Below are 57,171 nucleotides of genomic sequence, written 5' to 3'. Positions count from 1 at the left end.
TGCCCGCGACACCCTGAAGGTCGGCGACAAGAGCTACGAGATCTACCGCCTCGATGCGGTTAAGGGCACCGAGAAGCTGCCCTACAGCCTGAAAGTTCTGGCCGAGAACCTGCTGCGCACCGAGGACGGCAAGAACATCACGAAAGACCACATCGAGGCGCTCGCCAAGTGGGATCCCGAAGCAGAGCCCAGCGTGGAGATCCAGTTCACCCCGGCCCGGGTGGTGATGCAGGACTTCACCGGTGTGCCGTGCATCGTCGATCTCGCCACCATGCGGGAAGCGATCGGCGACCTGGGCGGAGACCCCGACAAGGTCAATCCGCTCGCCCCCGCCGACCTGGTGATCGACCACTCCGTGATCGCCGACCTGTTCGGCCGCGAAGACGCGTTCGAACGCAACGTCGAGATCGAGTACGAGCGCAACGGCGAGCGCTATCAGTTCCTGCGCTGGGGACAGGGCGCCTTCGACGACTTCAAGGTGGTCCCGCCGGGGACCGGGATCGTGCACCAGGTCAACATCGAGTACCTGGCGCGGGTGGTGTGGTCCCGCGAGGACGCGCACGGGACAGTGACTGCCTACCCCGACACCTGCGTCGGCACCGACAGCCACACCACGATGGTCAACGGCCTGGGCGTGCTGGGGTGGGGCGTCGGCGGCATCGAGGCCGAGGCCGCGATGCTTGGCCAACCGGTGTCGATGCTCATCCCCCGGGTGGTCGGGTTCAAGCTGACCGGTGAGCGCCAACCCGGGGTGACCGCCACCGACGTGGTGCTCACCGTTACCGAGATGCTCCGCAAGCACGGCGTGGTCGGCAAGTTCGTCGAGTTCTACGGCGACGGCGTGGCCGAGGTGCCGCTGGCCAACCGCGCCACCCTGGGGAACATGAGCCCCGAATTCGGTTCGACCGCAGCCATTTTCCCGATCGACGCGGTCACCATCGACTATCTGCGGATGACCGGGCGCAGCGACGAGCAGCTCGCTCTGGTCGAGGCCTATGCCAAGGAACAGGGCATGTGGCACGACCCGAAGCGGGAGCCCAAGTTCTCCGAGTACATCGAGCTCGACCTCTCCGACGTGGTGCCCTCGATCGCGGGGCCGAAGCGCCCGCAGGACCGCATCGCGCTGAACGAGGCGAAGGACGCCTTCCGCAAGGCCATTCACAACTATGTCGAGGATGGCAACTCTCCCGCGCACACCAAACTCGACGAGGCCGTCGAGGAAACGTTCCCGGCCAGTGACCCGGCGTCCAGCCTGGCGTTCGCCGACGACGACGCCGTGGTGCCGTCGGCGGCCGTGGGATCCAACGGCCGACCCACGAACCCCGTGGAGGTCAAGTCCGACGAGCGCGGCGAGTTCATCCTCGACCACGGTGCCGTGGTCATCGCGGCTATCACCTCGTGCACCAACACGTCCAACCCCGAGGTCATGCTCGGCGCGGCGCTGCTCGCCAAGAACGCCGTGGAGAAGGGACTGACCACAAAACCGTGGGTGAAGACGACGATGGCGCCCGGTTCGCAGGTCGTCACCGACTACTACGAGAAGGCCGATCTGTGGCCGTATCTGGAGAAGCTCGGCTTCTATCTGGTGGGCTACGGCTGCACTACCTGCATCGGCAACAGCGGGCCACTGCCCGAGGAAATCTCGCAGGTGGTCAACGACGCCGATCTGTCGGTGGCCGCGGTGTTGTCGGGTAACCGCAACTTCGAAGGCCGCATCAATCCCGACGTGAAGATGAACTACCTGGCGTCGCCGCCGCTGGTCATCGCCTACGCGCTGGCGGGAACGATGGACTTCGACTTCGACAACGAACCGCTGGGCAAGGACTCGGATGACAACGAGGTGTTCCTCAAAGACATCTGGCCCTCGCAGAAGGACATCGACGACACCATCGCCTCGGCCATCAACACCGAGATGTTCACCAAGAACTACGCCGACGTGTTCAAGGGTGACGAGCGCTGGCGTAACCTGCCGACCCCGAGCGGCAACACCTTCGAGTGGGCCGACGACTCGACCTATGTGCGCAAGCCGCCGTACTTCGACGGGATGCCGGCCGAGCCGGAGCCGGTGACCGACATCAAGGGCGCCAAAGTGCTGGCGTTGCTGGGTGATTCGGTCACCACCGACCACATCTCCCCCGCGGGAAGTATCAAGCCCGGCACCCCCGCCGCGCAGTACCTCGAGGAGAACGGCGTCGAGAAGAAGGATTACAACTCTTACGGCTCCCGGCGCGGCAACCACGAGGTGATGATCCGCGGCACGTTCGCCAACATCCGGCTGCGCAACGAGCTGCTAGACGACGTGTCCGGCGGCTATACCCGCGACTTCACCAACGGCGGCGAGCAGGCGTTCATTTACGACGCCGCGCAAAACTATGCGGCGCAGGATATTCCGCTGGTCGTCCTGGGTGGCAAGGAGTACGGCTCGGGCTCGTCGCGGGACTGGGCTGCCAAGGGCACCCGGCTGCTGGGCGTGCGCGCGGTGATCTGTGAGTCGTTCGAGCGGATCCACCGGTCGAACCTGATCGGCATGGGCGTGATTCCGCTGCAGTTCCCCGAGGGCGAGTCGGCGTCGTCGTTGAAGCTCGACGGTACCGAGACCTTCGACATCACCGGCATCGAGGACCTCAACGAGGGTAAGACGCCCAAGACGGTGAAAGTCACTGCCACGAAGGAAGATGGTGACACCGTCGAGTTCGACGCGGTGGTGCGCATCGACACCCCCGGCGAGGCGGACTACTACCGCAACGGCGGCATCCTGCAGTACGTGCTGCGCAACATGCTGAAGTCATAGCGGGGACTCACGCGTGCCCCGGGTCACCGACGACCACCTGGCGGCGCGTCGTCGGCAGATCCTCGACGGCGCCCGCCGGTGCTTCGCGGAGTACGGCTACGACAAGGCGACCGTGCGGCGGCTCGAGCAGACGATCGGGCTGTCGCGCGGCGCCATCTTCCACCACTTCCGGGACAAGGACACGCTGTTCTTCGAACTGGCCCGCGAGGATGCCGAGCGGATGGCCGACGTCGCCGCGAGGGAGGGGCTCGTCCAAGTGATGCGGGACATGCTCGCTGCGCCCGATCAGTTCGACTGGCTGGCCACGCGGCTGGAGATCGCGCGAAAGCTCCGCAACGACCCCGAGTTCCACCGTGGGTGGTCCGAGCGGTCCGCCGAACTCTCGGCGGCCACCCATCAGCGGTTACGTATGCAGAAACAGGCGGGCCGTCTGCGCGACGACGTCCCCAGCGCCGTGCTGCAGACCTATCTCGACCTCGTCCTCGACGGTTTGGTTGCGCGGTTGGCTTCGGGAGACGATCCCGAAAAGCTCAGTGCCGTACTGGACCTCGTCGAGGCATCGGTGCGGCAGCGACCGGACTAGCTGGCGCGCCTGCTGCGGTGGTTGGGACCGCCGCGGCTGCGCATCGTGGTGCCCGACTCGCGCAGCATGCTGTGGATCGAACCGTACGATCGGCCGGTGGACGCCACCAGCGTGCGGATACTCGCGCCACCCTCGTAAGCACTCCGCAACTCGTTGAGCAACTGGTCTCTCGACTTGTCCAGCTTCTTCATCAGCACCTCCCCGCTTGATGCCCCGACGCATACCCAGCGTATGAACCGGTTACACACGGCGGATGAAAATGACGAAACGGTCTCCAGAGCCGGATCAGGCCAACTCGATGAGGTCGCGGTATTCCTCGGACCAGTAATCCTCGGTGCCGTCGGGAAGCAGTACCACGCGCTGCGGGTCCAACGCTTCGGCGGCGCCGGGATCGTGGGTCACCAGCACGACTGCGCCGACGTAGCTGCGCAGTGCGTCGAGCACCTGCTCGCGTGACGCGGGATCGAGGTTGTTCGTCGGCTCGTCGAGCAACAGCACGTTCGCGGTCGACGCGACGAGCCCGGCGAGCGCCAGTCGTGTCTTCTCGCCGCCGGACAGCGTGCCCGCCGGCTGCTCCAGCTGCGGTCCGCTGAACATGAAGGCGCCCAACAGACCCCGAAGGTCCTGCTCGCCGGTGTCGGGCGCCGCGTGCCGGATGTTCTCCCACACCGTCGCGGTGTCGTCGAGGGTGTCGTGTTCCTGGGCGAAATAGCCGAGCTTGAGGCCGTGGCCGGGTTCCAACGCACCGGCATCCGGCGTTTCGGCGCCGGCCAGCAGGCGCAGCAGCGTGGTCTTGCCCGCGCCGTTGAGGCCGAGCACCACCACCCGTGAGCCGCGGTCGATCGCCAGGTCGACACCGGTGAAGACCTCGAGCGACCCGTAGTTCTTCGTCAGGCCCTTGGCGACGAGCGGGGTTCGTCCGCACGGCGCGGGCGTCGGGAACTTGATGCGGGCCACCTTGTCGGCGACGCGTTCCTCGTCGAGGGCGGCCATCATTCGATCGGCACGTCGCAACATGTTCTGCGCGGCAACGGCTTTGGTGGCCTTGGCGCCCATCTTGGCGGCCTGGGAGCGCAACGCGGACGCCTTGCGTTCGGCGTTGGCGCGTTCGCGGCGGCGCCGCTGTTCGTCGGTGGCGCGCGCGTCGAGGTACTTCTGCCAACCCATGTTGTAGACGTCGACCTCGCCGCGCACCGCGTCGAGGAACCACACCCGGTTCACCACATCGGCGAGCAGATCGACGTTGTGGCTGATGACGATCAGACCGCCGGTGTGCTGCTGTAAGAAGTCACGCAGCCAGCCGATGGAATCGGCATCGAGGTGGTTGGTGGGTTCGTCGAGCAGCAGCGTTGTCGAAGATCCAGCACCGCTCTCGGATGCGGAGAACAGGATCCGGGCGAGTTCTACGCGGCGGCGCTGACCGCCGGACAGCGTGCGCAGCGGTTGGGTCAGGACGCGTTCGGGCAGTCCGAGGCTCGCGCAGATCCGGCTCGCCTCGCTCTCGGCGGCATAGCCGCCCAGCGCCGCGAACCGTTCCTCGAGCTGACCGTACCGGCGGACGGCCTTGTCCCGGGCGGCGTCGTCGGCGACCTCGGCCATCAGCACCTGCTGCTTCTCCAGGTCGGCCAGCAAGGTGTCGAGCCCGCGTGCCGACAGGACCCGGTCACGAGCGAGCACGTCGAGGTCGCCTTCTCTGGGATCCTGTGGCAGATAACCGATTTCGCCGTTGCGCGCGATATCTCCCGCGTATGGCTCGCTTTCGCCTGCGAGGATGCGCAGCGTGGTGGTCTTGCCTGCGCCGTTGCGGCCGACCAAGCCGATCCGATCGCCGGGCTGCACCCGAAGCGCGGTTCCGTCGGTGGACAGCAACGTGCGTGCCCCGGCGCGGACCTCGAGGTCCGTTGCGGTGATCACGCTGTGCTGTCCTTACTTTGTCGTCACTTGTCGTCGGTGAAGACCGGGGCCCGTTTCTCGGCGCGCGCTGCCACCGCTTCTTCGAAGTTGGCGGTGAGCAACCGGACGAAGAGTTGTCCGAGGCCCTCGGCTTGCATATGCCCTTCCAGGCTACCGGCGTCCAGTCCACTCCAAAGTGTGCGTTTGGTCAACTCGATTCCCGGCCGGGAGAACGTCGCGATGCGCTCACCGAGTTGATAGCAAACCTCGAGCAGGTCGTCGTCGGGCACCGCGCGGGACACCAGCCCGATGCGTTCGGCCTCGGCGGCGTCGACGTCGCGGCCGGTCAGCATCAGCTCGAAGGCCCGCGAGGTGCCGATGGCGCGCGGTAGCAGATAGGACAATCCCAGTTCACTGGCGGTCAGACCGTTGTTGATACCCGCCGCGCGAAAGTAGGCGCCGTCGGCGGCGACGCGGATGTCGCAGGCCAGCGCCAGGCACAGGCCGCCGCCGATGGCGGCGCCGTTGACCGCGGCGATCACCGGCTGGTGCATCTTGCGCAGGGCCAGGATGACGTCGTCGAGCACCTCCATGGACCGCAGCGCGAACGTCGGCCGGGTCAGCCCGTCGATGTGCGGTACGGAGCCGGCTGACTTGTGGTCGGCGCCGGAGGAAAAGCCGCGTCCGGCGCCGGTCAGCACCACCGCCCGCACGGAGTTGTCGCAGGTCAGCTCCTCGATCACCTTCTTGAGCGGCACCATGACGTCGAAGGCCATGGAGTTCATCCGTTCCGGCCGGTTCAGGGTCACCAGCGCGACGCCGGGCCGCGGCCGGTCGACCAGGACGAAGTTGCTCTGTTCGGTGTCTGCGCGCTCGTTCACGCAGTGCACGCTATCGCGTGCGCGGCTTCACTCCGGCTGGCCGTTGTCCTGCGCTGCGATCGCGGCGTCGATGTCGAACTCCTTGACCCGCTGAACGAGCTCCTCGAGGGCCGCGGGCGGCAAGGCGCCGGCCTGGTTGAACACCAGTTTGCCCTTCTTGAACGCCATCAACGTCGGAATGGACCGGATGTCGGCGGCCGCCGCCAGCGCCTGTTCGGCCTCGGTGTCGACCTTGGCGTACACCACGTCCGGATGCTCCTCGGAGGACGCCGCGAACGTGGGGGCGAATGCCTTGCACGGGCCACACCACGACGCCCAGAAGTCCACCAGCACGATCTCGTTGTCGTTGATGGTGTCGTTGAATTGTTCGGCGGTGATGTCTTGGGTAGCCACGTAGTGTCCTAACGCTGGTGTTCAGCCGGGTGTTCCCCAGCCTACGGACGACGAAACGGTGCAGCGCCCGATCGCCGTCGTCAGACCGTGAAGCCGAGCGCCCGAAGCTGTTCGCGGCCGTCCTCGGTGATCTTGTCCGGTCCCCACGGCGGGTTCCACACCCAGTTGATCCTCAGCTCGTCGACCAGGCCTGCACCCACCAGCGCGGTGCGCGACTGATCCTCGATGACATCGGTCAGCGGGCACGCGGCCGACGTCAGGGTCATGTCGATCAACGCGACGTTGCCCTGCTCCCCCTGCTCGACGTTGATTCCGTAGACCAGGCCTAAGTCGACGACGTTGATCCCGAGTTCCGGGTCGACCACGTCGCGCATCGCCTCCTCGAGATCGAACAACAGTTCCTCGTTAGGCACTGCGGTGTCGCTCATTTGGCGTCTCCTCTGTCCCGAATTCAGCGCCGGCTTGAGCCAGCGCGTCCTTGAAAGCCATCCAACCCAGCAGCGCGCACTTGACCCGCGCCGGATACTTCGCGACACCGGCGAACGCGATGCCGTCTCCGATCACATCTTCGTCGCCGTCGACCGTCCCGCGCGATGAAATCATCTCGCTGAACGCCGCGACCGTTTTCAACGCGTCTCCGACGCTTTGCCCGATCACCTGATCGGTCAGCACGGACGTCGAGGCCTGGCTGATCGAACAGCCCTGGCCGTCATAGGAGATGTCGTTCACCTGCTCGCCGTCGCCGGACAACGTCACCCGCAGCGTCACCTCGTCCCCGCAGGTGGGATTGACGTGGTGCACCTGCGCGTCGAACGGCTCGCGCAGCCCGCGGTTGTGCGGGTGCTTGTAGTGATCGAGGATCACTTCCTGATAGATCTGCTCCAGCCGCACGTCAGTCCCTGCCGAAGAATTCCACGGCCCGACGGACACCCGCCACCAGCCGATCGACCTCTTCGACGGTGTTGTACACCGCAAACGATGCCCGCGCGGTGGCCGCGATGCCGAACCGGCGGTGCAGCGGCCACGCGCAGTGGTGGCCGACGCGCACCGCCACGCCCTCGTCGTCGAGCACCTGCCCCACATCGTGGGCGTGCACGCCGTCGACGACGAAGCTGACCGGCGACCCGCGGTTCTCCAACGACATCGGCCCGATGATCTGCACGCCGTCGATCGCGGTCAGCCCTTCGAGCGCCGCGGCAACCAGCTCGGCCTCGTGCGCTTCGACGGCGTCCATCCCGACCTCGCGCAGATACCGCGCGGCAGCGGCCAGCCCGACCACTTGCGACGTCATCGGCGTACCCGCCTCGAAGCGCTGTGGCGCCGGCGCGTACGTCGTCTCCTCCATCGTGACGGTCTCGATCATCGACCCGCCGGTGAGGAACGGGGGCAACGCGTTCAGCAGCTCGCCGCGACCGTACAACACACCGATTCCGGTCGGCCCCAACATCTTGTGCCCGGAGAATGCCGCGAAGTCGACGTCGAGTGCATGGAAGTCGACCGGCTGGTGCGGCACCGACTGGCAGGCGTCGAGCACGGTCAGCGCACCGACCGCCTTGGCGCGCGAAACCAGTTCGGCAACCGGGGCCAGCGCGCCGGTCACGTTCGAATGATGGCTGAACGCAACGACTTTGACGCGCTCGTCGAGTTGGAGTGAGTCGAGATCGATGCGGCCGTCAGGAGTGACCCCGTACCATCTCAGCGTCGCGCCGGTGCGACGCGCCAACTCCTGCCATGGCACCAGATTGGCGTGATGCTCGAGTTCGGTCGTGACGATCACATCACCCGGGCCGACGGCGCCTGCGAAGCGAGGGTCACCCAGCGCATAGGACACCAGGTTGAGCGCCTCGGTCGCGTTCTTGGTGAACACCAACTCATCGGGGTCGGCGCCGACGAACGCCGCGATGTCCGCGCGGCCCTCCTCGTAGGCGTCGGTGGCCTCCTCCATCAACTGGTGAGCGCCGCGGTGCACGGCGCCGTACGAGGTGACCAGGAATTCGCGCTCGGCGTCGAGGACCTGCAGCGGCCGTTGCGACGTCGCACCGGAATCCAGGTACGCCAACACGTTTCCGCCGCGCATCTGCTTCTTCAGAATCGGGAAGTCCGCGCGGATGGCGGCCAGATCCAATGGGCGAACGGAGGCGGTCACGGGTTACGCCTCCGCGGCCGCCGTCTGGGTGAACCGGACGTAGCCGTTCTCCTCGAGTTCGTCGGCGAGTTCCGGGCCACCGGAGGTGACGATGCGGCCGTCGACGAACACGTGCACGAACTGCGGCCGGATGTACCGCAGGATCCGGGTGTAGTGCGTGATCAGCAGCACGCCGCCGTGCTCGGTCTCGGCGTAACGGTTGACGCCCTCGCTGACCACCCGCAGCGCATCGACGTCCAGACCCGAGTCGGTCTCGTCGAGGATCGCGATCTTCGGCTTCAGCAGAGCCAGTTGCAGGATCTCGTGGCGCTTCTTCTCACCGCCCGAGAACCCTTCGTTGACACTGCGTTCGGAGAACGCCGCGTCGATCCCGAGGTCGCTCATCGCGCCCTTGACCTCTTTGACCCAGTGGCGCAGCTTCGGCGCCTCGCCCCGCACGGCGGTCGCGGCGGTGCGCAGGAAGTTCGACATCGAGACCCCCGGCACCTCGACGGGGTACTGCATCGCGAGGAACAGGCCGGCGCGGGCGCGCTCGTCGATGCTCATCTCCAGCACATCCTGGCCGTCCAGCGTGATCGAACCGGATGTCACCGTGTACCTGGGGTGGCCGGCGATGGCGTACGACAGGGTCGATTTGCCGGAACCGTTGGGGCCCATCACCGCATGGGTCTCCCCCGACTTCACGGTCAGGTCGACACCCTTGAGGATCGGTATCTCGGTCTGCTCGGGCGTGAGGACAGAGACGTGCAGGTCTTTGACTTCCAGTGTGGTCATGATTGGGCTGTTCTCGATTCCGTGATCGCTAGTTCTCGTTCAATTGCTTCGGTGAGGCGCTCGCGCACCGCGGGCACGGCGATTTTGGCGATGATCTCGTTGAAGAAGCCGCGCACCACCAAGCGACGTGCCTGATCCTCGGGGATGCCCCGGGCCCGCAGATAGAACAACTGTTCATCGTCGAAACGCCCGGTGGCACTGGCGTGTCCGGCACCGACGATCTCGCCCGTCTCGATCTCGAGGTTGGGCACCGAATCGGCGCGCGCGCCGTCGGTGAGCAGCAGATTGCGGTTCACCTCGAAGGTGTCGGTGCCCGTGGCTTCCGCGCGGATCAACACGTCGCCGACCCACACGGTGTGCGCATCGGGCCGGTTGGATGCCGGATCGCCTTGCAGCGCACCCTTGTACAGCACATCGGACTTGCAGTTCGGATGGGCGTGGTCGACCAGCAGCCGCGACTCGAAGTGCTGACCGTCGTCGGCGAAGTAGGTGCCGAGCAACTTGGCGTCGCCGCCGGTTCCGGTGAAGCGGACCGTCGCCGTGGTCCGGACGACGTCGCCGCCGAGCGTGACGTTGACGTGCCCGAGCACGGCATCCTTACCCAGGCGCGCGTGATGCGCGCTGACGTGCACCATGTCGTCGGCCCAGTCGGCGATCCAGATCACCCCGAGGCCGGCCGAGTCGCCGACGATGATCTCGACGTTGTCGGCGTAGGTTCCGCTACCCCGCAGGTCCACGACGACGATCGCCCGCGACAGTTCCTCGACGCGGATCTGCAGATGCCCGTAAGCCACCGCGCCCTCGCCCGGGCCGCTGATGTCGACCTCGATCGGCTCGGCGACCTCGGTGTCGCGGGCCACGGTGACGATCGTCGCGGTGTCGAACGACGAAAATGCTTGGGCGGCAATCCGGTCGGCAGGCACGCCGCCCTCGCCGAGCCGCTCGTCGCCGCGGTGCACCGTCTCCACGGTGACGCCGGGCAGTTCGGACACCCGAATCTGGGCGCTACCCGTCGCGGTCGCGGAGCCGTCGTGCAGACCGCGGAGACGTTTGAGCGGTGTGAACCGCCAGATCTCGTCGCGGCCACCGGGCACCTCGAAGGCGTTCACGTCGAACGAGGTGAAGATCTCGCCCTTGTTGAGTGCGGATCCGGCCGGCGTCCCCTCGACGGCGGTGGTCAGCTCGGAAACCACTCAGCCCACCGCGCCTTCCATTTGCAGCTCGATCAGCCGGTTGAGCTCCAGCGCGTACTCCATCGGGAGTTCCTTGGCGATCGGCTCGACGAAGCCGCGCACCACCATCGCCATTGCCTCGTCCTCGGTGAGGCCGCGGCTCATCAGGTAGAACAGCTGGTTCTCGCTGACCTTCGACACGGTGGCCTCGTGACCCATGGTCACGTCGTCCTCGCGAATGTCGACGTAGGGATAGGTGTCGCTGCGGCTGACGGTATCGACAAGCAGCGCATCGCATTTCACACTGGAGCGCGATCCGTGTGCGCCCTTGTTGACCTGGACCAGGCCGCGGTAGGACGCGCGGCCGCCGCCGCGGGCCACCGACTTCGACACGATGTTGCTCGACGTGTTCGGCGCCAGGTGCAGCATCTTGGCGCCGGTGTCCTGGTGCTGCCCCTCGCCGGCGAACGCCACCGACAGCACCTCGCCACGGGCGTGCTCACCGGTCATCCACACGGCCGGGTACTTCATGGTGACCTTCGAGCCGATGTTGCCGTCGACCCATTCCATCGTCGCTCCGGCCTCGGCGCGGGCCCGCTTGGTGACCAGGTTGTAGACGTTGTTCGACCAGTTCTGAATCGTCGTGTAGCGGCAGCGGCCGCCCGGCTTGACGATGATCTCCACGACCGCGGAGTGCAGCGAGTCGCTCTTGTAGATCGGCGCGGTGCAGCCCTCGACGTAGTGCACGTAGGCGCCCTCGTCGACGATGATCAGCGTGCGCTCGAACTGGCCCATGTTCTCGGTGTTGATCCGGAAGTAGGCCTGCAGCGGGATGTCGACGTGCACGCCGGGCGGGACATAGATGAACGATCCGCCCGACCACACCGCGGTGTTGAGCGCGGAGAACTTGTTGTCGCCGGCCGGGATCACGGTGCCGAAGTACTGCTTGAAGATGTCCGGATGCTCGCGCAGCGCGGTGTCGGTGTCGAGGAAGACGACGCCCTGGGCCTCGAGGTCCTCGCGGATCTGGTGGTAGACCACCTCTGACTCGTACTGGGCCGCCACGCCGGAGACCAGACGCTGCTTCTCCGCCTCCGGGATGCCGAGCTTGTCGTAGGTGTTGCGGATGTCCTCGGGCAGGTCGTCCCAGGTGGCGGCCTGCTTCTCGGTGGACCGCACGAAGTACTTGATGTTGTCGAAGTCGATGCCCTCGAGGTTGGAACCCCACGTCGGCATCGGCTTCTTGGTGAAGGTGCGCAGCGCCTTCAACCGGGTCTCGAGCATCCACTCGGGCTCGTTCTTCTTCGCCGAGATGTCACGAACCACCGCCTCGGACAATCCGCGCTGCGCGCTGGCGCCCGCGACGTCGGAGTCCACCCAGCCGTAGCCGTACCGGCTCAGCGAGGCGATGGCCTCGTCCTGGCTGAGCGGTTCGCCTATCTTGTGGACCTCGGGTGTCGTCGTCATCTCGACGCTCCTTGCTTGCTAGTTGGGGCTGTGGCTGTGATCTTGTCGACCTTGTCGACCAGCGGTACGTGCGTGGTGCAGGCGCAGTCGCCGTTGACGATCGTGGCGAGCCTCTGCACGTGGGTCCCCAGAACCTCGGCGAAGGCCTCCCGCTCCGTCTCGCACAGTTCCGGGAACTCCTCCGCGACGTGAGACACCGGACAGTGATGCTGACACAACTGGATTCCGTGGATCGGTCCAGGCGCCGGCGTCACCGATGTCACAGTCGTCGCGTAGCCGGCCTCGGTCAGCGCGGCCGCCACCCGGTCGGCCTTTGATTCAACGTCATCAGGGCCCTCGGTTACTCCCGCGAGAATCCCGTCGATACGACGACGCGCGAACGCCCGCACGGCGTCGTCGCCGCCGATCTCGCGCAACTGCCGGATCGCCGCGGCGGCGAGGTCGTCGTAGGCGTGGCTCAGCTTGGCGCGACCCGCCGGGGTGAGCCGGTACCGCTTGGCGGGCCTACCGCGTCCGGTGTGCTGCCAGGCGGCCGCGGCGCTGGCCTGCGCGTCGCCCGCGTCCATCAGCGCGTCGAGGTGGCGACGCACCCCGGCCGCGGAGATTCCGAGCCGCTCACCGATCTCGCCCGCCGTGATCGGTCCGGATTCCAGCAGCAGCTGCACGATCGCACCACGCGTGTGGCGATCGGCTCCTGCGGCGGTGCTGGGTGTCGCCGCCGTAGCGGCGCCAGCGTCCGGACTGAATTTCACAACACTATTGTGACGGAATTCCGAAAGCCGTGTAAAGCAAGGGCACCCTTAGCCCGACCTCGGCCCGTCCGGGGCCGCCCACATCGGCGGTTACGCTGCTGAGGTGGCAGCCCGCCTCCCGTCGTTCAGCTCGTCGATCGCCCGTTGGCACGCCGACGAACCCCCGGTGGGCTCACCCCTCAACGACGCCGAGGTCATCGCGCTGCGCCGGACCCGGCTGTTCGGTGCGGCCGGCACGGTGCTGATGGCGATCGGCGCGCTCGGCGTCGGGGCCAGACCGGTGGTGCAGGATCCGACGTTCGGCGTGCGACTGCTCAACCTGCCGTCCCGCATCCAGACGGTGTCGCTGACCATGACCACCACCGGTGCGGTGATGATGGCGTTGGCCTGGCTCATGCTCGGCCGGTTCGCGCTGGGAGACCGGCGCATGTCGCGCAGTCAACTGGACCGTCTGCTGTGGCTGTGGGTGCTTCCGCTGCTGATCGCCCCGCCGATGTACAGCCGCGACGTCTACTCCTACCTGGCACAGAGTGAGATCGGTATCAGCGGCCTGGACCCCTACCGGGTGGGTCCGGCGACCGGTCTCGGCCTGGACCACGTGTTCACGCTGTCCGTTCCGAACATGTGGCGCGAGACGCCGGCCCCGTACGGTCCGCTGTTCCTGTGGATCGGCCAGGGCATCTCGGCGTTGACCGGCGAGAACATCGTGGCCGCGGTGCTGTGTCACCGGCTGGTCGTGCTGTTCGGCGTCGGCCTGATCGTCTGGGCGACGCCTCGCCTGGCCCGTCGCTGCGGTGTTGCGGAGGTGAGCGCGCTGTGGCTCGGCGCCGCGAATCCGCTGTTGATCATGCATCTGGTGGCGGGCATCCACAACGAGGCGTTGATGCTGGGGCTGATGCTCGCCGGCACCGAGTTCGCCCTGCGCGGGGTCAGCAGCATCGGCGCCGCCATGCCCCTGGTTCCCAGGCCGCTGACGTGGCCGCAAGGCCGCGCGCAGTGGGCGCAGTGGTGGCCGCTGGCGATGCTGTTGCTGGGTGTCGTGCTGATCACGCTGTCGTCGCAGGTGAAGCTGCCGTCGTTGCTGGCGCTGGGCTTCGTGGCGATGGCGCTGGCCTGCCGGTGGGGCGGCACGGTCAAGGCGTTTTTCCTGGCCGGGGGGTCACTGACGGCCGTGTCGGTCGCGGTGATGGCGATCATCGGGTGGGCCAGCGGCCTGGGATTCGGCTGGCTCTTCACGTTGGGCACCGCGAACGTCGTGCGCAGTTGGATGTCGCTGCCCACCTTGCTCGCCCTGGGCACCGGACAGGTCGGCATCCTGCTGGGTCTCGGCGACCACACCACCGCGGTGCTGGGCCTGACCCGTGCGATCGGCGTGTTCATCATCGCGATCCTGGTGACCTGGCTGCTGCTGGCGGTGCTGCGGGGCCGCCTGCACCCGGTGGGCGGGCTCGGCGTCGCGCTCGGCGTGACCGTGCTGCTGTTTCCGGTGGTCCAGCCCTGGTATGTGTTGTGGGCCGTGCTGCCCCTCGCGGCGTGGGCCACGCGGCCGGCGTTCCGCAGCACGACGATCGTGGTGACGCTGGCGGTCGGCATTTTCGGCCCCACCGCAAACGGCGACCGGTTCACGCTGTTTCAGATCCTGCTCGCCGTGGCGGCCAGCACCGTGATCGTGGCGGCGTTGATCCTGCTCACTTACAACCGGCTGCCCTGGCGGAGCGTGACGACGCGGCCGTCCGAGCAGCCGTCGCCACCGGAACCACAGCCGGTGAGACCCGACGCCTACGCTGAGTCCCCGTGACCCACCCAGGACCGGGGACCTCCCCCGCCCCCGTGCGCCTGAGCGGGGTCAGCAAGCGCTACGGGTCGACGATCGCGGTCTCAGACCTCGACCTGGAGGTCCAGACCGCCGAGGTGTTCGCCCTGCTCGGGCCGAACGGGGCGGGCAAGACCACCACCGTGGAGATGTGCGAAGGCTTCATCAAGCCCGACGCCGGCACCATCGAGATCCTCGGCCTGGACCCGGTCGGCGACAACGCCCGGGTGCGCGAGCGCATCGGCGTGATGTTGCAGGGCGGCGGCGCATATCCGGCCGCCCGCGCCGGTGAGATGCTCGACCTCGTCGCGTCCTACGCGGCCAACCCGCTCGACCCCGCGTGGCTGATGGACATCCTCGGGCTGACCGAGGCGGCGCGAACCACCTACCGGCGGCTCTCCGGCGGTCAGCAGCAGCGGCTGGCGCTCGCTTGCGCCGTGGTCGGCCGTCCCGAGCTGGTCTTCCTCGACGAACCGACCGCCGGCATGGACGCCCATGCCCGAATCGTGGTGTGGGAGTTGATCGACGGGCTGCGCCGCGACGGCGTCACGGTGGTGCTGACGACCCATCAACTGACCGAGGCCGAGGAGCTCGCCGACCGCATCATGATCATCGACCACGGTGTCGCGGTGGCCACCGGGACACCGGAGGAGTTGATGCGCAGCGGCGCCGAGAACCAGTTGCGGTTCCGCGCACCGCGCATGCTCGATCTGTCGCTGCTGGTCTCGGCACTGCCGGAGAGCTACCGCGCGAGCGAGACGGCGCCGGGCGAGTACCTGGTGGAGGGCGCGATCAACCCGCAGGTGCTGGCCACGGTGACGGCGTGGTGCGCGCGGCTCGACGTGCTGGCCACCGATATGCGCGTCGAACAGCGGAGCCTCGAGGACGTCTTCCTCGACTTGACCGGACGGGAGCTGCGCCCGTGAATCGTTTTGCGCCGGGCACCTTCTCGCCCGACCCCGGGCCGGCCACCGTGGCGAAGATGCTCGCCGCGCAGTTCGGCCTCGAACTGCGGTTGTTGCTGCGCAACGGCGAACAGCTGTTGTTGACGATGTTCATTCCGATCACGCTGTTGATCGGGTTGACGGTGTTGCCGCTCGGTTCGTTCGGACCGAACCGGGCTGCGACCTTCGTGCCGGCGATCATGGCGCTGGCGGTGATCTCCACCGCGTTCACCGGCCAGGCGATCGCCGTGGCGTTCGACCGCCGCTACGGAGCGCTGAAGCGGTTGGGCGCCACGGCGCTTCCGGTCTGGGGCATCATCGCGGGCAAGTCGCTGGCCGTCGTCGCGGTGGTGTTTCTGCAGTCGATTGTGTTGGGCACGATCGGTTTTGCGCTGGGCTGGCGACCGCACATGGCCGGGTTGGCACTCGGCGCCGCGATCATCGCGCTGGGCACCGCGGGGTTCGCCGCACTGGGCCTGCTGCTGGGGGGCACGCTTCGCGCCGAGATCGTGCTGGCGCTGGCGAACCTACTGTGGTTCGTCTTCGCCGGACTCGGCGCGCTGACCTTGGAGGGCGGCATGGTGCCCTCCGCGGCGCAGTGGGTAGCCCGGTTGACTCCGTCGGGAGCGCTCACCGAGGCGCTGTCGCGGGCGATGACGCTGTCGGTCGACTGGTTCGGCCTGCTGGTGCTCGCGGTGTGGGGTGTCGTCGCCGCACTGTGTGCGCTGCGCTGGTTCCGCTTCACCTGAGGCCGCCGCGCGCAGCACCCGCTACTACGGCCTGTAGTTGCGCTGCTCTACCATCGAACCCGTGCGACGCGCCTTCCTGCGGCTGGTCGATCTGCTGCCGCTGCCCAGCCTGCGGGCCCAGCGCGTCATCGCGTTCCTCGTCATCCTGACCCAGGGCGGCATCGCCGTGACCGGCGCGATCGTCCGCGTCACCGCGTCCGGCCTGGGGTGTCCGACCTGGCCGCAGTGCTTCCCGGGCAGCTTCACCCCGATGCCGCACCCCGAGGTGGCCGTCATCCACCAAGCCGTCGAGTTCGGCAACCGCATGGTCACGTTCCTGGTGGTGCTCACCGCCGCGGCCGCGGTCCTGGCGGTGACACGCGCACGCCGACGCCGCGAGGTGCTGATCTATGCCTGGCTGATGCCGGCTTCGACGGTCGTGCAGGCGGTGATCGGAGGGATCACCGTGCTCACGGGCCTGCTGTGGTGGACGGTGGCCATCCACCTGCTGGCGTCGATGACGATGGTCTGGTTGGCGGTGCTGCTGTTCGTCAAGATCGGCGAGCCCGACGATGGCGTGCTCACCCGGCGCGCACCAAAGCCGTTGCGCCAGTTGGCTTTCCTCGGTGGCGTCGCGCTGGCAGCTGTCCTGGTGACCGGTACGTTGGTGACCGGGGCCGGACCGCACGCGGGAGACAAGAGCCTCGACCGCACGATCCCACGCCTCGAGGTCCCCATCCCCACGCTGGTGCACGTGCATTCGTCGCTGCTGGTGGCCTACTTGTCGCTGGTGATCGGCCTGGGCTTCGGCCTGCTGGCGGTCCGCGCAGCCCGGCCGGTGATGGTGCGCCTGGGTGTGCTGCTCGCCTTGGTGGTGGCGCAGGGACTGGTCGGGGTCGTGCAGTTCTACACCGGCGTGCCCGCGGCGCTGGTGGCCGTCCATGTGGCCGGCGCCGCGGCCTGCACGGCAGCCACCGCGGCGCTATGGGCGTCGATGCGAGAGCGGGCCGAGCCCGAACCTCTCGAGCGCTGACTCGACGCCCAGGACGAACGCCCGCTGTTGCCGCTCGCGGGTCGGTGGGTCGAGTTGCATCCAGCCCAGCGACGGTTCGACCAGTTCGACCTCCAGCACCCGCGGCTCGAAGCGTCCGCCGACGACGTCCACCCGCGCGTAGAGCAACTCCTCGGGCGCCAGGTCCAGGTGGGCGGCCGCCGCCGCCAGCGCCGCATGACCGACGTCCCACACCTCGAAGTCGGGCTCGGCCGGGGTGAGCGTCTCGCGCGCGTAGGTGCCCGACTCGTCGAACGGCGGCACCTGGCCGGCGCGCCGCAGTATCGGGCCCTTGGTGAACGCATGCGATTGCGAACCGCCGAGAAACACCAGCGCGGTCTCCCCGTCCTCGATGCGTGCGTCGTAGGGCTGGATCAGCACGGTCCGGCCGGTGGCCAGCAGACGGGCGGCGTGCCGTCGAGCGTCATCGCGATCCGAAAAACGCACCGTATCCACCGATCCCACACCGACAGCGGGTTTGACCACGACCTCGGCGCTGTTCGGCAGCCGCACCGTGGCGCCCGGACCGAAGAACCGGCTCGGCACGATCGGCACCCCCGCGTCGGCAAGGTCGAGGAGATAGCGCTTGTCGGTGTTCCACGGCACCACTCTCGCGGGGTTGAGCAGGTTGCGGACCCGCCCCGCCCAGCCGAGGAACTCGTCGAGCCGATCGATGTAATCCCACGTCGCCCGCAGGATCACCAGGTCCGCCTCCAGCGTCGCCGGGTCGTCCCAGGACAGCCAGCGGGCGTGCAAGCCATGCTTACCCAGCGCGGCGAGCAGGCCGGCGTCGTCCCCGTCTCCCTCCGGCAGTGCAGGGCAGCCGGCCAGCACGATGCGCGGGTGGAAAAGGTCGGGCCGCGCGAGCTTCACAACTGCAAGGATATTGGGAGGATGTGAGCATGCACGCCATCGAAGTCGCCGAGACCGGCGGACCCGAAGTCCTCACCTACGTCGAGAAGCCGCAGCCGACGCCGGGCCCCGGCGAGGTGCTGATCAAGGCCGAGGCGATCGGAGTCAACTTCCTCGACACCTACTTCCGGTCCGGACAGTATCCGCGGGAGACGCCGTTCATCGTCGGCAACGAGGTGTGCGGCACCGTCGAAGCGGTCGGCGACGGCGTCGCCGCGCTGAAGGTCGGCGACCGCGTCGTCACCGCGCAGGCCAACGGCGCCTATGCCGAATACAGTGTCGCCCCAGCAGATTTCGTCGCTTACGTACCCGACGGCGTGAGTCCCGAGGCGGCCGCCGCCGCACTGCTCAAGGGAATGACCGCGCACTACCTGATCAAGTCGCTGTACCCGGTGCAGCAGGGCGACTCGGTGCTCGTGCACGCGGGAGCGGGCGGCGTGGGCCTCATCCTCACCCAGTGGGCGACCAGCATGGCGGTGCGGGTCATCACCACGGTCTCGACGCCGGAGAAGGCCGAGTTGTCGCGCCAGGCCGGCGCGGTGGAAGTGCTCGACTATCCGGACGACCCGGCGGAGTTCGGCGCCACGATCAAGGAGATGACCGACGGCGGCGTCGCCGCGGTGTACGACGGCGTCGGGGCGGCCACGTTCGAAGCCAGCCTCGCCAGCCTGGCGGTGCGGGGCACGCTGGCGCTGTTCGGTGCCTCCAGCGGGCCGGTCCCGCCATTCGATCCGCAACTCCTCAACGCGGCGGGTTCGCTGTTCTTGACCCGGCCCACGCTCGTGCACTACACCCGCACCGCAGACGAGTTCGCTTGGCGGGCAGGCGAACTCCTCGACGCGATCGCATCGGGCACCTTGACCATCACGGTCAGCGAGCGCTACCGGCTCCCCGACGCCGAGCAGGCGCACCGCGACCTGCAGGGCCGCCGGACCGTCGGATCGGTGGTGTTGGTGCCCTAGCGGTCAGAACAGAGTCGGCAGCGCCAGCGCGGAGTCGATCGCCAGTGCGCAGAAGACGACGGCGAGGTAGTTGTTGGACTGAAGGAACAGCCGCAACGGTTTGACGGGTTCGCCGCGACGCACGCCGTTGTAGAGCTGGTGCGCCATCACCAGGAACCATGTCCCGGCCAGCAGCGCGACGGCCGCGTACAACCAGCCGGTCGCGGGCGTCAGCGCCAGCGTGGCGGCCACCGTCAGCCAGGTGTAGATCACGATCTGCTTGGTGACCTGGCGCTCAGTCGCCACCGCGGGCAGCATCGGAACACCGGCCGCGCGGTAGTCCTCCTTGTAGCGCATGGCCAGCGCCCAGGTGTGCGGGGGCGTCCAGAAGAAGATGATCGCGAACATCACCAAGGCCGGCCAGGCGATCGTCCCGGTGACCGCCGACCACCCGATCATCACCGGCATGCAGCCCGCGGCGCCGCCCCACACCACGTTCTGCGAGGTGCGGCGCTTGAGCAGCAGCGTGTAGACGAGAACGTAGAACGCGATCGTCGCGCCCGCTAGGTGGGCCGACAGCATGTTCGTCGTCCACCACAGCCAGAAGAAGGATGCGACGGACAGCGCGAGCCCGAACACCAGCGCGTGGCTGCGCGGAACCGTGGCGCGGGCCAGCGGTCTGCGCTCGGTGCGCTTCATGACCTTGTCGATGTCGGCGTCGGCCACGCAGTTCAGCGCGTTGGCGCCTGCCGCCGCCAGCAGCCCACCGACCAGCGTGTTCAGGATCAGCAGCGGGTCGACGTCGCCGCGGTGGGCCAGCAGCATCGCGGGGATCGTGGTGACCAGGAGCAGTTCGATGACCCGCGGCTTCGTCAGCGAGACGTAGCCCAGGATTTTCTGGCGGATTCGCGTCCGGAGCCGCTCCGGCGGCGACATTCGATCCGGCGCCCCGTCGACGAGGTGGCCTTCGCGAACGCTCACGCAGCTACTCCTGTCGAAATGCGGGGGCTTCTACTACAGACGATGGTAGACCGCGCCGCAACGGCGGCCTAATCGTCCCCCAGCAGCCTGCATCGGATGACCATCCGGCACTAGGGTGTTTAAGCGAGCAGCTGAAAAGCTCAACGCCGACCAGGAGTGCGCCTGTGACCACGCTCGAAGAAATTTCCGCGCTGACCCGTCCGAACCACCCAGACGACTGGACAGAGGTCGACACGCTGGCGGTCGACACCATCCGGGTGCTGGCGGCGGATGCGGTACAGAAGGTGGGCAACGGCCATCCCGGCACCGCGATGAGCCTGGCGCCCCTGGCCTACACGCTCTTCCAGCGCCAGATGCGCCACGACCCCAGCGACGTGCACTGGCTGGGCCGGGACCGCTTCGTGCTGTCCGCCGGGCACTCCAGCCTGACGCTCTACATCCAGCTGTACCTCGGGGGCTTTGGCCTCGAGCTCTCCGACATCGAGTCGCTGCGGACCTGGAAGTCGAAGACGCCGGGACATCCGGAGTTCCGCCACACCAAGGGCGTGGAGATCACCACCGGCCCGCTGGGTCAGGGGCTGGCCTCGGCGGTCGGGATGGCGATGGCATCGCGCTACGAGCGCGGCCTGTTCGACCCCGACACCCCGTGGGGGGAGAGCCCGTTCGACCACTACATCTACGTGATCGCCTCCGACGGCGACATCGAAGAGGGCATCACCAGTGAGGCGTCCTCGCTGGCGGGCACCCAGCAGTTGGCCAACCTGATCGTCTTCTACGACCAGAACCAGATCTCGATCGAACACGACACCAACATCGCGCTGTCCGAAGACGTCGCAGCTCGCTACCGCGCCTACGGCTGGCACGTGCAGGAGGTCGAGGGCGGCGAAAACGTAGTCGGCATAGAAGAAGCCATCGAGGCCGCACGCAAAGTCACCGACAAGCCGTCGTTCATCGCGGTGCGGACGATCATCGGCTATCCGGCGCCCAACAAGATGAACACCGGCAGTGCGCACGGGTCGGCGCTCGGCGAAGACGAGGTCGCCGCGACCAAGAAGATCCTCGGCTTCGACCCGGACAAGACGTTCGAGGTGCGGCCCGAGGTCATCGAGCACACCCGCAAGTTGGTGGAACGCGGGAAGGAAGCACATGCCAAGTGGCAGACCGGTTTCGATGCCTGGGCGGAGCGCGAACCCGACCGTAAGGCGCTGCTGGACCGGCTGCTGGCCCAGGAATTGCCCGACGGTTGGGACTCCGACCTGACCCACTGGGAGCCCGGCTCCAAGCCGTTGGCCACCCGCGCCGCATTCGGTCAGGTGCTCAACGACGTCGCACCGAAGCTGCCCGAGCTGTGGGGCGGTTCGGCGGACCTCGCCGGCAGCAACAACACGACGATCAAGAGCGTGAAATCCTTTGGTCCCCCGTCGATTTCGACTGACGACTTCACGGCGGACTGGTACGGCCGGGTGCTGCATTTCGGTGTCCGCGAGCATGCAATGGGCGCGATCCTGTCCGGCATCGTGCTGCATGGTCCGACGCGTGCGTTCGGCGGCACCTTCCTGCAGTTCTCCGACTACATGCGCCCGGCGGTGCGGCTGGCCTCGCTGATGGACATCGACACCATATACATCTGGACGCATGATTCGATCGGCCTCGGCGAGGACGGACCGACCCACCAGCCGATCGAACACCTCGCGGCGCTGCGGGCGATCCCGAACCTGTCGGTGGTCCGCCCCGGTGACCCCAATGAAACCGCCTACGCGTGGCGCAGCATCCTCGCCCGCGGCAACGGAAGCGGTCCCGTCGGTTTCATCCTCACGCGGCAGGGCATCCCCGTGCTGGAGGGTACGGACGCCGACGGTGTGGCCCGCGGCGGGTACGTGCTCGGCGGCGGAAAACCGGCCGACGACGCCGACGTGATCATCATCGCGACCGGTTCGGAACTGCAGCTGGCGGTGGAAGCCCGCAAGCTGTTGGCGGAGAAGGACATCTCCGCCTACGTGGTGTCGATGCCATGCGTGGAGTGGTTCGAATCGCAGCCGCAGGAGTACCGCGATTCGGTGCTGCCACCAACCGTTTCGGCGCGTGTCGCCGTCGAGGCGGCCGTCGCACAGAGTTGGTACAAGCTCGTCGGTGACACAGGAGAAATCGTCTCCATCGAGCACTACGGCGAGTCCGCCGACGACAAGACGTTGTTCCGCGAGTTCGGGTTCACCCCCGAGGCCGTGGTGGCAGCCGCGGAGCGCTCCATAGACAACTAGTGATCGAAAGGCACAGCAATGGCTCAGAATCCGAATCTCGCAGCCTTGTCCAACGCCGGCGTGTCGGTGTGGCTCGATGACCTGTCGCGCGACCGACTACAGACGGGCAACCTGCAGGAGCTCATCGACACCAGAAGCGTCGTCGGGGTGACGACGAACCCGTCGATCTTCCAGGCCGCCCTGTCGAAGGGGCACGCCTACGACGATCAAGTCAATGAACTGGCCGCGCGCGGCGCCGACGTGGACGCGACGATCCGCACCGTCACCACCGACGACGTGCGCAATGCCTGCGACGTGCTGGCCAAGCAGAACGAACTGTCCGACGGCGTCGACGGCCGGGTGTCGATCGAAGTGGACCCCCGCGTCGCGCACGACACCGACAAGACCATCCTCCAGGCGATCGATCTGTGGAAGACCGTCGACCGGCCCAACCTGCTGATCAAGATCCCCGCCACGATGGCCGGCCTGCCCGCGATCACCGCCGTGATCGCCGAAGGAATCTCGGTCAACGTGACGCTCATCTTCTCCGTCGAGCGCCATCGGCTCGTGATGGATGCCTATCTCGCGGGTTTGGAGAAGGCCAAGGAGGCCGGCCACGACCTGTCCAAGATTCATTCCGTCGCTTCGTTCTTCGTGTCCCGGGTGGACACCGAGATCGACAAGCGGCTGGAGAAGATCGGCTCTGAGGAAGCACTGAGACTGCGTGGCAAGGCCGGGGTGGCCAACGCTCGGCTCGCCTATGCGGCCTACGAAGAAGTGTTCGTCGGCGGCTCGCGCTACGAGGCGTTGAAGGCCGACGGCGCCCGTGTCCAGCGTCCGCTGTGGGCGTCGACCGGCGTGAAGAACCCGGACTACTCCGACACGTTGTATGTCACCGAGTTGGTCGCCCCGAACACGGTGAACACCATGCCGGAGAAGACCATTGACGCGGTCGCCGACCACGGCGTGATCACCGGCGACACGGTGACCGGTACGGCCGACGAATCGCAGGCACTGTTCGACGAGCTCTCATCGGTCGGAATCGATCTGCCCGACGTGTTCCGGCTGCTCGAGGACGAGGGTGTGGAGAAATTCGAGAAGTCGTGGCTCGAGTTGCTCGAGGCGACGCAGGAACAGCTCGACGCCAGCAAGAAATGACGGATTGGGTCAATCCGCTGCGCGACAAGCGCGACAAGCGGATGCCGCGGATCGCGGGGCCGTGCGGAATCGTGATCTTCGGTGTCACCGGCGATCTCTCGCGGAAGAAGTTGATGCCCGCGATCTACGACCTCGCGAACCGCGGCCTGCTGCCTGCGTCGTTCTCGCTCGTCGGATTCGCCCGACGGGACTGGGCGGACGAGGATTTCGGACAGGTCGTCTACGAGGCGGTCAAGAAGCACGCGCGCACGCCGTTCCGCCAGGAGGTGTGGGACCGGCTCGCCGAGGGTTTCCGGTTCGTCCAGGGCACATTCGACGACGACGCGGCGTTCGCCCGACTCGCCGAGACGCTCGAGAAACTCGATGCCGAGCGCGGGACGGGCGGTAATCACGCTTTCTACCTTTCCATTCCACCCAAGGCGTTCCAGCAGGTGTGCGAGCAACTGCAGAAGTCCGGGTTGGCCCGGCCGCAGGAGGGCCGCTGGAGCCGGGTGGTGATCGAGAAGCCGTTCGGCCACGATCTGCAGAGCGCGCGCGAACTCAATGCGGTGGTCAACAGCGTGTTCCCGGAGGAGTCGGTGTTCCGCATCGACCACTACCTCGGCAAGGAGACCGTCCAGAACATCCTCGCGCTGCGCTTTGCCAACGAGTTCTACGAACCCATCTGGAACAACAACTACGTCGACAGCGTGCAGATCACGATGGCCGAGGACATCGGGCTCGGCGGTCGCGCAGGCTATTACGACGGTGTCGGGGCGGCGCGTGACGTCATCCAGAACCATCTGCTGCAGCTGCTGGCGCTGACCGCGATGGAGGAGCCGGTCAACTTCGGACCGCACGAACTGCAGGCCGAAAAGATCAAGGTGCTTTCGGCCACGCAACCCGTTCAGCCGCTCGACCAGACCACGGCGCGCGGACAGTACGCGGCGGGTTGGCAGGGCAGCGAGAAGGTGGTCGGCCTGCTTCAGGAGGAGGGCTTCTCCAAAGATTCGACGACCGAGACCTACGCGGCCATCACGCTGGAGGTCGACACCCGGCGGTGGGCCGGCGTGCCGTTCTTCCTGCGCACCGGAAAGCGGTTGGGCCGCAGGGTGACCGAGATCGCGTTGATCTTCAAGCGGGCGCCGCATCTGCCGTTCGACAAGACCATGACCGAGGAGCTGGGCCAGAACGCGTTGGTGATCCGGGTGCAGCCTGACGAGGGCATCACCACCCGATTCGGCTCGAAGGTGCCGGGCAGTGCCATGGAGGTCCGAGACGTCAACATGGACTTCTCCTACGGTTCGGCGTTCGCCGAGGACTCCCCCGAGGCCTACGAGAGACTCATCCTCGACGTGCTGTTCGGCGAACCGTCGCTGTTCCCGGTGAACAGGGAGGTCGAATTGTCCTGGGAGATCCTCGATCCCGTTCTGGATTACTGGGCGTCACACGGCAAGCCCGAGGCGTACGAGGCGGGCACCTGGGGGCCGGCGTCCGCCGACGAGATGTTGCATCGGGTCGGCCGGGAGTGGAGGCGGCCGTGATCCGCGAAGGCGCAAGGAGGCGGCGGTGATTGTCGATCTGCCGGATACCACGACCAACGACATCAACAAGAAGATCACCGGTCTGCGCGAAGAGGGCGGGGCGATCACGTTGAGCCGCGTCCTCACCCTCGTGATCTCGCTGGATTCCGATGATCTGCTGGAAGATTCGATCGAGGCGGCCAACTTCGCCAGCCGTGAGCATCCCTGCCGGGTGATCGTCGTCGTGCCCGGTGACCGCGGTGCCGCCGATTCCCGGCTCGATGCACAGCTGCGCGTCGGCGGAGACGCCGGCGCTGGCGAAGTCGTCGCGCTGCGCTTGCACGGCGAGCTCGCCGACCACGCGTCCAGTGTGGTGTTGCCGTTCCTGCTTCCCGACACCCCGGTGGTGGCCTGGTGGCCGGCGGGGGGCCCGGATGTTCCCGCGAGGGACCCGTTGGGGCGGTTGGCGATTCGAAGGATCACCAACGCGACGCAGTGCGGAGATCCGATGGCCGCGATCAAGGGCCGCCTGGAGGGCTACACCGCGGGCGACACCGACCTTGCTTGGGCGCGCATCACGTACTGGCGTGCGCTGCTGGCGGCTGCGGTCGATCAGGAACCGCATGAGCCGATCACGTCTGCGTTGGTATCAGGCCTGCGAGAAGAACCGTCGCTCGATGTCCTGGCGGGCTGGCTGGCCGCCAGAATCGACGCTCCGGTGCAGCGAGAGGTCGGCGAGCTGAAAGTGGAGCTGGTGCGCGGCGGCGAGACGATCACGCTGCGACGGCCCCAGACGGGTGTCACCGCGACGCTGAGCCGCACCAGCCGACCCGAAGCGCGAATTCCGTTGGCGCGCCGCGAGACCAAGGAATGCCTGGCCGAGGACTTGCGCAGGCTCGACGCCGACGAGATTTATCACGAGGCTCTGCAGGGCATCGAGAAGGTGCAGTACGCGTGAGTCCGATCATCGAACGGTATCCAGACTCGGCAGCGCTGGTGGCGGCGGCCGGCGACCGGCTTGTCGCCGCGATCGTCGACGCGATCGACAAGCGCGGCGCGGCGCATATCGTGTTGACCGGTGGCGGCACCGGCATCAACATGCTGAAGCGCGTTGCCGAGCACAGTGACGGGATCGACTGGAGCAAGGTCCATCTCTACTGGGGCGACGACCGGTTCGTGCCCGAGGACGACGACGAGCGCAACTACAAGCAGACGCGCGAGGCACTGCTGGACCGGGTGGACATCCCGGTCGACAACGTGCACCCGATGGCCGCCAGTGGAGCGCAGTTCGGCGACGACCTCGATGCGGCCGCGGCCGACTATGAGCGCGTGCTCGCCGCCAACGCCCACGACGGCGAGCCAACGCCCGACTTCGACGTGCACCTACTGGGCATGGGCGGTGAGGGACATGTTAATTCGCTGTTCCCCCATACCCCGGCGGTCCGTGAACGCGATCGACTCGTCGTCGGCGTCGTCGACTCGCCCAAGCCGCCGCCGCGCCGAATCACGTTGACCTTGCCTGCGGTTCGACGGTCACGAGAGGTGTGGCTGGTCGTCTCCGGCGAAGGGAAGGCCGATGCCGTGGCCGCTGCGATCGGCGGTGCCGATCCGGATGACGTACCCGCCGCGGGTGCCGTCGGCCGCGAGGCGACCGTCTGGCTGCTCGACGAGGCGGCGGCGAACAAGCTCTGACCCCTGCGAAAAGATCGCCGCCTGTCAGTGGATCCGGGTAGTATCGAACACATGTTCGACACGCTCTGTGACGCGGCCGTGGCCGAGGCTATCGCCACGGCTTCACGCGAACAGAACGCCGCCTGTGGCCTGGAGATGCAGGCTATTGGGGAGTTGTACGCCCGACGGGCGCCGGCGGATGAGGACGAGCGGGACAACTGGGCCATCGACGGACACGCGAACGTGGTCGCCGAGATCTCTGCGGCATTGAACATCAGCCGCGGTCGAGCGGCAGGGCGGCTCAACTACGCGATCGACCTGCGGGAGCGCCTGCCCGGTGTGGCCGCGGTGTTCGCTGCCGGCGACATCGATTTCCGGATGATGACCGCGCTGGTCAGCCGTAGTCAGAACGTCGAGGACCCCGGTCGACTGGCCCGACTCGATGAGGCTTTTGCGCAATGGGCACCGAAGTGGATGAAATTGTCGGGACCCAAACTGACCGAGCGCATCGACATGTGGGTGGAGAAGTTCGATCCGGCTGGGGTTCGCGAACCCCAGCCGCCCACTGACGACCGCTACGTCGACGTCGGACCGATCAGCCCGGGCATGGTCGGGGTCTGGGCCAAACTCGCCTTCGTCGATGGTGTCGCCTTCGACACCCGCCTCGACGAAATGGCCGCCACGGTCTGCGATGACGACCCGCGCACCAAACGGCAACGCCGGGCCGATGCGCTGATGGCGTTGGCGGCCGGGCAGAGCGCGCTCGAGTGTGGCTGTGGCGCAGAGGATTGCGCCAGCGCCTGCAGGCAGCGTGAACAACCGCCCCTGAGCCAGCTCGTCATCAATGTGATCGCCGATCAGGCGACAATCGACGGTCGATCCGAGTCACCGGGATACCTTCCGGGGTTCGGTGCCGTGCCCTCGACGATGTTGCGCGATCTGGCCGCCGCCGCCCGGTTGCAACCGGTACGGCTACCGGAGCCGTGCGCCGAGCAGGGTTACCGGCCCTCGGCCGCGCTGGCGCGGTTCGTGCGTTGCCGTGACCTGACATGCCGATTCCCAGGCTGCGACGAGCCGGCCGCGGCGTGTCAGATCGACCACACGGTCCCCTACCCCGGCGGGCCGACACATCCGTCGAATCTCAAACTGCTGTGCGTGTTTCACCATCTGCTGAAGACGTTTTGGTGCGGAGCCGACGGGTGGTCCGACCGTCAAGCCGCAGACGGCACGGTCGTGTGGACGGCGCCCAATGGGCAGACCTACACCACCACTCCAGGTGGTGCGGAGTTCTTCGAACAGCTCGGACAACCCACCGGCGAGGTCGTGCCGGCCCCGCCGACGCGTGGACCGGTCGACAGTCATCGCGGGGCGATGATGCCGATGCGTCGACGCACCCGCGCCGAGGACAAGGCCTACCGCATCGCTCTGGAGCGACAACACAACGCCGCGCGCATCCGTCGCATCCAACTCCTGCTCGCCGAGAGGCTCTCCCGGGACGACGAACCACCGCCGTTCTGACGTGCCGTCACTCGTGAGGGTCCGTCCGAATGTCGCGGCAACCGTCACGGAATCCAGCGTCGTAGTCAACGCTTCCGGTCATCGGTTTCGACAGCAGCGTGAGGTTGCGCAGATCTGCCGTGCATTGCCGGGCCGAGGTTTCTCGTTGGCTCACACCTATTCAGACGACGGGTTCTGCTCAGCGGTTCCACGGCTGCGGTGATAATGAGCGACATGGCAGACAAAGGTGGTAGGCCGGTGCGCACGGGGCCGGAACGGATCAGGAAGCTCGCGCAGGCGGCACTCAACGCCGACGTCACAGTCGAACAGGTCGACACCATCCTCGTGGGGCTCAGCGAAACCCTCGAGGACCTGAACAGTTCCACCGCCAACCTCGATGCCACGCTCGAGCGGTTCAACGAGACGATCAACCAGATCAACCAGCTCGCCCCGCGGCTCAACGCGGTGGTGGACCGCATGGAGGGCATCGTCGACCGGGTGGAGCGGATCGTCGGCCTCGGTGAATCGGTGATCTCGCCGCTGGCCGCCACCGAGCAGGCGGTGCGAGGAGCTGTGAACAAAGTGCGCAAGACCGCCGGATTGTGACGGCGGCTATCCGCTGTTGCGCAATGCGGTCGCCAACCCGCTCATCGTGAGCAGGATTCCCCGCTGGACGAGTTCGTCGTCGTCGCCGGAACGGTAGCGGCGCAACAGCTCGACCTGAAGGTGGTTCAGCGGTTCCAGGTACGGGAAGCGGTTGAACACCGAACGCGCCAGCGCCGGATTGTCGGCCAGCAGGTCGTCCTGGCCGGTGATGAGCTTGTGCATGCGGATCGTGCGGTCGTGCTCGGCGACGATCTTGTCGAAAACCCGGCGCCGCAATTCTTCGTCCTCGACGAGTTCGGAATAGCGGGCGGCCAATCCCAGGTCCGACTTCGCCAACACCTGTGCCATGTTCGACAGCACAGTGCGGAAGAACGGCCACCGCCGGTACAGGTCCTGCAGCACCTCGACCCGAGCTTCCTTCTCCGGGCCCTCACCCACATACTCCTCGAACGCCGAACCGGTGCCGTACCAACCGGGCAGCATGACCCGCGATTGGCTCCATGCCAACACCCATGGAATCGCCCGCAGATCGGCGATCGAGGTCGTGGGCTTGCGCGACGACGGCCTGCTGCCGATGTTGAGTGCGCCGATCTCGCTCACCGGTGTCGATGCCTTGAAGTAGTCGACGAAACCCGGTGTCTCGTGGACCAATTCGGCGTATGCCCGCTGGGCGCGTGCTGCCAGGTCGTCGAGCACCTCGTAGGCGGGGCCGGCGGCGTCGCCGAGGCCTTCCACGTCGAGCAGCGTGGCCTCCAGGGTGGCGGCCACCAATGTCTCGAGGTTGCGGTGCGCGATCTGCGGCTCGGCGTACTTGGCGGCGATCACCTCACCCTGTTCGGTGATCCGTAGCGATCCGTTCACCGCTCCCGGCGGCTGCGCCAAGATGGCGTCGTAGCTCGGGCCGCCACCGCGGCCGACCGTGCCGCCGCGACCGTGGAAGAGGCGCAACCGGATTCCGGTCTTGCGCGCCGACTCCACCAGATCGAGTTCGGCGCGGTACAGCGCCCAGTTCGCCGCCAGATAGCCGCCGTCCTTGTTGGAGTCGGAGTAACCGAGCATCACTTCCTGGCTGTCGTCACGCGCGGACACGATCGATCGGTACACCGGGAGATCCAGCACCGCTTCGAGGATCGACGATCCCCGTTGCAGATCGTCGATCGTCTCGAACAACGGCACGATGCCCACCGGGGCGTACGGCTGCTCAGCCGACACGTCGAGCAGGCCGGCCTCCTTGAGGAGAATGGCGGCCTCCAGCATGTCCGAAACGGACTCGCACATCGAGATGATGTAGTTCGGCACCGCCTGCGGCCCGAAGACCCGCACTGCCCGCGCGGCCGCGTCCACGATGTCGAGTTCCTTGCGGGCCAGTTCGGACAGGGCCGCACCCTCCTTGACCAGCGGCCGCCGAGTCGCCAGCTCCCCGGCCAGCAGTCGGATCCGTTCCTCCTCGGCCAGCGATCGGTAGTCCGGGTGCACACCGGCCCAGGCGAGAAGCTCCGCGATGACCTCCTCGTGCACTTCGGAGTTCTGCCGCATGTCCAGACCGCAGAGGTGGAAACCGAACGTGTGCACGGCTTCTCGCAGCCGTGCCAGCCGGTCGTCGGCCAGCACCGCGCTGCCGTTTGCGCACAGCGACTCGTCGACCACGTTCAGGTCGGCCAGCAGTTCGGCGGACGTCTGATAGCGCTCGAGACCCAGGTCGAGTTCGTGTTCCGGCTGCTGGTCCAGGATCTCCTGCGCCGTCGACGTGAGGCGGGCGTGGATCACGCGCAGCGCTCGCCGGTAGGGTTCGTCGGCGCGCGCGGGCTCGTCGCACCGGGCGGCCAGCGCGGCGAGGTCGTCGCTGATCCGGACCAGCCGCGCCGACATCGACAGCTCCTCTTCCAGCGCGGTGATCTCGGCGAAATAGTGGTCCAGCGCCGTGTACGCGGCGTTGGAGGTGGCAAGGCGCACCACCTCTGCGGTGACATTCGGATTACCGTCGCGATCGCCGCCGATCCACGACCCGGGCCGCACGATCGGCTCGTCGAGTAGCCCAGCATCGGGCCAGCGATCCTGTAGTTCCGCGCGCACGTCGGCGTTCACCTGTGGGATGACTTCGAAGAACGCGGCCGGGTAATAGCGCAGACCGGTCTCGATCTCGTCTTGAATCTTCAACCGGGACAACCGAACCAGCGCGGTCTGCCACAGCGTGAGGATGTGGCGACGCAGTTCGTGCTCGATGTCGCGACCGTCGTCGGTGGCAGCGTGGCCGTGCAGCCGCAGCCGCATCAGTTCGGTGATGCGGTGTTGTGTGTCGAAGATCGTGCGACGCCTGGTCTCGGTCGGGTGAGCCGTGATCACCGGCGACACCAACGCCCCCGCAAGCGCCTCGGCGACGGCGCCAGGCTCCAAATCGACCGAGTCGAGCTTGGCGTAAGTGGCGGCCAGGCTGCTGTCCTGCGGGGGCTCGCCGGCCGCCACGTGCACGGCGCGGCGACGTTCCCGATGAATGTCCTCGGCGACGTTGGCCAGCAGCGCGAAGTGGGTGAACGCGCGGATGATGGGGATCGCCTGGCGGATCTCGATGCCGTCGAACATGCGCGCCAGCGCCCCGCGGTCGATCTCCGAGCGGCGCACCCGAAACGACTCCACGCGGGCGCGCTCGACGAGGTCGAACACCTCCTCGCCGCTCTGCTCGCGCACGGTGTCACCGAGTATCGCGCCGAGCAGCCGGATGTCCTCGCGCATCGGCTCGGTGGCGTCGCGGCCCACCCGGGTGCGCCTGACCGCGCCTATCGGTTCCAGTCCGGCGACGTCAGCCATGACTCAAGTATCGGCGCCGCGGCAGCGGGCCGCAGATCGGGGGAAATTCAGTCCGGATTTGCTCAAACGCCCACCGCCGGCCCGGTTGGGTGCACGCTTTATAGATCACCATCAAGGAGGGCCGACCAATGACATACCACCTCCTGCCGGGCGCCCTCTGCGCTACGGCCATCGCGTTCGTGCTGCCCGGCATCGCCAGCGCCGCCCCGATCGACAACACCTGGGATATCGAGGAGTACGACAATTGCATCCAGAACACGACCAAGCCGCAATGGCAGTGCTGCATCGACTCCGGCGGGGTACCGACGTTGCCGTCAGACCCGAACGGCTGCACCGCGCCGCCCGCCGAGGGCCAGGGTTCGCAGCAGGGGCCGCGCGGCTTGCCGTCGGGGCCGGTCACCGGCGACCTGCCCGAGGTGCAGGGTGACCCCGGCCAGCCGCCGCGCACGCCCCTGCCCACGCCGATAGTGCCGATAGGTCCGGCGATCGGCTGACGCGGAGCCGGATCAGCTGTATTTGATCAGCAGCGCGACGCCGACGATCGAGACCAGCCAGATGCCGGTGACGAACAGCGTCAACCGGTCCAGGTTCTTCTCCACCACCGTCGACCCCGACAGGCTGGACTGGACGCCACCGCCGAACAGCGTGGACAGGCCGCCGCCCTTGGCGCGGTGAAGCAGCACCAGCAGCACGACCAGGACGCTGGTCACCACCAGGGTGATCTGCAGGGCCAATTCCATGGCCGCAAGACTACCTAATCGGCCGGTATGACTACGGCAGGGGCCCACCGGCCGCGATGGCCGACAACGTGGCGAACTGCTCACCGTCCAGCGACGCCCCGCCGACGAGCGCCCCGTCGACGTCCTCCTGCGCGACGATCTCGCCGACGTTCTTCGCGTTCACCGAGCCGCCGTACAGCACGCGAACACCCGCCGCCAGCTGCGGCGTGGCCAGCTTGCCCAGCTCGTCGCGGATCGCCTTGCACACCTCCTGCGCGTCGGCGGCGCTGGCGACCCGGCCGGTTCCGATCGCCCACACCGGCTCGTAGGCGATCACCGCCTGACCGATCTGCTCGGCCGACAGGCCGGCCAGCGAGCCGCGCAGCGACTCGACGTTGTGTTCGACGTGGTTGCCGGCCTCGCGGACCTCGAGCTGCTCACCGATGCAGACGATCGGCACCAGCCCGTGACGGAAGGCGGCCGCCGCCTTGGCCGCCACGATCGCGTCGTCCTCGTGGTGATAGGTGCGCCGCTCGGAGTGGCCGACGACCACGTACGTGCAGCCGAGCTTGGCCAGGAACGCACCGCTGATGTCGCCGGTGTAGGCGCCCGAGTCGTGCTCGGAGAGATCCTGCGCGCCGTAGGTCAGCAGCAGCTTGTCGCCGTCGACGAGGGTTTGCACACTGCGCAGATCGGTGAACGGCGGAATCACCGTGACGTCGACTTTGTCGAAGTACTTCGCCGGCAACGCGAACGCGATCTTCTGCACCAGCGCGATCGCCTCGAAGTGGTTGAGGTTCATCTTCCAGTTGCCGGCGATCAGCGGTTTGCGGCTCACGACTCGAGCACCTCTCACTCTTCTAAGACAGCGATGCCGGGCAGTTTCTTGCCCTCAAGGTATTCCAGCGACGCCCCGCCGCCGGTGGAAATGTGGGAGAAACCGTCCTCGTCGAGGCCGAGCTGCCGCACCGCGGCCGCCGAATCGCCGCCGCCGACGACGCTGAACGCGCCCTTGGCGGTCGCGGAGATGATCGCCTCGGCGACGCCCTTGGTGCCCGCCGCGAACGCCGGGAACTCGAAAACCCCCATCGGACCGTTCCAGAAGACGGTCTTGGCGTTGGACAGCAGCGTGGTGAACCGCTCGATCGAGCCGGGACCGATGTCAAGGCCCATCTTGTCTTCCGGAATCCGGTCGGCCGCGACGATCTCGGCCGTCGCGTCGGCGGCGAACTTGTCGGCCACCACGATGTCGACCGGCACATGGATCACGTCGGCGTAGGTGTCCAACAACTTGCGGCACGTGTCGATCATGCCCTCTTCCAACAGCGAGGTACCCACCGAAACACCTTGGGACGCAAGGAAGGTAAAGCACATCCCGCCGCCGATGAGCAGACTGTCGGCCTTCTCGGCGAGCGATTCGATGACCGCGAGCTTGTCGGACACCTTGGATCCGCCCAGCACGACGGCGTACGGCCGGTCCGTCGAGCTGGTCAGCTGCTCGAGCACCTTCACCTCGGCGGCCACCAGCGTGCCCGCATAGTGCGGCAGCAACTTCGCGACGTCGTACACCGACGCCTGCTTGCGGTGCACCACGCCGAAACCGTCGGAGACGAAAGCGCCGTCATCGCCGACGAGTTCGACCAATGCCTTCGCCAGCGCCAGCCGCTCGGCGTCGTCCTTGCTGGTCTCGCGGGCGTCGAAGCGGATGTTCTCCAGCAGCAGGATGTCGCCCTCGGTCAGGCCTTCGGCGCGGGCCAAAGCGTCGGTTCCGACGACATCACCGGCGAGCTGCACGTGCCGACCGAGCTGCTCGCCCAATGCCTTCGCGACGGGAGCCAACGAGTACTTCGGGTCCGGGCCCCCTTTGGGACGGCCGAGGTGCGCGGTGACGACTACCTTGGCCCCCGCATCGGAGAGCGCCTTCAGTGTCGGCACCGAAGCGGTGATCCGTCCGGGGTCGGTGATGTCGCCGTCATCATCGAGAGGGACGTTGAGGTCCGACCGGACCAGCACGCCCCGTCCCGAAACACCTTCTGCCAGAAGGTCTTCGAGCGTCCTGATCGCCACGGCGTTACAGCGACTTGCCGACCAGCGCGACGAGGTCCACGAGGCGGTTCGAGTAACCCCACTCGTTGTCGTACCACGACACGACCTTGGCCTGGTTGTCGATGACCTTGGTCAGCCCCGCGTCGAAGAGCGAGCTGTGCGGGTCGGTCACGATGTCGCTGGACACGATCGGCGCGTCGTAGTACTTGAGGATGCCCTTGAGCGGACCTTCGGCCGCGGCCTTGAACGCGGCGTTGATCTCGTCGACGCTGGCCGTCTTGGACAGCTCGGCCGTCAGGTCGGTCACCGACCCGGTGGGGATCGGCACCCGCAGCGCGTAGCCGTCGAGCTTGCCCTTCAGTTCGGGCAGCACCAGTCCGATGGCCTTGGCGGCGCCGGTCGAGGTGGGCACGATGTTGATGGCGGCCGCGCGCGCCCGGCGCAGGTCCTTGTGCGGGCCGTCCTGCAGGTTCTGGTCCTGGGTGTAGGCGTGGATGGTGGTCATCAGCCCCTTGACGATGCCGAACTCGTCGTTGAGGACCTTGGCCAGCGGGCCAAGGCAGTTCGTGGTGCACGACGCGTTGGAGATGATCTTCTGGCTGCCGTCGTACTTGTCGTCGTTGACGCCCAGCACGATCGTGATGTCCTCGTCGCTGGCCGGCGCGGAGATGATGACCTTCTTGGCACCCGCGTCCAGGTGGCCCTGCGCCTTGTCGCGCTTGGTGAAGATGCCCGTTGATTCAACTACGACATCGACGCCCAAATCCCCCCACGGCAGCGCCGCCGGGCCCTCCTTGACCGACAGCGCCTTGATCTTGTTATCGCCGACGACGATGGTGTCCTCGCCCTCGAGGCTGATCTCCTTGGGGAACCGGCCCAGGATCGAGTCGAAGCGCAGGAGGTGCGCCAGCGAGGCGTTGTCGGTGAGGTCGTTGACGGCGACCACCTCGATGTCGGTGCTCTTGCCTTCGGCCTTCTGCGCCTCGAGCGCCCGGTAGAAGTTGCGCCCGATGCGGCCGAAGCCGTTAACGCCTACCCGGATGGTCACTGGTCTCTCCCTCAGTCGCCTCAACGTGTGGTGCTCAGAGGCCAGCCTAGTGGTGTGATAGCGGCCACGTGCGACCTGGTCAGTGCACAGTCAAGCTCTGGTCCGTGTACGGGTTGCCGAGCCATTCGCGGCGAATTCGTTGCAGCGTGCCGTCGGCTTCCAACTCGGCCTGCGCCACGGTCAGCCGCCCGAGTAACGCCTGGTCGCCCGGGGCGACGGCAATCGCGATGTCCTCTGTGGAGAGGCCGCGCTGAACCACGTCCACGCCGGGTATCGGCCTGACCAGTTCGGTGAGGACGGGCGCGAGCGCGATGACCGCGTCGCACGCGCCGGTGCCGAGGTCGGTCAGCGCCGAAACGATGGAGTCGTAGCTGCGGACGGCGCCGGCCTTGCCGTCGGCGGCCAATCGGTCGGCGATCGACTGGCCGGTGTCGCCGCGCCGCACGCCGATGGTCAGCCCGACGAGGTCGTCGACGGATCGCACCCGGGGCGAGCGCCGGGCGTCGACGGCCAGCGCCTGGCCGCTGATCACGTACGGCGGAAGCATGTCGGCCTCCGAGGTGACCGTGGTGCCGGTGACGCAGTCGTAGGCTGACCCTGGATCCACGAATTCGGCTGTGGCGCCGAGGTGTTCGCCCAGCGCGTGCATCAGGTCGACGTCGAGGCCGCCCTCGTCGCTGATAAAAGGCGGATACGGGATGGCCGTCGCGACCCTCAGCGTCTCCATGAATCCACCGTATTTGAGGTGGCTACGCATCGGGTGGAAACTTCCGGGTATGGAAGAACCATCAACCTGTGGCCAAGGGTTGGCGGCGCGGGCCGTCATCCCCGGCAAGCTCAGCGAAGCGCTGCACGCGCAAGCACGCGTTCTCGAGGCGCACATGAGGGCGCTCGACCCCGCCGACGCGGATGCGAGAAGGGAACTCGACGCGTACGCGGCGTTGGTGACCGCGCACCGCGACGTCGCCGACCGGTTGTCCGGTATTGCCGTCGAGATGGCCGACTACCGGAGCCTGCCCATGGCGGCACACGACGAAGCCGCGATGTCGGACACGGCGGCGCTTCGCGCATTCGAGACATTCGTCCGCGCCGAGAGCGAACTCGCGAACCTGTTGCAGGAGTTGTCGCAGCAGGATCAGGCGATGCTGAAAACGATGCGCTCGGCGGAAACCTAAGCGTCTTCGAGCAGGTCCGGCGTGACGGCCGACTCGGTGTCGGGGATGCCATCCTGTTTGGCCTTGCGGTCGGCCATCGACAGCAATCGCCGGATGCGACCGGCCACAGCGTCTTTCGTCATCTGTGGATCGGCCAGCCGGCCCAGCTCCTCCAGCGACGCCTGCCGGTGCTCGACGCGCAGCTTGCCCGCCGCGGCCAGATGGTCGGGCACCGTGTCGCCGAGGATCTCCAGCGCCCGCTCCACCCGTGCCGCGGCCGCGACGGCCGCCCGAGCCGAGCGACGCAGGTTCGCGTCGTCGAAGTTGGCCAACCGGTTCGCCGTCGCGCGCACCTCGCGGCGCATCCGGCGCTCCTCCCACGTCAGCCTGGTGTCTTGCGCGCCCATCCGGGTCAGCAACGCGCCGATCGCCTCGCCGTCGCGCACCACGACGCGGTCGGTGCCGCGCACCTCGCGGGCCTTCGCGCTGACCCCCAACCGGCGGGCCGCACCGACCAGCGCCAGCGCCGCCTCCGGGCCCGGGCAACTGACCTCCAGCGCCGACGACCGGCCCGGCTCGGTGAGTGACCCGTGCGCCAAAAACGCTCCCCGCCAGGCGGCTTCGGCGTCGGCCACGCTGCCGCCGACGACCTGGGCGGGTAACCCGCGCACGGGTCGGCCGCGCAGGTCGAGCAAGCCCGTCTGGCGGGCCAGCGCCTCACCGTCGTTCGCCACCCGAACCACATACCGCGTGCTCTTGCGGATGCCGCTGGCCGACAGAACGTGCACCGCCGCGTTGTAGCCGTACAGGTCGTAGATGTCCTTGCGCAGCCGCCTGGCGATGATGCCCAGGTCGACCTCCGCCTCGACGATCACCCGCCCCGAGACGATGTGCAGCCCGCCGGCGAAGCGCAGTAGGGAGGCCACCTCGGCGCGGCGGGCGGTGACCGCATTGACGACCAGCCGGCTCAACTCGTCTTTGACCTCGGCTGTCATCGCCACGGGTCGTCACCTCTCGGTCCGTTCATCGTCGGCGTCGGCACGGTCGGCTCCGGTGGTGCTGCGCCGCGAAGGCGAACCCCGTCCAGAGCCGCGGCCAACCGCGCCGGGTCATGTAAAGGTGTACCAGGTCTGGAGACGTCAGCGAACTCAACTCGGGCATCGAGAATGGTCGCGGTGCGCCGCAATTGCTCGCGTTCGCGTTCACTGGGCACCCGGCTCGCATCGACGATGATGTCGTGCACGGTGAAGGTCGGCGCGTGCTGCGACAGCACGTGGATGTGCCGCTCGACGGAGAAGCCGGCCGTCTCCCCCGGCTCGGCCACCAGGTTGAGCACCAGTGCTCGGCGCGCGGTTGTCGCCTGCAACGCCGCCAGCATGTCGGGCACCAGCACATGCGGGATGACGCTGGTGAACCACGAACCCGGACCGAGGACCACCAGGTCGGCGGCCATGATGGCGTCGATTGCCTGCCGGGTGGCCGGCGGGTCGCCCGGCAGCAGCCGCACCCGACGCACCTTTCCGACGGTCGTGGCGATTGCCACCTGACCGCTGATCACCCGGCTCATCCGCGGATCCGCCTCGAGACCGGCGACGTCGGCCTCGATCCCGAGCCCAACGGGGCACATCGGCAACACCCGGCCTTTGACACCCAGGATGCGGCCCAGCTCGTCGAGCGCGGCGACCGGATCGGCGAGCACTTCGCTGAGCCCGGCCAGTAGGAGGTTGCCGATCGGATGGCCGGCGAGCGCACCGCTGCCGCCGAAGCGATGCTGGATGATCGTGGCCCACAGCCGACCGTGCGGACTGTCGGAAGCCAACGCCGCCAACGCCATTCGTAGGTCACCGGGTGGCACCACGTCGAGTTCGTTGCGCAGCCGTCCCGACGAGCCGCCGTCGTCGGCGACGGTGACGACCGCGGTGACGTGCGGGGTGAGCCGGCGAGCGGCCGACAGCGTGGCGTACAGCCCGTGTCCTCCGCCGAGTGCCACGATGCGGGAACTCATTCGCGGCCCAGATCCCGGTGCAGTACCCGTACCGTCAGGTCCTCACCCGCCTGCAGCCGCGCCGCCAGCGCCTCGGCGATCGCCACGCTTCGATGTTTGCCGCCGGTGCATCCGATGGCGACGGTCATATATCGCTTCCCCTCGCGACGGTATCCGTCAATGACTACGTCGAGCAGCCGATGATAGGTGTCCAGGAACTCCCCCGCACCCGGCTGCCCGAGAACGTAGTCGCGGACCGCGGCATGCTGCCCGGTATGCGGACGCAGGTCGTCGACCCAGTGCGGGTTCGGCAGGAATCGGACGTCCATCACGGTGTCGGCGTCCATCGGCAGCCCGTACTTGTAGCCGAAAGATTCCACCGTGACGTTGGTGTGCGCGACGGTCTCACCGCCGAAGGCGCGTTCGATGCTCTCGCGCAACGCGGGCACCGACAGTGTTGAGGTGTCGATCACCAGATCGGCGGATGCGCGCACCGGGGCCAGCAGCGCCCGCTCAGCCGCAATACCTTCTGCCAGCGTCTGATTGCCCTGCAGCGGATGGCTGCGGCGGTTCTGCTCGTAGCGGCGCACCAGGATGTCGTCGGAGGCCTCCAGGAACACCACCCGCGGCGTGATGTTCCGGGCGGCCAGCTGGTTGCGCACCCAGTCGAGATCGCCGGTGAACCCCCGCGACCGCACGTCCATCACCACGGCCAGTTGGGTGATCCGCGAACCCGCCGCGAGCCCCAACTCGACCATCTGCGCGATCAGCTCCGGCGGAAGGTTGTCCGCGACGTACCAACCGAGATCCTCGAGCACCTTGGCCGCGGTGCCCCTTCCCGCGCCGGACAATCCGGTGACGAGGACCACGTCGATATCCGAGTCGGCGTTCGCCTCGTCGCGGAGGTCCTCGTGCATCCCTTGGTCCGTCATCCCGATACCCTGCTCCGATCATGGCCGATCGCCGCCTCGGGCGCGTCGCTTTCGGGCGGGACGCCGAGTGCGTCCAGTACGGCCCTGGCGGTGGCGACGCCGATACCCGGTACCGCGGTGATCTCCTCGATGGACGCCTCTTTGAGTCGGGCCACCGAGCCGAAATGGGTGACCAGTGCCTTGCGGCGATGCTCGCCGAGACCGCGCACCGAGTCCAGCGCTGAGGCGGTCATCCGCTTGGACCGCTTGCTGCGGTGATAGGCGATCGCGAACCGGTGCGCCTCGTCCCGCACGCGCTGCAGGAGGTAGAGCCCTTCACTGTTGCGCGGCATGATCAGCGGGTCGGGTTCGGACGGAACCCACACCTCCTCCAGCCGCTTGGCCAGTCCGATCACCGCGACATCGGTGATGCCGAGTTCGTCGAGCACCGACTGTGCGGCGTTGACCTGGGGTGCACCCCCGTCGACGACGAACAGGTTGGGTGGATAGGCGAACTTGCGCGATTTTCCTTCCGGCGCAAGCTCGGTCGGGTGCTGGGTATCGTGCAGGTGACGGTAGAACCGCCGCCTCGTCACCTCGGCGATCGACGCCACATCGTCGGAACGGCCCTCGCCCGCGGCTTCCCGGATGGCGTAGTGCCGGTAATCGGACTTACGTGGAAGACCGTCTTCGAACACCACCAGCGAGGCCACCACATCGGTGCCCTGTACATGGCTGATGTCGACGCATTCGATGCGCAGCGGTGCGTCGGCGAGCCCGAGCGCGTCCTGAATACTCTGCAGCGCAGCGGTTCTCGCGGTGAAGTCACCGGCCCGCTTGAGCTTGTGCTGCGTGAGCGCGTCCATGGCGTTGCGGCGGACCGTCTCGGCGAGCGCGCGCTTGTCGCCGCGCTGTGGCACGCGCAGCATCACCCGCGACCCCCGCAACTGCGTGAGCCAGGCCGCCAGCTCGTCGGCGTTGCCCGGCAGGCACGGGACCAGCACTTGGCGCGGCACGGGATTCGTCGACTCGTCGGCGGCGCCGTCCAATTCGGCCTGCTCGCCGTAGAACTGGGTCAAGAACTGTTCCACCAAGTGTTCCTGACTCGTTTCGCCCGGCTCACCCGATTTCTCGACGATCCAGCCGCGCTGGCCGCGCACCCGGCCACCGCGGACGTGGAAGACCTGCACGGCGGCTTCCAGATCGTCGTCGGCGAAGGCCACCACGTCGGCGTCAGTGCCGTCGCCGAACACCACCGCCTGCTTCTCCAGCGCCCGCTTGAGCGCACCGATGTTGTCGCGCAGGCGCGCGGCTCTCTCGAAATCCAATTCCTCGGCGGCCTCGGTCATCTGCTGTTCCATGTCGCGGACCAGCCGGTCGGTCTTGCCCGCCAGGAAGTCGCAGAAATCGAGGACGATCTGGCGATGTTCGTCGGCACCGACCCGGCCGATGCACGGAGCCGAGCACTTGTCGATGTAGCCCAGCAGGCACGGCCGGTCGATTTGCCTGTGCCGCTTGAACACTCCCGCCGAGCAGGTACGAGCTGGAAACACGCGGGTGAGGAGGTCGAGGGTTTCGCGGATCGCCCAGGCGTGCGAGTACGGACCGAAGTAGCGGACACCCTTGCGCCGCGCCCCGCGGTACACCATCAGCCGCGGGTACTCCTCGTTGAGCGTGACCGCGAGCACCGGGTATGACTTGTCGTCCCGGTACCGGATGTTGAATCGCGGATCGAACTCTTTGATCCAGTTGTACTCGAGCTGCAGCGCCTCGACTTCGGTGTTGACCACCGTCCAGTCGACGCTGCCCGCCGACATCACCATCTGCCGTGTGCGGGGGGCCAGGTTCACCAGATCGGCGAAGTAGGAGTTCAGCCGACTGCGCAGACTCTTCGCCTTGCCGACGTAGATGACCCGGCCGTGCGGGTCGCGGAACCGGTAGACGCCCGGCTCGACGGGGATCGACCCGGGGGCGGGTCGGTACGTCGCTGGATCGGGCACGGATTCCAGGTTACTGCCGCGTCACGACGTCCCCGATCCACTACCGTCGAGTGATGCGGATCTCCTCACTGATGAAGGTGATGGCGCCGCTGACGGGGATGAGCATGGTGCTGGCCGGGTGCGCCGCGGAGGACGCCAGGGAACCCGCCGCGGGACCGTGCGAGATCGTCACGAACGGCACGCCGGAGGGGGCCACCGGTTACCGCACCGACATGACGCCGGTACGCACGGCAACGTATTCGGTCGTCACCGCGAACCCACTGGCCACCCAGGCCGCATGCGAGGTGCTACGCGACGGCGGCACCGCAGCGGACGCGCTGGTCACCGCGCAGGCCGTCCTTGGTCTGGTGGAGCCGCAGTCCTCGGGCATCGGCGGCGGTGGTTTCCTGCTGTACCTCGATGCCGCCTCGGGGGCTGTGCAGGCCTACGACGGCCGCGAGACCGCGCCGGCCGCTGCCACGGAGAACTACCTGCGCTGGATCTCCGACGCCGACCGCACCGAACCGAAACCCGACGCCCGGGCCTCCGGCCGCTCCATCGGCGTGCCGGGCATCGTCCGAATGCTCGCCGAGGTCCACGCCGAACACGGCAGAACGGCCTGGCGCGACCTGTTCGGTCCCGCGGTCGCGCTGGCCGACGACGGCTTCGACATCAGCCCACGATTGGCCGCGGCCATCGCCGACGCGGCGCCACGGCTGCAGGTCGATCCGCAGGCCGCCGAGTATTTCCTCAACCCCGACGGCACCCCGAAGGCTGCGGGCACCCGGCTGACGAACCCGGCCTATTCGAAGACGTTGGGCGCCATCGCCGTTGACCCGCAGGCGTTTTACACCGGCACCCTCGCCCGGGACATCGTGGCGGCGGCGGCCGACACCTCCGGTGGTCGGACGCCCAGCGCGATGACGGTCGAGGACCTGGCCGGGTACACCGTCAAGAAGCGGCAGCCGTTGTGCACCCCGTACCGCGGACGCGAGATCTGCGGGATGCCGCCGCCGTCGTCCGGCGGCATCGCCGTTGTCGCCACGCTCGGGATTCTCGAACACTTCCCGATGGCCGATCACAAGCCGACCGACATCGATCTCAACGGCGGCCGACCCTCGGTCATGGGCGTACACCTGGTCGCCGAGGCGGAACGACTGGCCTACGCCGATCGCGACAAGTACGTCGCCGACACCGATTTCGTTCCGTTGCCGGGCAACTCACCCGAAACACTGCTCGGCAGCGACTATCTCGCCGGTCGCGCCGCCTTGATCTCCGAGCAGCACAGCATGGGCACCGCGAAGCCCGGCGAGTTCGGCCCACCGACGGCCCCGGCGCCGCCGACTCCGGAACACGGCACCAGCCATCTCAGCATCGTCGACAAGCAGGGCAACGCCGCGTCGCTGACCACCACGGTGGAATCGGCCTTCGGCTCCTTTCACATGGTCGACGGGTTCATCCTCAACAACCAGCTGACCGACTTCTCGGCCGACCCCACCGGCCCCGACGCAACACCCATCGCCAACCGGGTCCAGCCCGGCAAGAGACCACGCAGCACGATGGCCCCGACGCTGATCTTCGACCATGCGCCGGACCGGCCGGGAGAGCGCGGTCGACTGTACGCGGTCCTCGGTTCGCCCGGCGGTTCGGTGATCATCCAGTTCGTGACGAAAACCATTGTGGGCCTGCTCGACTGGGGTCTCGATCCGCAGCAGGCGGTGTCGATGGTCGACTTCGGTGCGGCGAACACACCGACCACCAACGTCGGCGGCGAGCATCCGGCCATCGACACCTCCGATAACGGGGACCACGACCCCCTGGTGCAGGGACTGCGTGAACTCGGCCATGAGGTCGACCTGGCCGACCAGTCGAGCGGCCTGTCGGCCATCGCCCGGGACGGCACCGGCCTCATCGGCGGCGCGGACCCTCGCCGGGAAGGGTTGGTCATGGGTGACTCCCGATGACGGTGTGCGTCGCCCAACTCGACGAGTCCGATTGGCGGGTGTTCGCCGGCATGCGGCTACGGGCGCTGGCCGACGCGCTGGGTGAAAACGATCCGAGTTACCGGGACGAAGCGGCTTTCACCGCCGCGCAGTGGCGGCGCCGGTTGCGCGAGCATGCGCAGTTCGCCGCGGTGGTCGGCGACCGGCCGGTCGGCCTGATCGCAGCGCAACGGGAGAACCCCGAGACGGTGTATCTCTACTCGCTGTGGCTCGATCCGGCAGCCCGCGGCCGCGGCCTGGCCCGACGTCTGGTCGCGACCGCCGTGGACTGGGCACGCGCCAGCCACGTCCACACGGTCAGGTTGCGCGTGGCCACCGACAATGCCGCGGCACGCGGGGTTTACGAGAGCCTCGGCTTCACCGTCGCCGATGATCAAACAGCTTCCAAGCGCGAGGAACTCGCGATGTCACTCAGCGTGAGTTGACGTCCTTGTAGCGGTCGTGCAGGGCGCGGACGCGGTCCATCGCGTCGACGGCGCGGTCCTTGTCGACGGCCTGAATCGCCATGACCGGAATGTATTCGTCGTCGGGCAGATCGACGCGGGCCCACCGCGCGCCTCGAGGGAACGAGATGTCGACGACGTCCGACCATGGAACCACTTTGTCGCCGAGCAGATTCCGCACCGCTACCCCCGGCGCTCCTACGCGCAGCCGGGGCCGGGCGAACAGCAGCACCACACCGGCGATGACGACGCCCAGCAGTGCGATCGCCACCTGGTCGGCGGTCCGGAAGATCACCCCGGTGGAGCCGATCTTCAACAGTGCACCGACGGTGACGTGTGCGGCGAGGATCAGCGCCGCGGCGGCGTAAGCGAAATACACTGCCAGGCGGGGGCGTATCTCGACGTCCCAGTCATTCATGGGCGCGAAGGCCTCGCAGGGTCAGCGCCGTGGTCAGCGCCGCAGCGGCCGCCTGGGCTCCCTTGTCTTCGGACGAGGAGGGCAGCCCGGCACGGTCCAGGGCCTGCTGCTCGCTGTTGGTCGTCAGCACACCGTTGGCGACTGGTGTCGACGCGTCCAGCGACACCCGGGTCAGGCCCTGGGTGACCGCATCGCAGACGTAGTCGAAATGCGGTGTCTCGCCGCGGATCACCACACCCAACGCCACCACGGCATCGTGTGTGGCCGCCAATGCCTGTGCTACGACCGGGATTTCGATGGCGCCCAGCACCCGCACCACGGTGGGGTCGTCGATGCCGGCGCCCGAGGCGACTTTGCGGGCGCCGCCGAGCAGCGCGTCACAGATGGTCTCGTGCCATGTGCTGGCCACGATGGCCAGCTTCAGCCCCGATCCGTCGATGTTGGGAAGATCGGGTACACCAGTACCACTCACAGGGCTCCACCGAGATCGGTCGGGCGCCGGTCACCAAGCAGGTAGACGCCTTCGTCGTAGTCGGCCATGGTGGTCGCTTCGTGGTAGTCGTCGAGGCCACTCAGGTCGTGACCCATCCGGTCGCGCTTGGTCATCAGGTAGCGGATGTTCTCCTTGTTGGCCCGCACCGGAAGCGGCACGCGTTCGATGATGTGCAGGCCGTAGCCGTCCAGGCCGACCCGCTTGGCGGGGTTGTTGGTGAGCAGCCGCATCGAACGCACCCCGAGATCGACGAGGATCTGTGCGCCGATGCCGTAGTCGCGGGCATCGGCGGGCAGGCCGAGCTTGAGGTTGGCGTCGACGGTGTCGTCGCCGGCGTCCTGCAATTGGTACGCCTGCAGCTTGTGCATGAGCCCGATACCGCGACCTTCGTGCCCGCGCATGTACAGCACGACGCCGCGGCCCTCGCGGGCGACCATCGCCATCGCGGCGTCGAGTTGCGGGCCGCAGTCGCAGCGCTGGGACCCGAACACGTCGCCGGTGAGGCATTCGGAGTGCACCCGCACCAGCACGTCGTGACCGTCGCTGGTCGGCCCGGCAATATCGCCCCTTACCAGGGCGACGTGCTCGACGTCGTCGTAGATGCTGGTGTAGCCGACGGCGCGGAACTCGCCGTGGCGGGTGGGGATGCGCGCCTCGGCGATGCGCTCGATGTGCTTTTCGTGCTTGCGCCGCCACTCGATCAGATCGGCGATCGAGATCAGCGCGAGATCGTGCTCGTCGGCGAAGATGCGCAGCTCGTCGGTCTGCGCCATCGCGCCCTCGTCCTTCTGGCTGACGATTTCGCAGATCGCACCGGCGGGTTGTAGTCCGGCGAGGCGGGCCAGGTCGACGGCCGCCTCGGTGTGGCCGGGGCGACGCAACACCCCGCCGTCCTTCGCGCGCAGCGGCACGACGTGTCCCGGCTTGGTGAAGTCCTCGGCGAGACTGGCGGGGTCAGCCAGCAGCCGCATCGTCGTCGCCCGGTCCGAGGCCGAAATTCCCGTTCCCACACCGTTCTTCGCGTCGACGGTGACGGTGTACGCGGTGCCGTGCTTGTCCTGGTTGACCGCGTACATCGGCAGCAGACCCAGCTTGTCGCAGATCGCGCCGTCCAGCGGCACACACAGATAACCCGAGGTGTAGCGGACCATGAACGCGACGAGTTCAGGAGTGGCCTTCTCGGCGGCGAAGATGAGGTCACCCTCGTTCTCGCGGTCCTCGTCGTCGATCACGACGACGGCCTTACCCGCGGCGATGTCGGCAACCGCTCGCTCAACAGAGTCCAGCCTCGTCACCACATCAGTATGAACCACCACGGTTCAGAAGTTATTGCCGCTCCCCTGACCTGGGAAGACGGGCTCCCGGCCAGCGGTCATCGGCGGCCCGCGAAAGGGGCAGTAAGCCGTCTGGTCAGCAGCCGAGGTGGACTACGGCAGCTCTGACGATGTCACCTGCCGCGGTCAGAGACACCCCGAGATCTCGGTAGACCATCTTGACGGCTTCCGGGGAGTTGGTACCGCTGCGCTCGGCTTGGCACACCCGGTAACCCTCAGCGAGCAATTGCGCAGGACTGAGGTGGGTGTAGCTGGGCAACAACTCTTTCAGATAGGTTGCTTCGTCCGCCTGCGCGGGCGCTGCGCTGATCACCGCGAACGTCGACAAGGCCGCCACTGGAACGATCAGACCGCGATATGTCGTGACCATGACCAGAGCCTACGGGCGCAACCCCACTCTCAACCGGTGAACGGATTTTCCGGAGCCAGCAACCGCTCGACGTACTTCGCGATCACATCCACCTCGAGGTTGACGTGGGTGCCGACCTCGGCGCGCCCGAGCGTCGTCAGGTCGAGCGTGGTCGGGATCAACGACACCTCGAACCAGTCATGCCCGAGGCCGGACACCGTCAGGGACACCCCGTCGACGGTGATGGAGCCCTTCTCCACCACATAGCGCGACAGCGCGGTCGGCAGCGCGATACGCACCACCACCCAACGTTCCGACGGTGTGCGCGCGACGACGTGTCCGGTTCCGTCGACGTGTCCCTGGACGATGTGGCCGCCGAGCCGGCTGTTGACCGCCGCCGCACGCTCCAGGTTGACCCGGCTGCCTGTTCCGACGCGGCCGAGGCTGGACCGGTTCAACGTCTCACCGATCACGTCGGTGGTGAACACGCCGTCGGGCCGCACCTCGACGACCGTCAGGCAGACGCCGTTGACCGCGATCGAGTCGCCGTGGCGGGCATCCGATGTCACGAGGGGTCCGCGGATCGCGAGCCGGGCGAAATCGCCGAGCTCCTCCTTGTCGACGACCTCGCCCACCTCTTCGACGATTCCGGTGAACACGCCGCCAGACTATCCAGTCACCACGCCCCGTCGACCGCTTCCACATCGCCGGACCCTCTACGATGCACTCATGCCCAAGCGCCTCATGCTGATCGTCGCAACCCTGGCCGCCGCCGTCGCCTTCCTCGCGGGGTGCTCCAAGTCGGAGGAATCCGCCAAAGACCTTCCGGATGCCGCGACGCTCCTGCAGCAATCCAGCCAAACCACAAAGAACCAGACCAGCGCGCACATGAAGCTGACGATGGAGGGCCCGTCCGAAAAGCTGCCGATCGAGATGCTCGAAGGCGACCTGAGCAACGCTCCGGTTTTCTCCGCCGAAGGCAAGGTCAATCTCCTGATGATGGGCCAGCGCCTCGAAGGCGTGGAGTTCAAGGTCGTTGACGGCGACCTCTACGCCTCGCTGACTCCGGGCGCCGGCTTGTCGAATTTCGGCCCGGCCGCCGAAATCTACGACGCCTCGCTCATCCTCAATCCCGAGACGGGCGTGGCCAACGTGCTCGCCAACTTCTCCGACGCGAAGGCCGAGGGCCGCGAAACGATCAACGGTGTCGAGACCGTCCGCATCACCGGAAACGTCAGCGCCGACGCGGTCAACAAGATCGCGCCGCAGATCGGCGCGACCGGTCCGGTGCCCGGAACCGCGTGGATCGCTGAGGACGGCGACCACAAGCTGGCCCAGGTCAAGCTGCAGACCGCCCCAGACACCAGCATCACCATGACGCTGTCGGAGTGGGGCAAGCCGGTGACCGTCACCAAGCCGCCGGCGGCCTGATGTCGGTTTCAGTAGGAGCCGCTGACGCCGAGACGACGCCAACGACGAGGTCGAATCGCCGGATCGCGATCAGTGCGGGCGGCCTCGCGGTGCTGCTCGGCGCGCTGGACACTTACGTCGTCGTCGCCATCATCAGGGACATCATCGTCGACCTCAGCATCCCGGTGAACCAGCTGCAACGGGTGACTCCGATCATCACCTGTTATCTGCTGGGCTACATCGCGGCCATGCCGCTGCTGGGCCGCGCCTCGGACCGGTTCGGCCGCAAGTTCATCCTGCAGCTGAGCCTGGCAGGGTTCGCGGTCGGTTCCGTCGTCACCGCGATGTCGAACGACCTGGTTCCGATGGTGGTCGGCCGCACGATTCAAGGCGTCGCGAGCGGCGCGTTGCTGCCGGTCACGCTGGCGCTGGCCGCAGACCTGTGGGCCACCCGTAATCGGGCGTCGGTACTGGGCGGGATCGGCGCCGCGCAGGAATTGGGCAGTGTGTTGGGCCCGCTCTACGGCATCGGCGTGGTCGCACTCCTGAACACCTGGCGAGACGTGTTCTGGATCAATGTGCCGCTCGCGCTCGTGGCGATGGTGCTGATTCATTTCAGCCTGCCCGCCCGCCTCAAGTCCGAAGACCCGGAACGGGTGGACGTGGTCGGCGGAGTACTGCTCGCCGTCGCGCTCGGCCTGACGGTGATCGGGCTGTACAACCCCGCTCCCGACGGCAAGAAGATCCTGCCGAGCTACGGGCTGCCGGTGCTCCTGGCCGCGGCGCTCGCCCTGGTGTTGTTCTTCGTTTGGGAGCGGTTCGCCCGCACCCGGCTGATCGAGCCGGCCGGCGTCCACTTCCGGCCATTCCTCGCCGCGCTGGGGGCGTCGCTGTGCGCGGGCGCCGCGCTGATGGTGACGCTCGTCAACGTCGAACTGTTCGGACAGGGCGTGCTCGGTGAGGACCAGAACGGAGCGGTTCTTCTGCTGCTGCGCTTCCTGATCGCGCTGCCGATCGGTGCGGTCATCGGCGGCTGGATCGCCACCCGGATCGGCGATCGCATCGTCGCCTTCGCGGGCCTCATGATCGCCGCCGGCGGGTACTGGCTGATCTCGAACTGGGGGGTCGATGTGCTGACCACCCACCACGACCTCGGCTTTGTCGCCCTACCGGTGCTCGACACCGACCTTGCGATCGCGGGCTTCGGACTGGGCCTGGTGATCGGGCCGCTGACCTCGGCGACACTACGAGTGGTGCCGGCGGCTCAGCACGGCATCGCCTCGGCCGCCGTCGTGGTGGCACGCATGATCGGCATGCTGATCGGCCTGGCCGCGCTGACGGCATGGGGCTTGTACAAGTTCAATCAGTTCCTGGAGGAGCGCCTCGACGCCCTACCGGCCCCAACGGCAGATACCCCCGGCGGGTTGATGGCCGCTCAAGCCGCGCGACTTTCACGGGCGACCGTGGAGGCCTACACCATGCAGTATGGGGTTATTTTTCTGGCAACAGCGGTGGTCTGCGTCGCCGGCGCCTTGCTCGGACTGCTGATCAGCGGCAGGAACGAGCATGCCGACGAACCGGCGGCCGTAGGCGAGAAAGCCGACGCAGACTCGGTCAGCGGCCTCTAGCAGCGCTCGAGGCCGGGGCGCAACAGCGCGGGCTCGGCTGGCCGGGCGGCCTTCTCCTCGGCGGCATCACCCCGCAAGGTGTCGCAGATCAAGGCCGCGAGGCTTCGGGGGTCCATTGGGCGAATGCTGAGCCAGTCCTGCAGTGCAGTCATGGGTCGTCCTTTGTTCGTGCTCACCTGCGCGCAAATCGTCGGTGAAGGCGCGATTACAGCAGGGGCGCTGCGGCCCACTCTGGTACGAGTGTACCGACGAAACGTGCTGATTGGCTCCTTGCCGCGCCGGGTATGCGTGCGGTCACACCCACGTCAACGGAGAAAGCTGATGGCAAGTTCACTGACTGGCAAGAAGATTGCGTTCCTGGTCGCACCCGAAGGCGTCGAGCAGGTGGAGTTGACCGAACCGTGGGAGGCCGTCGAACAGGCCGGCGGCACCCCGGAGCTGGTGTCGACGGAGGTCGGCAAGATTCAGGCGTTCAATCATCTCACCCCGGCCGACACGTTCGAGGCCGAGAAATCCGCCGATTCGGTGTCGGCGTCCGACTACGCGGGCCTGGTGCTGCCGGGAGGCGTCGCCAACCCCGACAACCTCCGCATGAACGCCGCCGCGGTCGCGTTCACGAAAAGTTTCTTCGATGCGGCCAAGCCGGTGGCGGTGATCTGCCACGGACCCTGGACGCTGATCGAGGCGGACGTGGTGCGTGGACGCACCATGACATCGTGGCCGAGCGTGAAGACCGACCTCGTCAACGCGGGAGCCAACTGGGTCGACGACGAAGTGGTCGAATGCTCGCGCGGGCCAAACACTTTGGTGTCCAGCCGCAAACCGGATGATCTGCCTGCGTTCTGCAACACGCTGGTGAGCGCTTTCGCCAAGTAGCCGAAACCCGGCCCACCGACCGACGCCCCTGGGTAACGTCGCGAACATGCTCCTCGTCGCGCTTCGCGACATGCAGTGGAGAAGGCGGCGTTTCGCGATCGCGGTGCTGTCCACCGCGATCATCTTCGGGATGACGCTCGTTCTGACCGGATTGGCCAACGGTTTCCAGACCGAGGCCGAGCGTACGGTCGACTCGCTCGGGGTCGACCAGTTCATCGTCAAAGCCGGCGCATCGGGTCCCTTCGTGGGCGCGACACCGTTCGCGCCCACCGAATTGCGGCGCATCGCCGCGGCACCCGGCGTCGACGCGGCCGCTCCCCTGGCCTATGCCGGTGGCACCGCGACTCTGGACGGTGAGACGCGCAATGTCGACATCTTCGGTGCGCCGGAACGCGGTCCGGGCATGCCGGCCGTGGCGGAAGGGCGCGTGCCCACGGATCCCGACGAAGTGGCGGTGTCGACCACGCTGGGCCGCGGTGTCGGCGATGAAGTCGAGATCGCTTCCCGGACGTTGCGTATCGTCGGCCTCGTTGAGAACTCGACCGCGCTGGCGAACCTGCCCAACGTGTTCCTCACCACACAGGGAGCGCAGCGGCTGATCTACGGCGGTGAGCCGCTGGTCGCGTCCATCGGGGTTCGCGGGTCACTCGAGCGGGTGCCGGACGGCTATCGCGCGGTCGACCGCGCGGGCGCGATCGAGGATCTGCTTCGGCCGCTGAAGGTCGCGGTCAACTCGATCACCATCGTCGCGATCCTGCTGTGGATCGTCGCGGCGTTGATCGTGGGTTCGGTCATCTACCTGTCTGCGCTCGAACGGCTACGAGATTTTGCCGTGTTCAAAGCGATTGGCGTACCGACGCGTTCGGTGATGGCCGGGCTGGCGCTACAAGCGGTGATCGTGGCGTTGCTGGCCGCTTTGGTCGGGGCGGGGCTGTCGCTGTTGCTCGGGCCCCTGTTTCCCATGCAGGTCATCATCCCGACGCAGGCGTTCGTCGCGTTGCCGGTGATCGCGGTCGTGATCGGCCTGATCGCCAGCGCGGCCGGACTGCACCGCGCGGTGTCCGTTGATCCGGCGATGGCATTCGGAGGACCCTGACGCATGGGTGATCTGTCGATTCAGAACCTCGTGGTCGAGTACTCCAGCGGCGGGCACAAGGTGCGGCCGATCGACGGCCTGAACCTCGATGTCGCGGCGGGCTCGCTGGTGATTCTGATGGGACCGAGCGGATGCGGGAAGACGACGCTGTTGTCCTGCCTCGGCGGGATCCTGCAACCCACCGATGGCGCAATCAAGTTCGGCGACGTCGACGTGACATCGTTGAGCGCCAAGGACCTTGGTACATACCGGCGCGAGACTGTGGGGTTCGTCTTTCAGGCGTTCAACCTCGTGCCGAGCCTCACCGCGGTCGAGAACGTGATGGTGCCGCTGCGCGCTTCGGGCATGTCGCGTCGTGCCTCGCGCAAGCGCGCCGAACAGTTGCTGGGCAGGGTTGGTCTGGAGGACCGGCTCAACCACCGGCCCGGCGATCTCAGCGGCGGGCAGCAACAGCGGGTGGCGGTGGCCCGCGCGATCGCATTGGACCCGCCGCTGATCCTGGCCGACGAGCCCACCGCGCACCTGGATTTCATTCAGGTCGAGGAGGTGCTGAAGCTGATCCGCGAGTTGGCCTCCGGCTCCCGGATGGTGGTCGTCGCGACACACGACAGCCGGATCCTGCCGTTGGCCGATCGCGTTGTCGAGATGGTGCCCGACTTCGCGTCGGTGGATCGCCCGCCAGAGAGCGTCGAGTTGGAGGCGGGTCAGGTGCTCTTCGAGCAGGGCACGATGGGCGACCTCATCTACGTCGTGACCGAGGGTGAGATCGAGATCGTGCGTGCGCTTCCCGGCGGCAGCGAGGAGATGCTGAAGCTGGCGACCAAGGGCGACTACTTCGGCGAGATCGGCCCACTGTTCCACCTGCCGCGGTCGGCGACCGCGCAGGCGCGCACCGACGCGACGGTCGTGGGATACACGGTGCAGGCATTCCGAGAACAGCTGGGGGCGGCCGGGGTACGCGAGCTCATCGAGCACCGCCCGCTGGCCGCCGAGGAAGCAGCTACCCCGGAACGAGGCTGAGGAGCACGTCGGGACCGATCGGTTCGATCCCGTCGAACCGCCACCGCTGGGCGTGCGCGATGCTCAGCACCCCGACGTCGTCGACGGCGGTTATCGGGCCGCCCAACAGGATTGGCGCCACGTAGGCCAGGATGCGGTCGATGACCCCCGCGCGCAAGAAGGCTCCCGCCAATGTGGGGCCACCCTCGAGCAGCACGTCGGTGCGGTCGGAAAGCGCCTTGATGACCTCATGCGGGTCGTGGGTGCGGATCACCATCGTGCGCGAATCGTCGTTGAGAACCCTTGCTTCCGAGGAGATTTCACGTTCGCCCACAACGACCCGCAATGGCTGACGGTCGGCCAGCGTACCGTCCGGCAACCGCGCGGTGAGCACCGGGTCGTCGACGAACACCGTGCCGGTGCCCACCACGATCGCATCGGCCACCCGACGCCTGCGGTGTACGTCGGCGCGCGCGGCTTCGCTCGTGATCCACTGGCTGCTGCCGTCCGCCGCCGCGCTGCGACCGTCGACGCTTGTCGCGAACTTCCACGTCACATGCGGTGCAGCGGTGCGTTGCTTGTGCAACCACTCGCGTAACGGACCACCCGCCACGGCGTCGGCGAGCACACCCGCGGCCACTGTCAGCCCCGTGTCGGCAAGTCGTGCCGCTCCCCCGGCGGCGACCGGATTCGGATCGGCCACCGCGTAGACAACTGTCGAAATACCCGCTGCGACAAGGGCGTCGACACACGGCGGGGTCCGGCCGTGGTGATTGCACGGCTCGAGTGTCACGACGGCGGTGCCGCCGACGGCGCGCTCACCCGCCCGGCGCAGCGCGAGCACCTCGGCGTGCGGACCGCCGGGCGGTTCGGTCGCGCCGACCCCTGCCACCTCGTTGTCGCGATCCAGAATGACCGCTCCCACAGGCGGATTGGGGTAGGTGGCGCCCTTGGCCTTGTCGGCCTGTTGGATCGCCAGCCGCATCGCGGCCTCGAGGTTCATAGGCGCAGGTGGTTGGACGCGGCGGCGGCTTGACGGCGCAACGATTCCACCGCCGCCGCGGGGTCCTCTGCGCTGTAGACGGCCGACCCCGCGACGAAGCAGTCCACTCCCGCCTCGGCGGCCTGCTCGATGGTGTCCGCGTTGATGCCGCCGTCGATCTCGACGACGATCGTCAGCTCGCCTGCGTCCACGAGACGCCGGGCCGTGCCGACCTTGACCAGCACCTCGGGGATGAACTTCTGGCCGCCGAAGCCCGGCTCCACCGACATGATCAGCAGGGTGTCGAACTCCGGCAAGATCTCCAGATACGGCTCCAGCGGAGTTCCGGGCTTGACCGAGAGTCCCGCCTTGGCGCCCGCCGCCCGGATGTCGCGGGCGACGCCGACGGGGTTGTCGGTGGCCTCGGCGTGGAAGGTCACGTTGTACGCGCCCGCTTCGGCGTACGGCGGTGCCCACCGATCGGGGTTGTCGATCATCAGATGGCAGTCCATCGGAATGTCGGTCACCTTCAGCAGCGCCTCGACGACCGGCTGACCGATGGTCAGGTTCGGCACGAAGTGGTTGTCCATCACGTCGACGTGCAGCCAGTCGGCACCCGGCACCGCCGCGGCCTCGTCGGCGAGCCGGGCGAAGTCGGCGGCCAGAATCGACGGCGCAATAAGCGGTCCTCGCATGCGCCTACCCTACTTTGAGCGCGGCCGCGAACATGGCGTCGGTGCCGTGCCGGTGCGGCCACAACTGCACATACGGCCCGGCGCCGAGGTTGTCGGCGGCGTCGCCCGCCGGGAAGAACAAGGGCCGGGCGTCCAGGGCGGTCACCGGGTGTCGGCGCAGCGCGTCGGCGACCACACCGACGGTCTCGGGCAGATGCGGTGAACAGGTCGCATACAGCACCACGCCACCCGGGCGCGTCAGGCGAATCGCCGAGGCCAGCAGTTCGCGCTGCAGTTTGGCCAGCGGCGGCACGTCGCCGGGCTGACGCCGCCATCGGGCCTCCGGTCTGCGCCGCAGCGCGCCCAGTCCCGTGCAGGGCGCGTCCACCAGCACCCGGTCGAAGCCGGGTTCGACACCGGGGTCACGGCCGTCGACGCGCAGCACCTCGACCGGGAGGCCGCGGGTGTTCTGCTCGACGAGGTCGGCCCGTGCGGGCGCGGGCTCGACCGCGGTGACGCGTCCGTCGCCGGCCAGCGCGGCGAGCAAGGCGGTCTTACCGCCAGGGCCCGAGCACAGGTCGAGCCAGCGGCCGCCGTCGTCGCCGTCGAGTTCGGCCAGCGTGAGCGCGCGGGCCACGAGCTGGCTGCCCTCGTCTTGCACCAGCGCCGTGCCGTCACGCACGGCCTGAAGCCGGCCCGGGTCGCCACCGGTCAGATACACGGCGTACGGCGAATAGCGGCCGACCGTGCCGCCCACCTGGGCGGCCAGATCCGCGGCGGTCAACGCGCCGGGCCGGGCCGCGAGGTGAACCGCCGGTCGGGCGTTGTCGCTGGCGAGCAGCGCGTCGAGGTCGCCGGCGTCGGCGCCGAGCGCATCGGTGAAGGCCTGGGCGATCCAGCGTGGATGCGCGTGGACGAACGCCGCATGTCCGATCGGATCGGTGGTCGCGTCGGGCGCCAGCTCCTCGACCCAGGACTGCTCGTCCCGCGACGCGATCGTGCGCAGCACGCCGTTGACGAAACCGGCTCGCGCCGAATCGAACTCGATTCCGGCTTGCTCCACGGTGGTCGACACCGCGGCGTGCTGCTCGACCCGGGTGCGCAGCAACTGATAGGTGCCGAGTCGAAGCAGGTCGAGCAGGACAGGATCGATTCTGTCCGGCGGACGGTCGGCGGCGCGGCCGATGACGGCGTCCAGCAGGCCTTTCGTCCGGCAGGCCCCGTAGGCGAGTTCGGTGGCGAAAGCGGCGTCGCGGCCGCCGATCCCGCGATCCTGCAGGATGGCCGGCAGTGCGAGGTTGGCGTAGGCGTCCTTCTCCGAAACCGCCCGCAGGACGTCGAATGCAGCGCGGCGCGCCGGGTCGAGCGGTTGGCGCCGCTGACGTGGCCGCTTGCGGGGCGGGGTCATTCGGCTCGCGCCGTTTCGTCGAGGCGGGCGCCGCGGGCCCAGTCGGCCGCGTTCATCGGCTTCTTACCGGGTGGCTGAACCGTGCCGAGCAGCACGGGGGCGGACGCGGTGCCGATGCGCACGCCGGTGCGATCGGCCCGAATTATGCCGGGCGGCAGGCTTACTGACTGGTCGTCGACGCTGACGGGACCGAGTTTGAACCGTAGGTCGCCGAACATCGTCCAGGCACCGGGGTTCGGTGTGACGGCGCGGATGCGTCGCTCGACGACGTGTGCGGGCAGATCCCATCGCACCCGGGCTTCGTCGACGGTGATCTTCGGCGCGATCGTCACGCCGTCCGAGGGCTGTGGCACCGCGGCGAGCGATCCGTCGGCGATCCCGTCGAGCGTCGTCTCCAGCAACGCCGCACCCGAAATCGACAGCCGCTCAAGCAGTTCACCCGCGGTGTCGGTGGGGCGGATGGTTTCGGTGACCACGCCGTAGACCGGCCCGGAGTCGAGGGCCGGCTCGATCTGGAACGTCGTCGCGCCGGTCACGGTGTCGCCGGCGGCGATCGCGGCCTGCACCGGCGCTGCCCCGCGCCAGGCGGGCAACAGCGAGAAGTGCAGGTTGACCCAGCCGTGGGCGGGCACTGTGAGCAACGTGTCTTTCAGCAGGGCCCCGTAGGCCACGACGGCGCAGCACTCCGGGGCGAGCGCGGCCAGTTCGGCGACGAACTCATCGGAGTTGGGCTTGAGCGGCCGCAGCACGGGGATGTCGTGCTCGAGTGCGAACCGGGCCACCGGCGACGGCGACGGTTTTCCGCGCCGGCCCGAGGCGGCGTCTGGGCGGGTCAGCACCGCGACGACGTCATGACGTGGCGATTCGACGAGCCGACGCAGCGACGGCACGGCGGGCTCGGGCGTCCCGGCGAAGACGATGCGCACCGCGCCAGTGTAGAGAGGGCATTCGGCGCGGATACCGATGCGTGTTCAGCGCGGCGTCTGGTAGTACTCCCGCTCCGCGACACCGGTCAGCGGTGCGACGAACATCCACGGGATCGTGGTGATCAAGCGGTTCAGCGTGGCGACGGAATCGTTGTAGTACTGGCGCGCGAACGCGAGCTTGTTCTCGCTGTCGGTGAGGTTCTCCTGCAAGTTGAGGAAGTTGTTCGACGAGTTCAGTTGCGGATAGTCCTGTCCGAGAGCCAGCAGCGGGGCCAGCGCGGCGTCGAGGTCCTTCTCGGCGGCGCTGCGCTGGGCCACCGACTTACCCGCCGTCGCGGAGGTCAACGCCGCCCGGGCGTTGGTGACGTGGTCGAGGATGCCCTTCTCGTGTGCGGCGAAGGTCTGCACGGTGTGCACGAGGCTTGGGATCAGCGATGCGCGGCGCGTGAGTTCGACGTCGATACCGCTGAGCGCCTCGGCAACTCGCACATCGGCGGCACGCAGCTTGTTGTAGCCGACTACGAACACGACGAACGCCAGTACCGCCAACACCAGCGCACACACCAACAGCAACGTCACCATGATCCGCCGCC

General features: G+C 67.6%; 57 protein-coding genes (1 of these 57 only partly in view). 23 read left to right on the top strand and 34 right to left on the bottom strand.

The features are described 5' to 3' along the window. Together acnA and AU185_RS02925 are read left to right on the top strand one after the other, a co-directional pair. On the top strand, nt 1-2,791 hold the 3' portion of the coding sequence (acnA, locus tag AU185_RS02930) for an aconitate hydratase AcnA (protein ID WP_172800206.1). Its footprint begins 44 nt before the window's first position; 2,791 of the gene's 2,835 nt are visible here — the last part of the coding sequence; its start codon lies beyond the left edge, outside the window; the stop codon is at nt 2,789-2,791. 13 nt (nt 2,792-2,804) lie between these two features. Then, entirely contained in the window at nt 2,805-3,374 is a 570-nt protein-coding gene (locus AU185_RS02925; RefSeq protein ID WP_059100008.1) for a TetR/AcrR family transcriptional regulator, read from the top strand. On the opposite strand, the gene AU185_RS02920 is transcribed toward AU185_RS02925, so the two are convergent. The 11 genes from AU185_RS02920 to AU185_RS02870 all read right to left on the bottom strand — a co-directional run bounded on the left by AU185_RS02920 (nt 3,371) and on the right by AU185_RS02870 (nt 12,852). Then, complete coding sequence (locus tag AU185_RS02920; protein ID WP_059100174.1) at nt 3,371-3,565, bottom strand: helix-turn-helix domain-containing protein; 195 nt, start codon at nt 3,563-3,565, stop codon at nt 3,371-3,373. The two genes, AU185_RS02925 and AU185_RS02920, sit on opposite strands and share 4 nt — an antisense overlap. A gap of 94 nt (nt 3,566-3,659) precedes the next feature. After that, entirely contained in the window at nt 3,660-5,288 is a 1,629-nt protein-coding gene (locus AU185_RS02915) for an ABC-F family ATP-binding cassette domain-containing protein (RefSeq protein WP_059100007.1), read from the bottom strand. 23 nt (nt 5,289-5,311) lie between these two features. Next, nucleotides 5,312-6,148, bottom strand: a complete 837-nt coding sequence (locus AU185_RS02910) for an enoyl-CoA hydratase (protein ID WP_059100006.1) — start codon at nt 6,146-6,148, stop codon at nt 5,312-5,314. A gap of 27 nt (nt 6,149-6,175) precedes the next feature. Beyond that, nucleotides 6,176-6,541 (bottom strand): thioredoxin, encoded by a 366-nt coding sequence (trxA, locus tag AU185_RS02905; RefSeq protein WP_059100005.1) that lies wholly within the window; start codon nt 6,539-6,541, stop codon nt 6,176-6,178. A gap of 80 nt (nt 6,542-6,621) precedes the next feature. Next, complete coding sequence (locus AU185_RS02900) at nt 6,622-6,969, bottom strand: metal-sulfur cluster assembly factor (protein WP_059100004.1); 348 nt, start codon at nt 6,967-6,969, stop codon at nt 6,622-6,624. Beyond that, nucleotides 6,947-7,432, bottom strand: coding sequence for a Fe-S cluster assembly sulfur transfer protein SufU (gene sufU / locus AU185_RS02895; protein WP_059100003.1), 486 nt, complete (start codon nt 7,430-7,432; stop codon nt 6,947-6,949). The genes AU185_RS02900 and sufU overlap by 23 nt, the downstream gene beginning before the upstream one ends. A gap of 1 nt (nt 7,433) precedes the next feature. Next, nucleotides 7,434-8,687 carry a cysteine desulfurase gene (locus AU185_RS02890; protein ID WP_059100002.1) on the bottom strand — a complete coding sequence of 418 codons (1,254 nt, stop codon included), beginning with the start codon at nt 8,685-8,687 and terminating at the stop codon, nt 7,434-7,436. Between the two features lie 3 nt (nt 8,688-8,690). Continuing rightward, a complete protein-coding gene (gene sufC, locus AU185_RS02885; RefSeq protein ID WP_059100001.1) occupies nt 8,691-9,461 on the bottom strand; it encodes a Fe-S cluster assembly ATPase SufC in 771 nt (256 codons plus the stop codon). Beyond that, the gene (sufD, locus tag AU185_RS02880; RefSeq protein ID WP_059100000.1) at nt 9,458-10,654 is read right to left on the bottom strand and encodes a Fe-S cluster assembly protein SufD; all 1,197 of its coding nucleotides are present in this window, start codon (nt 10,652-10,654) and stop codon (nt 9,458-9,460) included. Before sufD ends, sufC begins: the two co-directional genes overlap by 4 nt. Then, nucleotides 10,655-12,100, bottom strand: a complete 1,446-nt coding sequence (sufB, locus tag AU185_RS02875; protein WP_059099999.1) for a Fe-S cluster assembly protein SufB — start codon at nt 12,098-12,100, stop codon at nt 10,655-10,657. Next, entirely contained in the window at nt 12,097-12,852 is a 756-nt protein-coding gene (locus AU185_RS02870; protein WP_059099998.1) for a helix-turn-helix transcriptional regulator, read from the bottom strand. Before AU185_RS02870 ends, sufB begins: the two co-directional genes overlap by 4 nt. A gap of 103 nt (nt 12,853-12,955) precedes the next feature. Here AU185_RS02870 and mptB point away from each other — a divergent pair, with 103 nt between their 5' ends. From mptB to AU185_RS02850, 4 genes are all read left to right on the top strand, one after another. Continuing rightward, on the top strand, nt 12,956-14,650 hold the full coding sequence (gene mptB / locus AU185_RS02865) for a polyprenol phosphomannose-dependent alpha 1,6 mannosyltransferase MptB (protein WP_059099997.1): 1,695 nt from the start codon (nt 12,956-12,958) through the stop codon (nt 14,648-14,650). A 32-nt stretch (nt 14,651-14,682) separates the two neighbouring features. Further along, nucleotides 14,683-15,591: an ABC transporter ATP-binding protein gene (locus AU185_RS02860; protein ID WP_059099996.1), complete on the top strand. Its 909-nt coding sequence runs from the start codon at nt 14,683-14,685 to the stop codon at nt 15,589-15,591. Continuing rightward, nucleotides 15,588-16,358, top strand: coding sequence for an ABC transporter permease (locus AU185_RS02855; protein WP_059099995.1), 771 nt, complete (start codon nt 15,588-15,590; stop codon nt 16,356-16,358). The genes AU185_RS02860 and AU185_RS02855 overlap by 4 nt, the downstream gene beginning before the upstream one ends. A gap of 82 nt (nt 16,359-16,440) precedes the next feature. Then, nucleotides 16,441-17,370: a COX15/CtaA family protein gene (locus AU185_RS02850; protein ID WP_172800227.1), complete on the top strand. Its 930-nt coding sequence runs from the start codon at nt 16,441-16,443 to the stop codon at nt 17,368-17,370. On the opposite strand, the gene AU185_RS02845 is transcribed toward AU185_RS02850, so the two are convergent. Next, a complete protein-coding gene (locus tag AU185_RS02845; RefSeq protein ID WP_059099994.1) occupies nt 17,320-18,261 on the bottom strand; it encodes an ATP-grasp domain-containing protein in 942 nt (313 codons plus the stop codon). The genes AU185_RS02850 and AU185_RS02845 overlap by 51 nt on opposite strands. 29 nt (nt 18,262-18,290) lie before the next feature. On the opposite strand from AU185_RS02845, the gene AU185_RS02840 reads away from it, so the two are divergent. Then, nucleotides 18,291-19,262 (top strand): quinone oxidoreductase family protein, encoded by a 972-nt coding sequence (locus tag AU185_RS02840; protein WP_059099993.1) that lies wholly within the window; start codon nt 18,291-18,293, stop codon nt 19,260-19,262. Nucleotides 19,263-19,265: 3 nt separating this feature from the next. Here the strand turns inward: AU185_RS02840 and AU185_RS02835 are convergent, their stop codons facing one another. After that, nucleotides 19,266-20,177: a heme o synthase gene (locus AU185_RS02835; RefSeq protein WP_172800228.1), complete on the bottom strand. Its 912-nt coding sequence runs from the start codon at nt 20,175-20,177 to the stop codon at nt 19,266-19,268. A gap of 209 nt (nt 20,178-20,386) precedes the next feature. On the opposite strand from AU185_RS02835, the gene tkt reads away from it, so the two are divergent. The 7 genes from tkt to AU185_RS02800 all read left to right on the top strand — a co-directional run bounded on the left by tkt (nt 20,387) and on the right by AU185_RS02800 (nt 28,893). After that, nucleotides 20,387-22,480, top strand: coding sequence for a transketolase (gene tkt, locus AU185_RS02830; RefSeq protein ID WP_059099991.1), 2,094 nt, complete (start codon nt 20,387-20,389; stop codon nt 22,478-22,480). Between the two features lie 18 nt (nt 22,481-22,498). Continuing rightward, nucleotides 22,499-23,617 carry a transaldolase gene (gene tal / locus AU185_RS02825; protein ID WP_059099990.1) on the top strand — a complete coding sequence of 373 codons (1,119 nt, stop codon included), beginning with the start codon at nt 22,499-22,501 and terminating at the stop codon, nt 23,615-23,617. Next, complete coding sequence (gene zwf / locus AU185_RS02820; RefSeq protein WP_059099989.1) at nt 23,614-25,140, top strand: glucose-6-phosphate dehydrogenase; 1,527 nt, start codon at nt 23,614-23,616, stop codon at nt 25,138-25,140. The genes tal and zwf overlap by 4 nt, the downstream gene beginning before the upstream one ends. Nucleotides 25,141-25,165: 25 nt before the next feature. Then, a complete protein-coding gene (gene opcA, locus AU185_RS02815) occupies nt 25,166-26,077 on the top strand; it encodes a glucose-6-phosphate dehydrogenase assembly protein OpcA (RefSeq protein ID WP_059099988.1) in 912 nt (303 codons plus the stop codon). After that, complete coding sequence (pgl, locus tag AU185_RS02810) at nt 26,074-26,811, top strand: 6-phosphogluconolactonase (protein WP_059099987.1); 738 nt, start codon at nt 26,074-26,076, stop codon at nt 26,809-26,811. Before opcA ends, pgl begins: the two co-directional genes overlap by 4 nt. Before the next feature lie 51 nt (nt 26,812-26,862). Further along, nucleotides 26,863-28,308 (top strand): HNH endonuclease signature motif containing protein, encoded by a 1,446-nt coding sequence (locus AU185_RS02805; RefSeq protein WP_059099986.1) that lies wholly within the window; start codon nt 26,863-26,865, stop codon nt 28,306-28,308. 213 nt (nt 28,309-28,521) lie between these two features. Further along, nucleotides 28,522-28,893, top strand: coding sequence for a hypothetical protein (locus tag AU185_RS02800; protein ID WP_059100172.1), 372 nt, complete (start codon nt 28,522-28,524; stop codon nt 28,891-28,893). A 6-nt stretch (nt 28,894-28,899) separates the two neighbouring features. On the opposite strand, the gene ppc is transcribed toward AU185_RS02800, so the two are convergent. Further along, nucleotides 28,900-31,698, bottom strand: a complete 2,799-nt coding sequence (gene ppc / locus AU185_RS02795; protein WP_059099985.1) for a phosphoenolpyruvate carboxylase — start codon at nt 31,696-31,698, stop codon at nt 28,900-28,902. 128 nt (nt 31,699-31,826) lie between these two features. On the opposite strand from ppc, the gene AU185_RS02790 reads away from it, so the two are divergent. Next, nucleotides 31,827-32,192: a hypothetical protein gene (locus tag AU185_RS02790; protein ID WP_059099984.1), complete on the top strand. Its 366-nt coding sequence runs from the start codon at nt 31,827-31,829 to the stop codon at nt 32,190-32,192. A 12-nt stretch (nt 32,193-32,204) separates the two neighbouring features. On the opposite strand, the gene secG is transcribed toward AU185_RS02790, so the two are convergent. The 5 genes from secG to AU185_RS02765 form a co-directional block, all read right to left on the bottom strand. Continuing rightward, a complete protein-coding gene (gene secG, locus AU185_RS02785; RefSeq protein WP_019348649.1) occupies nt 32,205-32,438 on the bottom strand; it encodes a preprotein translocase subunit SecG in 234 nt (77 codons plus the stop codon). 31 nt (nt 32,439-32,469) lie between these two features. Further along, nucleotides 32,470-33,255, bottom strand: a complete 786-nt coding sequence (gene tpiA / locus AU185_RS02780) for a triose-phosphate isomerase (RefSeq protein ID WP_059099983.1) — start codon at nt 33,253-33,255, stop codon at nt 32,470-32,472. A 14-nt stretch (nt 33,256-33,269) separates the two neighbouring features. Further along, nucleotides 33,270-34,484: a phosphoglycerate kinase gene (locus AU185_RS02775; RefSeq protein WP_059099982.1), complete on the bottom strand. Its 1,215-nt coding sequence runs from the start codon at nt 34,482-34,484 to the stop codon at nt 33,270-33,272. 4 nt (nt 34,485-34,488) lie between these two features. Next, nucleotides 34,489-35,511, bottom strand: a complete 1,023-nt coding sequence (gap, locus tag AU185_RS02770; RefSeq protein ID WP_059099981.1) for a type I glyceraldehyde-3-phosphate dehydrogenase — start codon at nt 35,509-35,511, stop codon at nt 34,489-34,491. 79 nt (nt 35,512-35,590) lie between these two features. Continuing rightward, nucleotides 35,591-36,238 carry an ABC transporter substrate-binding protein gene (locus AU185_RS02765; RefSeq protein ID WP_059100171.1) on the bottom strand — a complete coding sequence of 216 codons (648 nt, stop codon included), beginning with the start codon at nt 36,236-36,238 and terminating at the stop codon, nt 35,591-35,593. A 49-nt stretch (nt 36,239-36,287) separates the two neighbouring features. On the opposite strand from AU185_RS02765, the gene AU185_RS02760 reads away from it, so the two are divergent. After that, a complete protein-coding gene (locus tag AU185_RS02760) occupies nt 36,288-36,686 on the top strand; it encodes a hypothetical protein (RefSeq protein WP_156425372.1) in 399 nt (132 codons plus the stop codon). On the opposite strand, the gene whiA is transcribed toward AU185_RS02760, so the two are convergent. From whiA to uvrC, 4 genes are read right to left on the bottom strand one after another with little or no spacing between them, the layout of a single operon-like run. Then, entirely contained in the window at nt 36,683-37,660 is a 978-nt protein-coding gene (gene whiA / locus AU185_RS02755; RefSeq protein ID WP_156425383.1) for a DNA-binding protein WhiA, read from the bottom strand. The two genes, AU185_RS02760 and whiA, sit on opposite strands and share 4 nt — an antisense overlap. Beyond that, complete coding sequence (yvcK, locus tag AU185_RS02750; protein ID WP_059156939.1) at nt 37,657-38,670, bottom strand: uridine diphosphate-N-acetylglucosamine-binding protein YvcK; 1,014 nt, start codon at nt 38,668-38,670, stop codon at nt 37,657-37,659. The genes whiA and yvcK overlap by 4 nt, the downstream gene beginning before the upstream one ends. Next, nucleotides 38,667-39,566 carry an RNase adapter RapZ gene (gene rapZ, locus AU185_RS02745; protein WP_172799489.1) on the bottom strand — a complete coding sequence of 300 codons (900 nt, stop codon included), beginning with the start codon at nt 39,564-39,566 and terminating at the stop codon, nt 38,667-38,669. Before rapZ ends, yvcK begins: the two co-directional genes overlap by 4 nt. An 11-nt stretch (nt 39,567-39,577) precedes the next feature. Beyond that, on the bottom strand, nt 39,578-41,560 hold the full coding sequence (gene uvrC, locus AU185_RS02740; protein WP_059099976.1) for an excinuclease ABC subunit UvrC: 1,983 nt from the start codon (nt 41,558-41,560) through the stop codon (nt 39,578-39,580). A gap of 98 nt (nt 41,561-41,658) precedes the next feature. On the opposite strand from uvrC, the gene AU185_RS02735 reads away from it, so the two are divergent. Both AU185_RS02735 and AU185_RS02730 read left to right on the top strand, forming a co-directional pair. Continuing rightward, nucleotides 41,659-43,503 (top strand): gamma-glutamyltransferase family protein, encoded by a 1,845-nt coding sequence (locus tag AU185_RS02735; protein WP_502687751.1) that lies wholly within the window; start codon nt 41,659-41,661, stop codon nt 43,501-43,503. Further along, entirely contained in the window at nt 43,500-43,967 is a 468-nt protein-coding gene (locus AU185_RS02730) for a GNAT family N-acetyltransferase (RefSeq protein ID WP_059099975.1), read from the top strand. The genes AU185_RS02735 and AU185_RS02730 overlap by 4 nt, the downstream gene beginning before the upstream one ends. Here AU185_RS02730 and AU185_RS02725 read toward each other — a convergent pair. The 5 genes from AU185_RS02725 to AU185_RS02705 all read right to left on the bottom strand — a co-directional run bounded on the left by AU185_RS02725 (nt 43,954) and on the right by AU185_RS02705 (nt 47,238). Beyond that, nucleotides 43,954-44,403, bottom strand: coding sequence for a PH domain-containing protein (locus tag AU185_RS02725; protein WP_059099974.1), 450 nt, complete (start codon nt 44,401-44,403; stop codon nt 43,954-43,956). The genes AU185_RS02730 and AU185_RS02725 overlap by 14 nt on opposite strands. Beyond that, nucleotides 44,396-44,875: a 6,7-dimethyl-8-ribityllumazine synthase gene (gene ribH / locus AU185_RS02720; protein ID WP_059099973.1), complete on the bottom strand. Its 480-nt coding sequence runs from the start codon at nt 44,873-44,875 to the stop codon at nt 44,396-44,398. The genes AU185_RS02725 and ribH overlap by 8 nt, the downstream gene beginning before the upstream one ends. Beyond that, the gene (locus tag AU185_RS02715; protein WP_059100169.1) at nt 44,872-46,191 is read right to left on the bottom strand and encodes a bifunctional 3,4-dihydroxy-2-butanone-4-phosphate synthase/GTP cyclohydrolase II; all 1,320 of its coding nucleotides are present in this window, start codon (nt 46,189-46,191) and stop codon (nt 44,872-44,874) included. The genes ribH and AU185_RS02715 overlap by 4 nt, the downstream gene beginning before the upstream one ends. A 115-nt stretch (nt 46,192-46,306) precedes the next feature. After that, complete coding sequence (locus AU185_RS02710; RefSeq protein ID WP_059099972.1) at nt 46,307-46,600, bottom strand: DUF732 domain-containing protein; 294 nt, start codon at nt 46,598-46,600, stop codon at nt 46,307-46,309. Between the two features lie 29 nt (nt 46,601-46,629). Then, nucleotides 46,630-47,238 (bottom strand): riboflavin synthase, encoded by a 609-nt coding sequence (locus AU185_RS02705; RefSeq protein ID WP_059099971.1) that lies wholly within the window; start codon nt 47,236-47,238, stop codon nt 46,630-46,632. 70 nt (nt 47,239-47,308) lie between these two features. Between AU185_RS02705 and AU185_RS02700 the strand changes: the two genes are divergently transcribed. Both AU185_RS02700 and AU185_RS02695 read left to right on the top strand, forming a co-directional pair. Continuing rightward, nucleotides 47,309-48,010 (top strand): LppX_LprAFG lipoprotein, encoded by a 702-nt coding sequence (locus AU185_RS02700; RefSeq protein WP_059099970.1) that lies wholly within the window; start codon nt 47,309-47,311, stop codon nt 48,008-48,010. Continuing rightward, a complete protein-coding gene (locus AU185_RS02695) occupies nt 47,968-49,617 on the top strand; it encodes an MFS transporter (protein WP_286142917.1) in 1,650 nt (549 codons plus the stop codon). The genes AU185_RS02700 and AU185_RS02695 overlap by 43 nt, the downstream gene beginning before the upstream one ends. On the opposite strand, the gene AU185_RS25285 is transcribed toward AU185_RS02695, so the two are convergent. Then, nucleotides 49,614-49,769 carry a hypothetical protein gene (locus tag AU185_RS25285; RefSeq protein ID WP_172800208.1) on the bottom strand — a complete coding sequence of 52 codons (156 nt, stop codon included), beginning with the start codon at nt 49,767-49,769 and terminating at the stop codon, nt 49,614-49,616. The two genes, AU185_RS02695 and AU185_RS25285, sit on opposite strands and share 4 nt — an antisense overlap. Before the next feature lie 169 nt (nt 49,770-49,938). On the opposite strand from AU185_RS25285, the gene AU185_RS02690 reads away from it, so the two are divergent. The 3 genes from AU185_RS02690 to AU185_RS02680 are packed head-to-tail and all read left to right on the top strand — an operon-like array spanning nt 49,939 to nt 52,609. Then, nucleotides 49,939-50,493: a type 1 glutamine amidotransferase domain-containing protein gene (locus tag AU185_RS02690; protein WP_172800209.1), complete on the top strand. Its 555-nt coding sequence runs from the start codon at nt 49,939-49,941 to the stop codon at nt 50,491-50,493. A gap of 46 nt (nt 50,494-50,539) precedes the next feature. Beyond that, nucleotides 50,540-51,589, top strand: a complete 1,050-nt coding sequence (locus tag AU185_RS02685) for an ABC transporter permease (RefSeq protein WP_059099969.1) — start codon at nt 50,540-50,542, stop codon at nt 51,587-51,589. 3 nt (nt 51,590-51,592) lie between these two features. After that, entirely contained in the window at nt 51,593-52,609 is a 1,017-nt protein-coding gene (locus AU185_RS02680; RefSeq protein WP_059099968.1) for an ATP-binding cassette domain-containing protein, read from the top strand. Here AU185_RS02680 and ribD read toward each other — a convergent pair. Genes ribD through AU185_RS02655 form a run of 5 tightly spaced genes read right to left on the bottom strand, consistent with a single transcriptional unit; the run spans nt 52,590 to nt 57,160 of the window. Further along, nucleotides 52,590-53,591 carry a bifunctional diaminohydroxyphosphoribosylaminopyrimidine deaminase/5-amino-6-(5-phosphoribosylamino)uracil reductase RibD gene (gene ribD / locus AU185_RS02675; RefSeq protein WP_059099967.1) on the bottom strand — a complete coding sequence of 334 codons (1,002 nt, stop codon included), beginning with the start codon at nt 53,589-53,591 and terminating at the stop codon, nt 52,590-52,592. The genes AU185_RS02680 and ribD overlap by 20 nt on opposite strands. Next, nucleotides 53,588-54,265 carry a ribulose-phosphate 3-epimerase gene (gene rpe, locus AU185_RS02670; protein WP_059099966.1) on the bottom strand — a complete coding sequence of 226 codons (678 nt, stop codon included), beginning with the start codon at nt 54,263-54,265 and terminating at the stop codon, nt 53,588-53,590. The genes ribD and rpe overlap by 4 nt, the downstream gene beginning before the upstream one ends. Before the next feature lie 4 nt (nt 54,266-54,269). After that, nucleotides 54,270-55,652 carry an RsmB/NOP family class I SAM-dependent RNA methyltransferase gene (locus AU185_RS02665; RefSeq protein WP_059099965.1) on the bottom strand — a complete coding sequence of 461 codons (1,383 nt, stop codon included), beginning with the start codon at nt 55,650-55,652 and terminating at the stop codon, nt 54,270-54,272. Then, the gene (gene fmt / locus AU185_RS02660) at nt 55,649-56,578 is read right to left on the bottom strand and encodes a methionyl-tRNA formyltransferase (RefSeq protein WP_059099964.1); all 930 of its coding nucleotides are present in this window, start codon (nt 56,576-56,578) and stop codon (nt 55,649-55,651) included. Before fmt ends, AU185_RS02665 begins: the two co-directional genes overlap by 4 nt. A 45-nt stretch (nt 56,579-56,623) precedes the next feature. Next, nucleotides 56,624-57,160 (bottom strand): LemA family protein, encoded by a 537-nt coding sequence (locus AU185_RS02655; protein ID WP_059099963.1) that lies wholly within the window; start codon nt 57,158-57,160, stop codon nt 56,624-56,626. Nucleotides 57,161-57,171: the final 11 nt, after the last annotated feature.

It is taken from the genome of Mycobacterium sp. GA-0227b (assembly GCF_001499855.1).
GTDB lineage: Bacteria > Actinomycetota > Actinomycetes > Mycobacteriales > Mycobacteriaceae > Mycobacterium.
Note: the sequence above shows the minus strand (reverse complement) of the source record. Positions and strands in the feature narration are given on the sequence as shown.

Coding starts and splice junctions, on each gene's coding strand:
- AU185_RS02920 (WP_059100174.1), bottom strand. CDS start 3,565: ATGAAGAAGCTGGACAAGTCGAGAGACCAGTTGCTCAACGAGTTGCGG.
- AU185_RS02900 (WP_059100004.1), bottom strand. CDS start 6,969: ATGAGCGACACCGCAGTGCCTAACGAGGAACTGTTGTTCGATCTCGAG.
- sufC (WP_059100001.1), bottom strand. CDS start 9,461: ATGACCACACTGGAAGTCAAAGACCTGCACGTCTCTGTCCTCACGCCC.
- sufB (WP_059099999.1), bottom strand. CDS start 12,100: ATGACGACGACACCCGAGGTCCACAAGATAGGCGAACCGCTCAGCCAG.
- AU185_RS02840 (WP_059099993.1), top strand. CDS start 18,291: ATGCACGCCATCGAAGTCGCCGAGACCGGCGGACCCGAAGTCCTCACC.
- AU185_RS02835 (WP_172800228.1), bottom strand. CDS start 20,177: ATGTCGCCGCCGGAGCGGCTCCGGACGCGAATCCGCCAGAAAATCCTG.
- tal (WP_059099990.1), top strand. CDS start 22,499: ATGGCTCAGAATCCGAATCTCGCAGCCTTGTCCAACGCCGGCGTGTCG.
- zwf (WP_059099989.1), top strand. CDS start 23,614: ATGACGGATTGGGTCAATCCGCTGCGCGACAAGCGCGACAAGCGGATG.
- AU185_RS02805 (WP_059099986.1), top strand. CDS start 26,863: ATGTTCGACACGCTCTGTGACGCGGCCGTGGCCGAGGCTATCGCCACG.
- AU185_RS02800 (WP_059100172.1), top strand. CDS start 28,522: ATGGCAGACAAAGGTGGTAGGCCGGTGCGCACGGGGCCGGAACGGATC.
- ppc (WP_059099985.1), bottom strand. CDS start 31,698: ATGGCTGACGTCGCCGGACTGGAACCGATAGGCGCGGTCAGGCGCACC.
- AU185_RS02790 (WP_059099984.1), top strand. CDS start 31,827: ATGACATACCACCTCCTGCCGGGCGCCCTCTGCGCTACGGCCATCGCG.
- secG (WP_019348649.1), bottom strand. CDS start 32,438: ATGGAATTGGCCCTGCAGATCACCCTGGTGGTGACCAGCGTCCTGGTC.
- AU185_RS02765 (WP_059100171.1), bottom strand. CDS start 36,238: ATGGAGACGCTGAGGGTCGCGACGGCCATCCCGTATCCGCCTTTTATC.
- AU185_RS02760 (WP_156425372.1), top strand. CDS start 36,288: ATGGAAGAACCATCAACCTGTGGCCAAGGGTTGGCGGCGCGGGCCGTC.
- whiA (WP_156425383.1), bottom strand. CDS start 37,660: ATGACAGCCGAGGTCAAAGACGAGTTGAGCCGGCTGGTCGTCAATGCG.
- yvcK (WP_059156939.1), bottom strand. CDS start 38,670: ATGAGTTCCCGCATCGTGGCACTCGGCGGAGGACACGGGCTGTACGCC.
- rapZ (WP_172799489.1), bottom strand. CDS start 39,566: ATGCACGAGGACCTCCGCGACGAGGCGAACGCCGACTCGGATATCGAC.
- AU185_RS02735 (WP_502687751.1), top strand. CDS start 41,659: ATGAGCATGGTGCTGGCCGGGTGCGCCGCGGAGGACGCCAGGGAACCC.
- AU185_RS02730 (WP_059099975.1), top strand. CDS start 43,500: ATGACGGTGTGCGTCGCCCAACTCGACGAGTCCGATTGGCGGGTGTTC.
- AU185_RS02725 (WP_059099974.1), bottom strand. CDS start 44,403: ATGAATGACTGGGACGTCGAGATACGCCCCCGCCTGGCAGTGTATTTC.
- AU185_RS02710 (WP_059099972.1), bottom strand. CDS start 46,600: ATGGTCACGACATATCGCGGTCTGATCGTTCCAGTGGCGGCCTTGTCG.
- AU185_RS02700 (WP_059099970.1), top strand. CDS start 47,309: ATGCCCAAGCGCCTCATGCTGATCGTCGCAACCCTGGCCGCCGCCGTC.
- AU185_RS25285 (WP_172800208.1), bottom strand. CDS start 49,769: ATGACTGCACTGCAGGACTGGCTCAGCATTCGCCCAATGGACCCCCGA.
- AU185_RS02690 (WP_172800209.1), top strand. CDS start 49,939: ATGGCAAGTTCACTGACTGGCAAGAAGATTGCGTTCCTGGTCGCACCC.
- AU185_RS02685 (WP_059099969.1), top strand. CDS start 50,540: ATGCTCCTCGTCGCGCTTCGCGACATGCAGTGGAGAAGGCGGCGTTTC.
- AU185_RS02680 (WP_059099968.1), top strand. CDS start 51,593: ATGGGTGATCTGTCGATTCAGAACCTCGTGGTCGAGTACTCCAGCGGC.
- ribD (WP_059099967.1), bottom strand. CDS start 53,591: ATGAACCTCGAGGCCGCGATGCGGCTGGCGATCCAACAGGCCGACAAG.
- rpe (WP_059099966.1), bottom strand. CDS start 54,265: ATGCGAGGACCGCTTATTGCGCCGTCGATTCTGGCCGCCGACTTCGCC.
- AU185_RS02665 (WP_059099965.1), bottom strand. CDS start 55,652: ATGACCCCGCCCCGCAAGCGGCCACGTCAGCGGCGCCAACCGCTCGAC.
- AU185_RS02655 (WP_059099963.1), bottom strand. CDS start 57,160: ATGGTGACGTTGCTGTTGGTGTGTGCGCTGGTGTTGGCGGTACTGGCG.